This is a genomic window from Paenirhodobacter hankyongi, from assembly GCF_003664585.1.
In the GTDB taxonomy this organism is placed as follows: domain Bacteria; phylum Pseudomonadota; class Alphaproteobacteria; order Rhodobacterales; family Rhodobacteraceae; genus Rhodobacter; species Rhodobacter hankyongi.
The window spans coordinates 111,011-167,044 of sequence record NZ_RCHI01000005.1; the positions used below are offsets into that span (position 1 = coordinate 111,011).

The 56,034-nt window shown below is 67.7% G+C and carries 50 protein-coding genes (2 of these 50 only partly in view); 19 read left to right on the forward strand and 31 right to left on the reverse strand.

The features are described 5' to 3' along the window. The 8 genes from rpe to DYS74_RS07000 all read right to left on the reverse strand — a co-directional run. Positions 1-267, reverse strand: partial view of a ribulose-phosphate 3-epimerase gene (gene rpe, locus DYS74_RS06965; protein WP_121532239.1) — the 5' portion only. 426 nt of this gene lie to the left of the window's left edge; 267 of the gene's 693 nt are visible here — the first part of the coding sequence; it begins with the start codon at positions 265-267; its stop codon lies off the left edge, out of view. Positions 268-417: 150 nt separating this feature from the next. Further along, a complete protein-coding gene (locus DYS74_RS06970) occupies positions 418-1,404 on the reverse strand; it encodes a class 1 fructose-bisphosphatase (RefSeq protein ID WP_121532241.1) in 987 nt (328 codons plus the stop codon). Positions 1,405-1,620: 216 nt separating this feature from the next. Further along, positions 1,621-3,858: a hybrid sensor histidine kinase/response regulator gene (locus DYS74_RS06975; protein WP_245965220.1), complete on the reverse strand. Its 2,238-nt coding sequence runs from the start codon at positions 3,856-3,858 to the stop codon at positions 1,621-1,623. Then, on the reverse strand, positions 3,855-5,027 hold the full coding sequence (locus tag DYS74_RS06980; RefSeq protein WP_121532243.1) for an FIST N-terminal domain-containing protein: 1,173 nt from the start codon (positions 5,025-5,027) through the stop codon (positions 3,855-3,857). The genes DYS74_RS06975 and DYS74_RS06980 overlap by 4 nt, the downstream gene beginning before the upstream one ends. 20 nt (positions 5,028-5,047) lie before the next feature. After that, positions 5,048-5,758 carry a response regulator gene (locus DYS74_RS06985; protein WP_121532244.1) on the reverse strand — a complete coding sequence of 237 codons (711 nt, stop codon included), beginning with the start codon at positions 5,756-5,758 and terminating at the stop codon, positions 5,048-5,050. A gap of 156 nt (positions 5,759-5,914) precedes the next feature. Then, entirely contained in the window at positions 5,915-7,684 is a 1,770-nt protein-coding gene (locus tag DYS74_RS06990) for a PQQ-dependent methanol/ethanol family dehydrogenase (protein WP_121532246.1), read from the reverse strand. A gap of 205 nt (positions 7,685-7,889) precedes the next feature. Next, positions 7,890-8,285: a c-type cytochrome gene (locus DYS74_RS06995; protein ID WP_121532248.1), complete on the reverse strand. Its 396-nt coding sequence runs from the start codon at positions 8,283-8,285 to the stop codon at positions 7,890-7,892. Positions 8,286-8,385: 100 nt separating this feature from the next. After that, positions 8,386-8,922, reverse strand: a complete 537-nt coding sequence (locus DYS74_RS07000) for a tetratricopeptide repeat protein (protein WP_121532250.1) — start codon at positions 8,920-8,922, stop codon at positions 8,386-8,388. 112 nt (positions 8,923-9,034) lie between these two features. Here DYS74_RS07000 and DYS74_RS07005 point away from each other — a divergent pair, with 112 nt between their 5' ends. Genes DYS74_RS07005 through DYS74_RS07025 form a run of 5 tightly spaced genes read left to right on the forward strand, consistent with a single transcriptional unit; the run spans position 9,035 to position 13,118 of the window. Then, complete coding sequence (locus DYS74_RS07005) at positions 9,035-10,210, forward strand: ABC transporter substrate-binding protein (RefSeq protein ID WP_121532252.1); 1,176 nt, start codon at positions 9,035-9,037, stop codon at positions 10,208-10,210. Further along, positions 10,207-11,166 carry a YVTN family beta-propeller repeat protein gene (locus DYS74_RS07010; protein WP_121532254.1) on the forward strand — a complete coding sequence of 320 codons (960 nt, stop codon included), beginning with the start codon at positions 10,207-10,209 and terminating at the stop codon, positions 11,164-11,166. The genes DYS74_RS07005 and DYS74_RS07010 overlap by 4 nt, the downstream gene beginning before the upstream one ends. Before the next feature lie 17 nt (positions 11,167-11,183). Further along, entirely contained in the window at positions 11,184-11,630 is a 447-nt protein-coding gene (locus DYS74_RS07015; RefSeq protein WP_121532256.1) for a hypothetical protein, read from the forward strand. After that, on the forward strand, positions 11,623-12,342 hold the full coding sequence (locus tag DYS74_RS07020; RefSeq protein ID WP_121532258.1) for an ABC transporter ATP-binding protein: 720 nt from the start codon (positions 11,623-11,625) through the stop codon (positions 12,340-12,342). Before DYS74_RS07015 ends, DYS74_RS07020 begins: the two co-directional genes overlap by 8 nt. After that, complete coding sequence (locus tag DYS74_RS07025) at positions 12,339-13,118, forward strand: ABC transporter permease (RefSeq protein WP_121532260.1); 780 nt, start codon at positions 12,339-12,341, stop codon at positions 13,116-13,118. The genes DYS74_RS07020 and DYS74_RS07025 overlap by 4 nt, the downstream gene beginning before the upstream one ends. On the opposite strand, the gene DYS74_RS07030 is transcribed toward DYS74_RS07025, so the two are convergent. The 3 genes from DYS74_RS07030 to DYS74_RS07040 are packed head-to-tail and all read right to left on the reverse strand — an operon-like array spanning position 13,088 to position 15,493. After that, entirely contained in the window at positions 13,088-13,708 is a 621-nt protein-coding gene (locus DYS74_RS07030; RefSeq protein ID WP_121532262.1) for an ATP-binding cassette domain-containing protein, read from the reverse strand. The genes DYS74_RS07025 and DYS74_RS07030 overlap by 31 nt on opposite strands. Continuing rightward, the gene (locus tag DYS74_RS07035; RefSeq protein WP_121532264.1) at positions 13,705-14,517 is read right to left on the reverse strand and encodes an ABC transporter permease; all 813 of its coding nucleotides are present in this window, start codon (positions 14,515-14,517) and stop codon (positions 13,705-13,707) included. The genes DYS74_RS07030 and DYS74_RS07035 overlap by 4 nt, the downstream gene beginning before the upstream one ends. 4 nt (positions 14,518-14,521) lie before the next feature. Then, positions 14,522-15,493, reverse strand: a complete 972-nt coding sequence (locus tag DYS74_RS07040; protein WP_121532266.1) for an ABC transporter substrate-binding protein — start codon at positions 15,491-15,493, stop codon at positions 14,522-14,524. A gap of 205 nt (positions 15,494-15,698) precedes the next feature. Here DYS74_RS07040 and pedF point away from each other — a divergent pair, with 205 nt between their 5' ends. Further along, entirely contained in the window at positions 15,699-16,388 is a 690-nt protein-coding gene (pedF, locus tag DYS74_RS07045) for a cytochrome c-550 PedF (protein ID WP_121532268.1), read from the forward strand. Positions 16,389-16,391: 3 nt separating this feature from the next. Then, positions 16,392-17,300 carry a substrate-binding periplasmic protein gene (locus DYS74_RS07050; protein ID WP_121532270.1) on the forward strand — a complete coding sequence of 303 codons (909 nt, stop codon included), beginning with the start codon at positions 16,392-16,394 and terminating at the stop codon, positions 17,298-17,300. A 29-nt stretch (positions 17,301-17,329) separates the two neighbouring features. Here DYS74_RS07050 and DYS74_RS07055 read toward each other — a convergent pair whose 3' ends face one another. From DYS74_RS07055 to DYS74_RS07095, 9 genes are all read right to left on the reverse strand, one after another. Continuing rightward, the gene (locus DYS74_RS07055) at positions 17,330-18,187 is read right to left on the reverse strand and encodes an FAD:protein FMN transferase (RefSeq protein WP_121532272.1); all 858 of its coding nucleotides are present in this window, start codon (positions 18,185-18,187) and stop codon (positions 17,330-17,332) included. Beyond that, positions 18,184-20,232 carry a 4Fe-4S binding protein gene (locus DYS74_RS07060; RefSeq protein WP_121532274.1) on the reverse strand — a complete coding sequence of 683 codons (2,049 nt, stop codon included), beginning with the start codon at positions 20,230-20,232 and terminating at the stop codon, positions 18,184-18,186. Before DYS74_RS07060 ends, DYS74_RS07055 begins: the two co-directional genes overlap by 4 nt. 47 nt (positions 20,233-20,279) lie before the next feature. Then, positions 20,280-21,905 carry an alpha-D-glucose phosphate-specific phosphoglucomutase gene (locus tag DYS74_RS07065; protein ID WP_121532276.1) on the reverse strand — a complete coding sequence of 542 codons (1,626 nt, stop codon included), beginning with the start codon at positions 21,903-21,905 and terminating at the stop codon, positions 20,280-20,282. Continuing rightward, positions 21,902-23,920 carry a glycogen debranching protein GlgX gene (gene glgX / locus DYS74_RS07070; RefSeq protein ID WP_121532278.1) on the reverse strand — a complete coding sequence of 673 codons (2,019 nt, stop codon included), beginning with the start codon at positions 23,918-23,920 and terminating at the stop codon, positions 21,902-21,904. Before glgX ends, DYS74_RS07065 begins: the two co-directional genes overlap by 4 nt. Further along, positions 23,917-25,353 carry a glycogen synthase GlgA gene (gene glgA / locus DYS74_RS07075; RefSeq protein WP_121532280.1) on the reverse strand — a complete coding sequence of 479 codons (1,437 nt, stop codon included), beginning with the start codon at positions 25,351-25,353 and terminating at the stop codon, positions 23,917-23,919. The genes glgX and glgA overlap by 4 nt, the downstream gene beginning before the upstream one ends. 57 nt (positions 25,354-25,410) lie before the next feature. Further along, complete coding sequence (gene glgC / locus DYS74_RS07080; RefSeq protein WP_121532282.1) at positions 25,411-26,682, reverse strand: glucose-1-phosphate adenylyltransferase; 1,272 nt, start codon at positions 26,680-26,682, stop codon at positions 25,411-25,413. 22 nt (positions 26,683-26,704) lie between these two features. Beyond that, positions 26,705-28,864, reverse strand: coding sequence for a 1,4-alpha-glucan branching protein GlgB (gene glgB / locus DYS74_RS07085; protein WP_121532284.1), 2,160 nt, complete (start codon positions 28,862-28,864; stop codon positions 26,705-26,707). Between the two features lie 8 nt (positions 28,865-28,872). Continuing rightward, on the reverse strand, positions 28,873-31,269 hold the full coding sequence (locus DYS74_RS07090) for a glycogen/starch/alpha-glucan phosphorylase (RefSeq protein ID WP_281272456.1): 2,397 nt from the start codon (positions 31,267-31,269) through the stop codon (positions 28,873-28,875). 196 nt (positions 31,270-31,465) lie between these two features. Then, on the reverse strand, positions 31,466-32,521 hold the full coding sequence (locus tag DYS74_RS07095; RefSeq protein WP_121532288.1) for a sensor histidine kinase: 1,056 nt from the start codon (positions 32,519-32,521) through the stop codon (positions 31,466-31,468). A 166-nt stretch (positions 32,522-32,687) separates the two neighbouring features. On the opposite strand from DYS74_RS07095, the gene DYS74_RS07100 reads away from it, so the two are divergent. Further along, a complete protein-coding gene (locus DYS74_RS07100; RefSeq protein ID WP_121532289.1) occupies positions 32,688-33,086 on the forward strand; it encodes a hypothetical protein in 399 nt (132 codons plus the stop codon). A 2-nt stretch (positions 33,087-33,088) separates the two neighbouring features. Here the strand turns inward: DYS74_RS07100 and DYS74_RS07105 are convergent, their stop codons facing one another. The 3 genes from DYS74_RS07105 to DYS74_RS07115 are packed head-to-tail and all read right to left on the reverse strand — an operon-like array spanning position 33,089 to position 35,166. Beyond that, positions 33,089-33,610 (reverse strand): gamma carbonic anhydrase family protein, encoded by a 522-nt coding sequence (locus DYS74_RS07105; RefSeq protein ID WP_121532291.1) that lies wholly within the window; start codon positions 33,608-33,610, stop codon positions 33,089-33,091. Continuing rightward, positions 33,607-34,248 (reverse strand): guanylate kinase, encoded by a 642-nt coding sequence (gmk, locus tag DYS74_RS07110; RefSeq protein WP_121532293.1) that lies wholly within the window; start codon positions 34,246-34,248, stop codon positions 33,607-33,609. The genes DYS74_RS07105 and gmk overlap by 4 nt, the downstream gene beginning before the upstream one ends. A 3-nt stretch (positions 34,249-34,251) precedes the next feature. Continuing rightward, the gene (locus tag DYS74_RS07115) at positions 34,252-35,166 is read right to left on the reverse strand and encodes a YicC/YloC family endoribonuclease (protein ID WP_245965221.1); all 915 of its coding nucleotides are present in this window, start codon (positions 35,164-35,166) and stop codon (positions 34,252-34,254) included. Between the two features lie 164 nt (positions 35,167-35,330). On the opposite strand from DYS74_RS07115, the gene DYS74_RS07120 reads away from it, so the two are divergent. Continuing rightward, a complete protein-coding gene (locus tag DYS74_RS07120; protein WP_121532295.1) occupies positions 35,331-36,056 on the forward strand; it encodes a PAS domain-containing protein in 726 nt (241 codons plus the stop codon). 83 nt (positions 36,057-36,139) lie between these two features. Here the strand turns inward: DYS74_RS07120 and DYS74_RS07125 are convergent, their stop codons facing one another. Beyond that, entirely contained in the window at positions 36,140-37,510 is a 1,371-nt protein-coding gene (locus tag DYS74_RS07125; protein WP_121532297.1) for a class II 3-deoxy-7-phosphoheptulonate synthase, read from the reverse strand. Positions 37,511-37,688: 178 nt separating this feature from the next. On the opposite strand from DYS74_RS07125, the gene DYS74_RS07130 reads away from it, so the two are divergent. From DYS74_RS07130 to guaA, 7 genes are all read left to right on the forward strand, one after another. Beyond that, positions 37,689-38,795 (forward strand): GlxA family transcriptional regulator, encoded by a 1,107-nt coding sequence (locus DYS74_RS07130; protein WP_121532299.1) that lies wholly within the window; start codon positions 37,689-37,691, stop codon positions 38,793-38,795. A 153-nt stretch (positions 38,796-38,948) separates the two neighbouring features. Continuing rightward, on the forward strand, positions 38,949-40,133 hold the full coding sequence (locus DYS74_RS07135) for an ABC transporter substrate-binding protein (RefSeq protein WP_121532301.1): 1,185 nt from the start codon (positions 38,949-38,951) through the stop codon (positions 40,131-40,133). Between the two features lie 108 nt (positions 40,134-40,241). Next, the gene (locus DYS74_RS07140) at positions 40,242-41,030 is read left to right on the forward strand and encodes an ABC transporter ATP-binding protein (protein ID WP_121532303.1); all 789 of its coding nucleotides are present in this window, start codon (positions 40,242-40,244) and stop codon (positions 41,028-41,030) included. 52 nt (positions 41,031-41,082) lie between these two features. Beyond that, positions 41,083-41,787 carry an ABC transporter ATP-binding protein gene (locus tag DYS74_RS07145; RefSeq protein WP_121532305.1) on the forward strand — a complete coding sequence of 235 codons (705 nt, stop codon included), beginning with the start codon at positions 41,083-41,085 and terminating at the stop codon, positions 41,785-41,787. Position 41,788: 1 nt separating this feature from the next. Next, positions 41,789-42,796: a branched-chain amino acid ABC transporter permease gene (locus DYS74_RS07150; protein ID WP_121532307.1), complete on the forward strand. Its 1,008-nt coding sequence runs from the start codon at positions 41,789-41,791 to the stop codon at positions 42,794-42,796. Next, positions 42,793-44,121 (forward strand): branched-chain amino acid ABC transporter permease, encoded by a 1,329-nt coding sequence (locus DYS74_RS07155; protein ID WP_121532309.1) that lies wholly within the window; start codon positions 42,793-42,795, stop codon positions 44,119-44,121. The genes DYS74_RS07150 and DYS74_RS07155 overlap by 4 nt, the downstream gene beginning before the upstream one ends. Before the next feature lie 148 nt (positions 44,122-44,269). Next, positions 44,270-45,826 (forward strand): glutamine-hydrolyzing GMP synthase, encoded by a 1,557-nt coding sequence (gene guaA, locus DYS74_RS07160; protein WP_121532311.1) that lies wholly within the window; start codon positions 44,270-44,272, stop codon positions 45,824-45,826. Positions 45,827-46,033: 207 nt separating this feature from the next. On the opposite strand, the gene mfd is transcribed toward guaA, so the two are convergent. Further along, a complete protein-coding gene (gene mfd, locus DYS74_RS07165; RefSeq protein WP_121532313.1) occupies positions 46,034-49,468 on the reverse strand; it encodes a transcription-repair coupling factor in 3,435 nt (1,144 codons plus the stop codon). Positions 49,469-49,517: 49 nt separating this feature from the next. After that, positions 49,518-50,048 carry a component of SufBCD complex gene (locus DYS74_RS07170; protein WP_121532315.1) on the reverse strand — a complete coding sequence of 177 codons (531 nt, stop codon included), beginning with the start codon at positions 50,046-50,048 and terminating at the stop codon, positions 49,518-49,520. A 171-nt stretch (positions 50,049-50,219) separates the two neighbouring features. Between DYS74_RS07170 and hemB the strand changes: the two genes are divergently transcribed. Together hemB and DYS74_RS07180 are read left to right on the forward strand one after the other, a co-directional pair. Further along, complete coding sequence (gene hemB / locus DYS74_RS07175; protein WP_121532317.1) at positions 50,220-51,218, forward strand: porphobilinogen synthase; 999 nt, start codon at positions 50,220-50,222, stop codon at positions 51,216-51,218. 123 nt (positions 51,219-51,341) lie between these two features. Beyond that, positions 51,342-51,899 carry a lipid-binding SYLF domain-containing protein gene (locus tag DYS74_RS07180; protein WP_121532319.1) on the forward strand — a complete coding sequence of 186 codons (558 nt, stop codon included), beginning with the start codon at positions 51,342-51,344 and terminating at the stop codon, positions 51,897-51,899. Between the two features lie 79 nt (positions 51,900-51,978). On the opposite strand, the gene DYS74_RS07185 is transcribed toward DYS74_RS07180, so the two are convergent. The 4 genes from DYS74_RS07185 to DYS74_RS07200 all read right to left on the reverse strand — a co-directional run bounded on the left by DYS74_RS07185 (position 51,979) and on the right by DYS74_RS07200 (position 54,161). Then, complete coding sequence (locus DYS74_RS07185; RefSeq protein ID WP_121532321.1) at positions 51,979-52,599, reverse strand: lytic transglycosylase domain-containing protein; 621 nt, start codon at positions 52,597-52,599, stop codon at positions 51,979-51,981. A 109-nt stretch (positions 52,600-52,708) separates the two neighbouring features. Continuing rightward, on the reverse strand, positions 52,709-53,269 hold the full coding sequence (locus DYS74_RS07190; RefSeq protein ID WP_121532323.1) for a helix-turn-helix transcriptional regulator: 561 nt from the start codon (positions 53,267-53,269) through the stop codon (positions 52,709-52,711). Beyond that, positions 53,266-53,844: a cytochrome b/b6 domain-containing protein gene (locus DYS74_RS07195; protein ID WP_121532325.1), complete on the reverse strand. Its 579-nt coding sequence runs from the start codon at positions 53,842-53,844 to the stop codon at positions 53,266-53,268. The genes DYS74_RS07190 and DYS74_RS07195 overlap by 4 nt, the downstream gene beginning before the upstream one ends. Before the next feature lie 53 nt (positions 53,845-53,897). Next, on the reverse strand, positions 53,898-54,161 hold the full coding sequence (locus tag DYS74_RS07200; RefSeq protein ID WP_121532327.1) for a PepSY domain-containing protein: 264 nt from the start codon (positions 54,159-54,161) through the stop codon (positions 53,898-53,900). A gap of 261 nt (positions 54,162-54,422) precedes the next feature. Between DYS74_RS07200 and ssb the strand changes: the two genes are divergently transcribed. Next, the gene (gene ssb, locus DYS74_RS07205; RefSeq protein ID WP_121532329.1) at positions 54,423-54,941 is read left to right on the forward strand and encodes a single-stranded DNA-binding protein; all 519 of its coding nucleotides are present in this window, start codon (positions 54,423-54,425) and stop codon (positions 54,939-54,941) included. Between the two features lie 68 nt (positions 54,942-55,009). On the opposite strand, the gene DYS74_RS07210 is transcribed toward ssb, so the two are convergent. Continuing rightward, positions 55,010-56,034 carry the 3' portion of a flavin-containing monooxygenase gene (locus tag DYS74_RS07210; protein ID WP_121532331.1) on the reverse strand. The gene runs 535 nt beyond the window's last position, so only the last 1,025 of its 1,560 coding nucleotides appear in the window; its start codon lies off the right edge, out of view; it ends in the stop codon at positions 55,010-55,012.

The following is a 56,034-nucleotide window of genomic DNA, read 5'->3' on the forward strand; positions in this document are numbered from 1 at the left end:
GGCGCCGGCCTCGGCGAAGGCGTCGATATAGGGATCGACCGGGGAGATCATCAGGTGCACGTCCATCACCGTCTTGATATGCGGCCGGATCGCCTTCACCAGCGGCGGGCCGAAGGTCAGGTTGGGCACGAAATGCCCGTCCATCACGTCGACATGGACCCAGTCGGCACCCTGCGCCTCGATCGCGCGGATCTCCTGTCCGAAGTTGGCGAAATCGGCGGAGAGAATCGACGGCGCGATCTTGATGGAGCGGTCAAAGCTGGTCATGGCATCCTCGGGGCAGGGGGCGCGGACGGTTTTTCCCGTCTGGCCAAGGCGTTCAAGGGTAAAGCTGAAGCGCCGCCCCAGGAGGTGTCCACGGGCGGCGCTCAGGGTCTTGCGGGGCTTTTGCCACGGGAAGGCCCCGCGGCGCAAGTCTCAGGGCATCAGGTGCTCGTCGGGCGTCACCGCCGCGATCTCGGGCGACTCGTGGTAATGGGCGATGCGCTTCACCTTGGGCGCGGTGCCGAAGACGAAGGGCGTGCGCGCATGCAGCCGGTCGGGCGACTGGTCGAGGATCGGATGCACGCCATCGGTCGCCTTGCCGCCGGCCTGTTCAATGATGAAGGCGATCGGCGCGCATTCGTAGATATGGCGCAGCCGGCCGCGCTCATAGCCCTTGCGGCTGTCGCCCGGGTACAGGAACACGCCGCCGCGGCGCAGGATGCGGTGCGTTTCGGCGACGAGCGACGCGATCCAGCGCATGTTGAAATTGCGCCCGCGTGGGCCTTCCTCGCCGGCGATCAGGTCGTCGACATAGGCGCGGATCGGCGCCGGCCAGTGCCGCTTGTTCGAGGCGTTGATGGCGAATTCCGAGGTATCCTTGGGGATCGGCGCGAAATCCGGCTGACGCTCGAAGCGGCCGGTGTCGGGATCGAGGATCCAGTGATGCACGCCGTCGCCGAAGGTCGCGACCAGCGCGCATTGCGGCCCGAAGATCATGTAGCCGCCGGCGATCTGCTCGCGCGCCGGGCGCAGGAAGCTTGCCTCGGGCGTCGCGGCCGCCGGGAAGATCGAGAAGATCGTGCCGATCGAGACGTTGACGTCGATGTTCGACGAACCGTCGAGCGGGTCGACGGCGAGCGCCAGCGTGCCCGGGCCGAGGGTCAGGATCTCGTCTTCTTCCTCCGAGGCGTAGAACGCCACGGCCGAGCCCTTGAGCGCCTCCATGTAGGCGGCGTCGGCCATCACGTCGAGCGCCTTCTGGCCATCGCCGCCGGCATTGGTGCCGCGGGCGGCCGACAGGTCCTGTTCGATGCCGTTGCGGGCGATCAGGCGTTGCAGCCGGGCACCGACGATGCTGAGCCGCTGCATCACATCGGCGAGCTCGGGCGCCAGCGCCAGACCGTCGAGATCGAGTGACATGGAATCCTCCTTGCGCGATAGGTCGCGATCGGCTCCTGATTGCACCCGGCGCAGGAAAGATTCAATCGCCAAGGAATTGAAAACACGGCCTTGGCATCGTTTCGCGGGCAGATCTGCCGGGGACCGGCCAAAACTGGCCCGGATGGTGTTCTGAATTTACATAATACCGATTATTGGCTAATTGGGCGCGCCACAAAAACGGCCCCTGCGACAGGCTCAGCCGCGTCTTTGGCGACCGAACAGAACCGCCGCCAGTTCCGACGGCGGGATCGGTTTCGCCATGATCTGCGCCCCCATCGCCGTTGCCCGGCGTTGCAGCGCCTCGCTGCGGTCGGCGGTGACGATCCGCGCCGGCACGTCGCCCAGCCGGGCCCGCAGACCGCTCAGGCAGTCGAGCCCGTCGATCCCGTCGCCAAGCTGGAAGTCGATCAGGCAGATGTCCGGCTCGACCCCGGTCGCATCGATCAGCTCGAGCGCCTCTTCACCGCTCGCCACATCCAGCACCGTCACCCCCCATTTCTCCAAAAGCTGCACCATCGCGCCGGCGAGCGCCGCGTCGTTCTCGACCAGCAGCACGAGCAGATCGCGCGTCTCCATGTCGCGCGCCTCGACGGACACCGCCGCCCCCTCGGGCCGCGGCACCGGGCCCGCCACCGGTTGCAGCCCGACACTGAAGGTCGAGCCGCAGCCCGGTGCCGAGCGCAGGCCGAGCGGATGGCCCAGCACCGCCGCGGCGCGCTCGACGATCGCCAGGCCAAGCCCCATCCCCTCGGAGGCCGAGGCATGGGCGTTCAGCCGGTGGAACTCGCGGAAGATCAGCTCCTGATCCTCCTCGGCGATGCCTGTGCCGCTATCGCGCACCTCGACGCGCAGCATCGTGCCGCGCCGGCGCGTCAGCACCGCGACGCGGCCGTGCTCGGTATAGCGGATCGCGTTCGAGATCAGGTTCTGCAGGATCCGCCGCAGATAGGCCCGGTCGGAGATCACCACGGCCTCGGTCGGCCGGATCACCAGCTCGATCCCCTTCAGCGCGGCGATCGGGGTGAATTCGTCGGCGAGTGCGCGAAACATCGGGCCGAGTGCCACCGGTGCCATGTCGACCGCGACCCGGCCCGATTCCAGGCGCGAGATGTCGAGAAGCGCGCCAAGGATGCCCTCGACCGACAGAAGCGCGTTCTGCGCCTTTTCCAGCGTGCCGCGCGCCGTCGGGCTGATCGCGTCATCGCCAAGCGAGGTCAGATAGAGCTTGGCTGCCGAGAGCGGCTGCAACAGGTCGTGGCTGGCCGCCGCGACGAAGCGCGAGCGCGAGGCATTCGCCCGCTCTGCCCGTTCGAGCGCATCCTCGAGTTCGAGCGTGCGCTCGGCCACCCGGGCCTCGAGCGTCTCGTTCGCGCGCTCGAGCGCGGCGAGGGCGGACCGTTCCGCGGTGACATCGGCGAGCGAGATCACAAAGCCGCCGTCGGGCAGCTCCTGCGCGAAGATCTCGTAGATCTGCCCGCCCTCGTGGCGCACCTCCATCTGGAAATGGTCGCGCCGGCGCGCGCGGCGCACCCAGTCGGCCAGCCGATAGGCGCTGAGCCCGTTCGGGAAGATGAACTGGTTGCGCACCTGTTCGAGCAGCGTGTCGAAATGCATCCCCGCGCGCAGCCGGTTGCGCGGCAGGGTCAGGAAATCGGCCATCTTCCCGTTCCAGCCCAGCAGATGCAGCCGCGCGTCGAAGATGCACACGCCGAGGTTCAGGTGCTCGAGCGTGGCGCGCAAGACCGCCGCCTGATCGTCGAGCATCCGCCCCCGCTCGCGCCGCTCGGCGCGGATCAGGTCGGTCACCTCGGTCTGCAGGATCACCGTGCCGCCGTCCTGGGTGCGGTGTTCCGAGACCTGCACCCAGCGGTCCTCGCCCATTCTCTGGGTCAGGATGAAATGGTGCTGCTCGTGGCGCAGCTGGCGCATCTCGATCCAGGTCTCCGGCGTCATGCCGTCGGCCATGCCCAGGTGGCGCGAGCTGGCGGCGGTGCGCAGATAGTCCGAGAAATGCAGCCCCGGCACCAGCTGGTCGCGGATATCGGGCAAGAGCGCATTGAAGCGCGTGTTGCACATGACGAGGATTTCGTTGCTGTCGAAGAGCGCAAAGCCCTCGTGCAGCGTCTCGACCGCGGCGGCGAGGTTCTGCCGCGTCGTCTCGGTCTCGCGATTGGCATCGGCGAGCCGCGCGTTCGAGGCGTTCAGCAGGTCCAGCGCGCGTTCGAGGTCGCGGGTGCGCTCGCGCACCTGTTCCTCCAGCATCGCGGCGCGCTGGAACTGGGCAAAGCCGGCGCCGCGGTCCTCGGTCATCTCCTCGGCATGGCGGATCAGCGCGCCGGCGATGGTCAGCAGCTTTTCGTTCTGCCGCGCCAGACTGTCGGCCGGATCGACCAGCGAGAGCGCCAGATCGGCGTCCATCCCCTGCCCGCTCATCGCGTCTCTCCGGGCGGGAAGAAGGCAAGGCCGGTCATCGTCTGGTTCACATGCATCGCGCCGATCTGTTCGCCATAGGTCGAGAAGCCGGTGACATGGTGCCGCGCGAGCGTTTCCGAGACCGCCCGCACCCGCTGCCGCGCCGTCGCCTCGATCCGGCGGAAGATGCAGTCGAAGCCGAGGATCGCCGAGGGCGCGCCGTCGCGCGCGAGGGCCGCCAGCTCGCGCTCGAGGTGCTCGGCGATGTCGGTGGGTTCGGCCAGCGTCAGCACCAGCCCCTCGGCGATCGCGGCGAAGAAGATCAGCGCGCCGTCGGGTCCGACCGACTGGATCGCGCGCACATGGTGGCGCCCGCCCGCGCGCACCAGCACCGGGTGCGAGGCGAAGACGAAGGGCGACAGCTGTTCGGGTGCAAGGCCCAGCAGGCGCGCATATTCCTGCGCCGCGGGCTCGTCGTTGATCCGGGTGACGACGCGGCGCGCCGGATCGGCGCCGGTCACCACCATCCGCCGCCCGGTGGGCTGCAGGTGATCGAGCGAGAACGGCTGCACCGCGCAGGACGAGCGCACCAGGCTGAGCACCGCGGCATTGCCAAGCACCCTGCCCCGCGCGCAGATCTCGGTGCGGCGGAAGGCACCGCCATCGCCCGCCGAACCGCCGACGATCGGCACCGCGCCAAGCGCGCCCGACAGCTGGGCGACCAGCCGGTCCTCCTCGCCCGAGAGCCCGTCGACCAGCAGCACCGCGAATTCGTGGATCGCCGCGCCCGCGCGCCGGCCCAGCCCCTGACGGGCGCGCAGCACCTCGCCGATCAGCGCCTTCGGGTCGAGCCGGTCGAGGTTCTCGATCAGCAGCATCTCGACCTCGAAGCCCGCCTGCGGCAGCGCGAAGGCCACCACCTGCCCCTCGTCATAGCCCGCCCCGGTCAGCTCGCCCGCCGTGGTGCAGCCGCAGACAAGGGCGCGCGGAAAGGCCGCCTCGGCTTCAGCGCACAGGGCGCCCAGATCGGCGGCGGGGCTGGCGAACAGGAAGACCTGCGCGAAGGGGCCGGGGCCAAGGCCGCAGGCCAGCCGCGCGATCAGGTTCTCGGCCCCGGCGGGGGCCGAGGCGGACACCGGGCACGGCAATGGCCCCGGCGCACCGTCACGGGCGTTCGGTTTCTCAGGCATGGGCTCCTCCCCGGGCCAGCCTAGCGCGATTGCCAGCTTCCGGGCAATGCCCCGGTGGTCTGCGCCTCGCGTGCCAGAAGCACCGCCTGGGTGCGGCTGTAGACGCCGAGCTTGCGCATGATCGCGGTGACATGGGCCTTGACCGTGGTCTCGGCGATCGAGAGGTCATAGGCGATCTGCTTGTTCATCTTGCCGGCGCAGATCTGCTCGAGGATGTTCGCCTGCTGCCGGGTGAGCGCGCTGAGCCGGCGGATCGCCTCGTCCTGCGGCGTCATCCCGTTGCCCTCGGCGAGCGTCTCGCCGGTGCTTTCGGGCACGAAGGTCTCGCCCCGCGCGATCGCGGCAAAGGCCGCGCGGAAGAGCTCGCGCTTCGAATGCTTGGGCACGAAGCCCGCCGCGCCCGCGAGGATCGCCGAGCGGATCACCCGCGGCTCGTCGACCGAGGAGACGACGACGATCGGCAGATCGGGCGCCGCCGCGCGCAGGCTCATCAGCCCCTCGAGCCCGTTCACGTCGGGCAGGTTGAGGTCGAGCACGATGACATCGGGGCGCGGCCCCTGCCCCTCGATCCGCTCGAGCGCCACCGACAGCCGGTCGGCCTGGGCGATCTCCTCGATCCCCGCCACCGCCTGCAGCGTCATGCCGAGCGCATCGCAGAACAGCGGATGGTCGTCGACGATCAGGGCCGAGCGGAAATCGCCACGATGTTGGGCCGGCGCGGAATGGGTCATCTTGCGATCCTGTGGTCTTCTTTCCCGATCTTGCGGGCTTGTCTTCACCCTAGCAAGCCCCGCCCGCGCGCCATACTGTCCTTTGGTCGGAGCGCCCGGCACCGGAAAGGGCGCGAGGTTTCCCCCGCGCCCCCCAACCAAGGCCACTCGTGACGATCAGTTCGCCGAGGCGAGCTGCTTCGGCAGCTTGAAGGTCCAGACCATGCCGCCCTGGTTCAGGTAGTTCACCTTCTTCGCGACCTCGCCGCCCCAGAGCGGCACCGCGCCACCCCAGCCCGACATGACCGAGACATATTGCTCGCCGTCCTGTTCCCAGGTGATCGGCTGGCCGACGATGCCCGAGCCGGTCTGGAACGACCACAGCTTCTCGCCGGTGTCGGCGTCGAAGGCGATGAATTCACCCTCGGGGGTGCCGGTGAAGACAAGGCCACCCGCGGTCGACATCACGCCACCCCAGAGCGGCGCACCGTTCTTGTATTCCCACTTCACCTCGCCGGTGTTCGGGTCCATCGCCTTCAGCGAGCCGATGTAATCCTCGAACAGCGGCTTGATGGTGAAGCCCGCGCCCAGATAGGCCGCGCCCTTCTTGTAGCTGATCGGTTCGTTCCAGATGTCCATGCCCCATTCGTTCGAGGGCACGTAGAACAGGCCGGTCTTCTGGTTGTAGGCCATCGGCATCCAGTTCTTGCCACCAAGGAACGAGGGCACGGCGAAGACCTGCTGCCCCTTGCCGCCTTCGGCCGCGGCATCGGGGGCGCCGGGGCGGTTTTCCTCGTTGTAGATCGGCCGGCCGTTCTCATCGATGCCCTTGGCCCAGTTGATTTCCTTGACGAAGGGATGGGCCGAGACGAACTTGCCGTCCGCGCGGTTCAGAACATAGAAGAAGCCGTTGCGGTCGGCAGTGGCGTAGCGCTTGTTGCCGTCCTTGTCGACGAAGCCCACGACCTCGTTCACGCCGTCGAAGTCCCAGCCCTCGCGCGGCGTGGTCTGGAAGTGCCACTTGATCTCGCCGGTCTTCGGGTCGATGCCGACGCGGCTGGCGGCATAGAGGTTGTCGCCCTTGTTGCCCTCGACCGGCGTGCCGGCGTTGCGCAGGTGGCTGTTCCAGGGCGCCGGGTTGCCCGCACCGAAGATCAGCGTGTCGGTGTCGGCGTCATAGGAGCCGCCCAGCCAGGTCGCGCCGCCGCCGGTCTTCCACATGTCGCCCGGCCAGGTCGCGTTGAGCGTGCCCGTCATGGTGCTTTCCTTGCCCATGTAGGTGCCCATGTTGCCTTCGATCATCGGCCGGGTCCAGACCAGCTCGCCGGTCTCGGCATCGCGCGCCTGCACTTCGCCGACGATGCCGAATTCACCGCCCGAGTTGCCGGTGACGACGAGCCCGTTCACGATCAGCGGCGCCGCGGTGTAGGAGTATCCCTCCTTGTAATCGGCGATCTTCTTGTTCCACTTGACCTTGCCGGTCTTCAGGTCGAGCGCGAGGATGCGCGCGTCGAGCGTGCCGAAATAGATGTTGTCGCCGAAGATCGCCGCGCCGCGGTTGATGACGTCGCAGCAGGGCAGGATGCCCTCGGGCAGGCGGGCGTCATATTGCCAGACTTCCTTGCCGGTCTTCAGGTCGATCGCATACATGCGCGAATACGAGCCGGTGATGTACATCATCCCGTCGTAGACGAGCGGCTGGCTTTCCTGGCCGCGCTGCTTCTCGCCCCCCAGCGAGAACGCCCAGGCCGGCACCAGGTTCTTGACGTTGTCCTTGTTCAGGATCTCGAGCGGGCTGTAGCGCTGCAGGTTGCGCCCCATCCCGTTGGTCAGCACGTTCTCGGTGCTTTCTTGATCCTTCAGCAGGTCCTCCTCGGTCACGCCGGCCATGGCCGCCGTGCCGAGACAGGTGATGGCCAGCACCGTGGCCAGAACAAAACGGTTCATCGCAGTCGTCCTCCCGATCTCCCGATCACTCCCTGCCCGCCGGCCGGGCACTGCGCACCGGGAGCGGACTCGGGTTCAAGTATCGGTGAGCGGCGCGAGAGGTATATTGTCCATTGGTCTTACGACCCCCGGACGGGGGGCGGCAGATGCAAAAGGGGGCGCGCGCGGAGATTCCGCGCACGCCCCTGAGGCCAGGAAATATCCCTTATTTCTTGAGGCTTGCGAGATAGGTGACGATGAAGTCCTGCACCGTCGGATCCTCGATGCCGACATGGCGCATCTTGGTCCCCGGCACGAACTTGTCGTTCGCCTCCATCCAGGCCCGCAGGGCGCCGGGCGTCCAGACAAAGCCCGCCTTCTGCAGCGCCTCGGAATAGGGATAGCCCGGGAAGGTGCCGGCGCGGCGGCCGACCACACCGTCAAGCAGCGGGCCATAGCTCTTCTTGTCGGCATCGACCGAGTGGCAGCGATGGCAGGTGCTGTCGAAATAGGCCTTGCCGGCGGCGATCTTCACCGCGTCGGTGGTGTCGGCCGCCGTGGCGGCGCCGCCAAGGGCCGCGAGGCACAGCGCCGCTGCGGCGCCGAAGGCTTTGGGGAACATGCGCTTTCTCCTGTGTCTGAGCTGGGGGAAGGTTAGGTCGGGGACGCCACCTCCGGGCTTGATGCAGGTCAAACCCGTCATGCGACTTTGGTCGCGGTTCTCACGACAGCGGCGCATATTTCCAGTTGTCCGCGTCGGGGGTCACCTCGTCGAGGTCATAGTCTGCGCCCTGCAGCCGGCGCGCCACCGGCAGCCCCGCCTCGGCGGCGCGGTCGACCATCGCCCTGCCCCGCGCCTCGTCGCGCGCCACACCGCGCCCGCGCATCAGGTCGAGCCCGAAGTTGAAGGCGCCGACCGGGTCGCCCGCCTCGGCCGCCTGCCGGTCCCATTCGGCCGCCGCCTGCGGATCGAGCGGCCCGCCAAGCCCGTTGTCGTCAAGCTGGCTCATCCAGGTCATCGCCCCGGTCCAGCCATCCGCGGCGCAGCGCTCGAACAGGCCGCGCGCCTCGACATGGCGGCCCGACTTGGTGATGAAATAGCCCGTCGCGCAATTCGTCATCGAGGTCTCGCCGCGGCCGACGTCGCGCAGCACCCGCTCGATCGTCAGCTCCTCGGGGTTCAGATCGCCCCCGGGTTCCTCGGCGAAGCCCGGCAGCGCCAGCGCCGAGGTGATCGCTGCAAGCATCCATGTCTTCATCGCGAGTCCTCCTGCCTCCAGCCTAGCGCGCGCGGGTCCGCGCCCGACCTAGACATTGGTCGTATTGCGGGGGCGCGACCGGCCCGCCCACCTTGGCCGGAGGGAGGACGTCATGAAACGGATGCTGGCAGGAGTGCTGGCCGGCGGGCTTGCGGGCGCGACCGGGGCGCAGGCAGAGATGCTGCGGATCGACTGGCTCGAGCGGCAGGTCGTGCCGCCGCCGGTGCTGTCGAACATGCAGGCCGAGCCCGCGACGCTTGGCCTTGATGGTGCGCGGCTGTCGCTGGCCGACATTGCCACGACCGGCAAGTTCACCGGGCAGGAGTATCGGCTGGTCGAGACCGTGGTGCCGCCCGAGGCGGACTTCCTGCCCGCGGCCAGGGCGGCGCTGGCCGACGGTGCGCGGGTTCTCGTCGTGCGCGCGCCCGCGGCCGATCTGCTGGCGCTGGCCGATCTGCCCGAGGCGCGGGGCGCGCTGATCTTCAACACCGATGCGCCGGATGAGGCGCTGCGCGGCACCGATTGCCGGGCGAATGTGCTGCACACCCTGCCCTCCTATGCGATGCGCACCGATGCGCTGGCGCAGTTCATCGTGACGAAGCGCTGGACGCATCTGGCGATGATCGAGGGCACGCTGCCCGAGGACCGCGCCTATGCCGCGGCGCTGCGGGCATCTTTGACGAAATTCGGCCTGTCGCTCGCCGCCGAGAAGACCTGGGATTTCGACGCCAACATGCGCCGCGCCGCCGCCGCCGAGGTGCCGCTTTTCACCCAGGACCTGCCCGAGCATGACCTGCTGCTGGTGGCGGACGAGCCCGGCGATTTCGCCCGCTATGTCGCCTATAACACCTGGCTGCCGCGCCCGCTGGCGGGCTCCGAGGGGGCAAAGCCCGTCGGCTGGGCCGGCGTGGTCGAACAGAACGGCGCCGCGCAGCTGCAAAACCGCTTTCGCGACCTGGCCGGACGCGAGATGAGTGCCGACGACTATGCCGCCTGGGTCGCCATTGCCGCAATCGGTGAGGCCGCGACGCGCACCAAGGCCACCGATGCCGCCACGCTGCGCGGCTACCTCCTTTCCGACAAGGCCCGCATCGGCGGCTTTCTCGGCCGCCCGCTCGGCTTTCGCGACTGGGATGGCCAGCTGCGCCAGCCGATCCCGATCGTCACAGAGCGCGCCGTGGTGGCGCAGGCGCCGTTCGAGGGCTTCCTGCACGCCACGAACGAGCTCGACACCCTCGGCCCCGACCGGCCCGAAACCCAATGCACTGCCTTCGGAGGCGCGAAATGATCCGGACCCTGTTGCTGACCACCCTGCTCGCCTCGCCGGCCCTCGCTGACGAGATCTGGGTGACGAACGAGATGGACGACACGCTGAGCGTGATCGACGTCGACACGCTGGCGGTGACCGCGACCTATCCCATCGGCGAACGCCCCCGCGGCGTCACCTTTTCAAAGGATTTCAAATACCTCTACGTCTGCGCCTCGGACAGCAATGCGGTGCAGGTGATCGACCCCGACACCGGCACCGTGCTGCACGATCTGCCCTCGGGCGACGATCCCGAACAGTTCGTCCTCGCCCCCGATGACCGGCTTCTCTACATCGCGAACGAGAATGACGCGGTGACGACGGTGGTCGACACCCAGACCCGCAAGGTGGTGGCGCAGATCGACGTCGGCGTCGAGCCCGAGGGCATGGGCATCTCGCCCGATGGCAAGGTCCAGGTGACGACCTCGGAAACCACCAACATGGCCCATTGGATCGACACGCAAACCCACAAGATCATTGCGAATTCTCTGGTCGACTCGCGCCCCCGACACGCCGAGTTCAGCCCCGACGGATCCGAGCTTTGGGTGAGTTCGGAAATCGGCGGCACGGTTGCGGTGTTCGATGCCGCGACGCAGGTCGAGAAAGGCAAGATCTCCTTCGCGATCAAGGGGGTGCGGGCCGAAAAGATCCAGCCGGTGGGGATGCTCTTCTCGCCCGATGCGACGAAGGTTTTTGTTGCCCTCGGCCCGGCGAACCACATCGCCGTGGTCGATGCGAAGACGCTGACGGTCGAGCGCTACATCCTCGTCGGCCGCCGCGTCTGGCACATGGCGTTCTCGCCCGATCAGACCAGGCTCTTCACCACCAACGGCGTTTCGGGTGACGTGACGGTGATCGACGTGGCAAGCCTCGAGCCCGTCGCGACGATCAAGGTCGGCCGCTTCCCCTGGGGCGCTGCCGCGCGCCAGACTCCCTGACGAAGAAAGGTATTTCAATGCGTTCCATTGCTTTCCTGATGTGCTTTCTGAGCCTGATGCTCGCCCATCCTGCGCTTGCCGAGGACGATGACGACGATGCCGCGCCGCCGGCGGGCCTGCTCGCTGGCCCGAACAAGTCCGAGCTGCCCGAGGTGATCCTCTCGGTGGGCGAGCCGCTCGGCGGCCCCTGGGCGCTCAAGTCGGGCCATTACTACGAGGTGAAGATCACCGCCGATGGCTCTGGCGAGATTGGCCTTTCCGGTGCCGATTTCTTCCGCGCGATCTGGGTCGACGAGGTCGTCATCAAGGGGCTGGAGGTCCGCCCGATGGGCCTGCATTCAATCGAGTTCGACCGCGCCGGCACGATGGAGATCGGCTTCGTCGCGGTGAAGCCCGGGCATTACAGCCTGGCCATTCCCGGCTCCTCCGGCGCCGAGCAGCGGCTGGAGATCACCATTGACTGAAGCGTTGCGCGTCGCCGGGCTGAGCCACGACTGGGGCCGCAAGCCGGCGCTGCGCGACGTGTCCTTCGCCGTGCCCGAGGGGCGGTTCTGTGCGCTCCTCGGCCCCAATGGCGCGGGCAAGTCGACGCTGATGGCGGTGCTGACCGGGCTGATCCGACCGGCCCCCGGCGTCGTCAGCGTGGGCGGCCACGACCTTGGCCGCAGCCCGCGTGCGGCGCTGGCCCGGATCGGTGTGGTCTATCAGGCGCCGACCTATGACCTCGACCGCTCCGTCTTCGCAAATCTCAAGTATTTCGCGGCCTTGCAGGGGCTTTCCGGAGCGGAGGCGCGGGAACGGATCGCCACCTCGCTGGCCCGGCTGGGGATGGAGGAGCGCGCCGGCGAGAAGGTCGCGGCACTGAACGGCGGGCATCGGCGGCGGATGGAGATCGCCCGCGCGCTGATCCATGCGCCGCGGCTCCTGCTGCTTGACGAGCCGACCGTGGGCCTCGACGCCCCGGCCCGCGCCGCGATCACCGCCCATGTCCATGCGCTGACCGCCGAGGGGATCTCGGTGCTCTGGGCGACGCATCTGGTGGACGAGCTGCACCCGGACGATGACCTTGTGCTCTTGCATCAGGGCCGCGTTGCCGCTGCCGGCCGGGTCGATGCCGTCACCGGCGCGACCCCCTTGGCCGAGTGGTTCCTCGCCCGGACCGGAGCCGCCGCATGAAGGCCCTGATCGCCGCCCGCGCCATCATTACCCGCGAGCTTGCCCGATTCGTCACGCAGCGCGAGCGTTTCTTCGCCGCGCTGGTGCGGCCACTGGTCTGGCTTTTTGTCTTCGCCGCGGGGTTCCGGGCGGCACTCGGTCTGTCGATCATCCCGCCATACAAGACCTATATCAGCTATGAAACCTACATCGTTCCAGGGCTTTGCGGGATGATCTTGCTGTTTTCCGGGATGCAGAGCTCGCTCTCGCTGGTGAACGATCGCGAAAGCGGCACGATGCGGCTGATGCTGACGGCACCCTGGCCGCGCTGGTTCCTGCTCGGCGCGAAATTGCTGGCCGGGGCCATGGTCGGGCTGCTGCAGGTGGCGGTTTTCCTTGGGATCGCATGGTTTTATGGCCTGAAGTTCAGCGCCGTTGGATACCTTGCCGCGCTGCCCGCGCTGGCGCTGGCCGGGATCATGCTGGGCGCGCTCGGGCTGTTCCTCTCGGCCCGTATCCGCCAGCTTGAAAACTTCGCCGGGGTGATGAATTTCGTGATCTTCCCGATGTTCTTCCTGTCAACCGCGCTCTACCCGCTGTGGAAGATGCAGGAGAGTTCACCTCTCCTTGCAACCCTTTGTGAAATCAACCCTTTCACCCATGCGGTCGAGCTTGTGCGCTTTGCGCTCTACGGTCAGCTGAACCTTGCCGCGCTTGGCTGGACGGTGCTGGCCTTCGCCCTCTTCTTCGGGCTGGCGCTCCTGGGTTACGAGCCCGCCCGCACCCGCTCGCGCTGATCCTCGATCAGCCGCGCCGGCCGGCCGTCCAGCCGCGCGCGGCGGGTGGCAAGCGTCGCAAGTTCGTGCTCGGCATGCGACGCCAAAACCACGGCCGGCCGGGTCTCGGCGATCAGCGCGGCGGTGAGGGCAAGCAGATCCTCGATCCGCTCGGCATCGAGCGAGGCGAAGGGCTCGTCGAGGATCAGGAGTTCGGGGCGCCCGACGAAGGCGCGTGCAATCCCCACCCGCCGTGCCTGACCGAGTGAAAGCTGTCCGGGCCAGCGCCGCTCCAGCCCAGCAAGGCCGACGCGGGCGAGCATCTCGGCGGCCTCGGCTGTCGTGGCGCCGGTCGGGATCGTGACATTGTCGATCACCCGTCGCCAGGGCATCAGCGTCGGGCTCTGGAACACCATGGCGCGGCGGCCCGGCGCCTCGAGCCCCCCCTCGAAGCGGCGGTCGATGCCCGCGAGGATGCGCAGCAGCGTGCTTTTGCCGGCCCCCGAGGGGCCCGAGATGCCCAGCACCTCGCCCGGCTCGACGCGCAGCCGCATCGGGCCGAGCACCTGGGTCGCACCGAAACTTTTCGCGGTCAGATCGAGGGCGATCATTGCGTCCTCCATCTTGCGGCGCGCGCCGCGAGCGGCGCGATCAGCAGCGCCTCGAGCGCCAGCATGACCGCGACGAAGGCCAGAGCATTCGCCAGAACCCCTGTGATATCAAACACCTGGAAGTCGAGGTGAAGGCGGAACCCGATGCCGTCCGAGCGTCCCAGGAACTCGACCACCAGCACGATCTTCCAGATCAGCGCCAGCCCCGCGCGCGCCGCCGACACCAGATGCGGCACCAGTTGCGGCAGGACGATGTGGCGCAGCCGTGCAAGCCACCCCATCCGGTAGACCTGTGCCATCGCGGCCAGGTCCGCGTCGAGCACCCGCACCCCCTCGCGCAGCATCAGCGTGACGAGCGGCACCTTGTTCAGCGCCACCGCGGCGATCGCCGCGCTCTCGTTCAGCCCGATCCAGAGGTAGCACAGCACGATGGTGACCAGCGCCGGGATGGTGTTGAAGACGGTGAGCCACGGATCGAGCCAGCGGTCGAGCCGCGGCATCAGGCCAAGGACGATTCCCGCCGCCGTCCCCGCCGCCATGGCGAGCACAAAGCTCAGCCCGACGCGGCGCAACGTGGCGGCCAGATCGGGCAGGATCGCCCCCGAGACGATCCCCTGCCAGAGCGCCGGCAGCACCTGCTGTGGCCCGGGCGCGCGCAGCGGATCGGCGAGAAGCGCCGACAGCCCGGCCCAGAGCAGCACCAGCACGGCCAGCGAGGCCAGCACGCGGAACAGGCCGCGCAGCGAGGGCGGTTTCGGCACCTCGCTGCGCGCCGTCCGGGCCAGCCCTGTGCGTGCGACGCTGCTCATCGGCTCAGTCCGGCAGGAACACGCCGGGCGGCAGCGCCGTCGCCGGGCCCACAAGATCGGCCCCGCCCAGCACCGCCATCAGCGCGAACATCTTCGCCGCCGCCGCCTCGTCGACCGGGCCCGGTGCCGGAATGCCGGCACGATAGCCCGCGACCAGCGCCGCATATTGCGCGTCGTCCTGCGCCTTCATCAGCGGCCGCAGCCGGTCGAAGGCGGTGTCATCCGTGGCAAGCCGCGCCTTCGCCGCGCGCGAGGCCTGCGCCAGCGCCGCAACCAGCGCGGGCTTTTCCTCGACCAGCTTTCCCGAGACGACATAGCCGAGCAGCGGCGTTTCGGGATCAAGGCCAAGCGCCTGCGCCGCCTCGGCAACCGAGATCAGCTGCCGCATCCCCGCGGCCTGCATCTTGGCGTTGAAATGCCAGAAGTTGATCGCCGCATCGACCTCGCCCGAAAGCCCGGCCTGCAGGATCAAGGGCGGCGCGCCAAAGACCTGCTCGGTCTCCTTCGCCAGATCGAAGCCGCCCGCCTGCAGTGCCCAGGCCCGCAGCACGAGCCAGCTCTTGTCCAGCGGCCCGCCCGCGATGCCGATCTTTTTCCCTTTCAGATCGGTCACTTCCTGGACGGAGCTGTCAGCGCGCACGAACATGCCGCCGACCGCCTTCGAATAGGGCAGGAAGCGGTAATCCTGTCCCGTCGCCCGCATCCGCGCGACCCAGAACCAGTCCGTCACGATCGCATCGGCCGTACCGCCCTGCAGCGCCACCTGCGCCGCCGGATTGCCCGCGACCGGCATCACCGCAAGGGTGAACCCCGCCGCCCGGTCGAGCCCGTAATGGCGGATGGTGTCGAGCTCCCAATTGACCGTGCCGCCCTCGAGCGCGGCCACCGTCAGCACCGGCAGATCCTGAGCCTGGGCGGCGCCAAGGCCAAGGCCAAGCGCCAGCACCGCAAAAACGCGGCCAATCCGATGAAACATCCTGTCCTCCCCGCCCGCGCAAGGGTGCGGGCCCTCCGTCACCCACCCTAGGGGGCGGGCCGTGCGGGGCCTATTAGACCAATGGCCAATACGCCGCCCCACCCGGATCAGGCAGACTCGCCGCAGATCCCGACGAAGGTCGAATGGCAGCGATGCCGCAACGCAGCTTATGTCGGGAAACACGAGGATCGAGAGGGAGGGAGACATGCTCGATGTCCGCACCCGCCGCCTGCTGGCGGCACTGACGATGGCCGGGCTGATCGCCCCCGTCCAGCTTTGGGCGCATGGCGATGTGGCACCGCAGCCGGTGAACACCGACGCCCTGCCCGAGGTGGGCGAAGACTGGCTGACCGAGAACCCCTATCGCGCCGACAAGGCCGGCGAGGAGGTCTGGGCCAAGGCCGTGCAGATCGGCGATTCCGGCTTCAACCAGAACTGTGCGCGCTGCCACGGTCTGGGCGCCGTGTCGGGCGGTCTGGCCCCCGACCTGCGCTATCTCGAGGCGAACGAGAGCGGCGACGAGTGGTTTGTCGAGCGTTTCCAGCACGGCTTCACCCAGAACGGCACCACCAAGATGCCGGCCTTCGGTGAGGTTCTGGGGCAGAAGGCCGGCTGGGCGATCCGCACCTATATCGAGACCCGTCCCGAGGACGGCGCGCTTGATGCCCATTCGGCGCGGCTTCATGCGATCCGCGACGAGCTGATGAAGGGCGAAGGCGACGAGGCGGCGATCAAGGCCGAGCTGAGCGAGATCGCCTCGCAGGTCGCCACCGCTTCGGGGGCGCCGGTGGCCGACAGCGCGGTCAGCCGCGCCGCCGCCGCCCTCACCTCGGATCCGGCAAGCTTCAAGCACGCCGCCGAGGTGCTGACCATCGGCCTCTCCGCGGCGGAGTGAGCCATGGCCCGTCTCACGCGGCGGGGGCTGGTTCTTGCGGCGGTGCTGGGCGGGCTGGGTCTTGTGCCCGGCCTTGCCCATGCCGCCTGCAAGGGTGTCGCCCCGGATCAGAAGCCGCAAAACACCTTTGCGCAGGATATCGGCCGCTCGCTTGACCAGATCCGCGAGGACGGCTGGATGGAATTCGCGCTCTACGACGATTTCCGCCCCTGGTCCTGGTCGGAGGATGGCACGCCGCGCGGCATCGACGTCGACTTGGCCAATCTGATCGCCGCCGATCTCGGGGTGAAGGCGCGCATCCGTCTGGTGACCTCGAGCGAGACGCTTGATGCCGATCTGCTGAACTATGTCTACAAGGGCGCGACGGTCGGCGGCCGGGTTTCCGACGTCATGCTGCACGTGCCCTATGACGTTGAATATGCGTGCCGTTTCGATCAGGTGGTGTTCACCGGCCAATACGCGGTCGAGCGGCTGGCGATCGCCTATGGCACGGCGGATTACCCCGAGAAGGGCCCGGTGCCGGCGGTGTTCCGCTTCGATCCGGTCGGGGTCGAGAATGACTCGATCTCGGATTTCTTCCTGACCTCGGTGGCGCATGGGGCGACGGCCGACAAGGTGCACCGCTACAAGAGCACGGCGGCCGCGATGGCAGGGCTTTCGGCGCATGAGGTGATGGCGGTGATGGGCCCGCGCGCGGAACTCGATGCGAACCTTGCACCGGGGCTCGCGGTGCATGAGCCGCCGCTTCTGGGGCTAGCGAAGTCGAAATGGACGCTCGGCGCGGCGATCTCGCTGCAGCATCGGCCGCTTGCCTATGCGGTCGACGATGCGGTGGCCTCGGCGCTGGAAGACGGCCGGATTGCCGCGATCTTCGCCGGATATGGCGTCGATTTCCGCCCGCCGGAGCGCTGAGACGGGGTTTCAACCCTGTCTCGCAACCCTCAGATCACGCTCAGGTTTCCATCGAAATCGATCAGTGTCACCGCGCCGAGCCCTAGCTCGGCGCGGGCCTTTTCGATGGCGCGTGCGTCCATCAGCACGAAAGCGGTCGAGGCGGCATCGCAGAGCATGGCACTTTCGCCCTCGACGCTGACGGTGGACCAGTGCGGCGCCTCGCCCCGCGGCCCGAGGATATGGCTGCCGCCCGGCAGGGGCAGCGCCGCGGGGCTCGAGGTCGCCATCGCCCGCGGTCCGCCCGAACCGATCTCGCGCGTTCCGAGCATCCCTGCCGCCGGGTCTTCGATGCCCAGCCGATAGGGGCCGCCAAGTGCCGCATACTCGCCCATGTCGATCAGGCAATCGGTCAGCCCGGCCTTCGCCAGCAGCGCGGCGATGCGGTCGGCGGCATGGCCCTGAACGATGCCGTTGAGGGTCAGCCCCTGCCCTGTTCCAAGCCGAATTTCAGACGCGATTTCAATGCGGTCAAACCCGATGCTGGCACGTTCTGCGCGGCCGTCTTCGCCCCGCGCCAGCGCCTGCCAAAGCGGCTGAACCGTGGGGTCGAAGGTGCCGCCGGTCGCCGCATGGACCCGGGCGGCACAGGCCAGAACCGTACGCATCCGGTCCGATCCCGGCCCGTGGCCCGCGGCGTTGAGGCGCGTGAGCTCGCTGTCGCGGTAGAGCGAAAAACTCGCCTCGATGGCCGCGATTTCGGCCAGCACCGTGGCCATCGGCGCCTCGCCCGCAAGCTTCAGGGAGACATCTGCGCCGAAGGCTTCTCCTCGCCATTCGCTCGCCGTGGCCGGTTGGCCGGCCAGCGCCGCCCCGGCGCAGATCTGCAGGAACCGCCGTCGCTTCATGTCGCCCTCCGGTTACGCCGCGCGGCCAGGACAAGCGGCACGCAGGTGGCCGGATCGTCATGGATCTTTACGCAGTCAAGGCATTGGAAACACTCGGAATAGCGGATCTCTCCGGTCTTCGCGATGGCGCCGTAGCGACAGCGCACGCGGCACAGCTGGCACGGCGTGCCGCATTCCGCCCGCCGCGGGATCCAGCGCCGCAGCCGCAAGAGCCCGCCCACCCGCATCGCCGCGCCGAGCGGGCACAGCGAGCGGCAGAAGCCCTTGAACCAGACCATCGAGACGGCAAGCCAGCCGCCCGCCCACAGCACATAGGGCCAGGGCCGGTCGAAATGCACGGTGATCGCGGTCTTGAAGGGCTCGACCTCGGCGGCGGTCTCGGCGTGCTCGGGCGCCGCGATCGCAACGGCGATCAGCGCAGTGAGCGCCACGGGGCCGGTCCAGAGCAGCGCACGCGCCAGGCTGGCCGGCGGTTCCACCTGAGGAAGGCGGAGCAAGCGCCCGAGATGATGCGCAAATTCCTGCAGCGCGCCAAAGGGGCACAGCCAGCCGCAGAAGAAGCCGCGGCCCCAGAGCAGAAAGCCGAGGATCGCCGCGGCCCAGACCAGCAGGCCGAAGGGATCGTAGAGCAGCACCTCGAGCCCGCCCGCCGTCATGCCGCGGATAACCGCAAGGAGCGTCACCACGGACAGCTGCCCCTGCCCCCAGAATCCAATGAATCCAATGACGAAGGCCAGGATGCTCAGGCGCACCGGGGTGAAGGCGCGCAGCCCCGCCAGACGCGACTGCGCCAGCAGCACCGCGATCAGCACGGTGAGAAAACCGGCGAGAACCTTCAGATCCGTTGCCCGGTTGCGCAACGCCTCGCCAAAGGGCGAAAGCTGCTTCGGGGCTTCGGGCCGGACGAAGAAGCGCTCGGGCGTCTGCAGCGCCACGGTGAAATGCGTCGTGCCCACCTCGGGTTGGAACTGACCGTGCAGTCGCACCGCCTGCAGCGACAGCTGCCACTCCCGCGTCGGATCGAAGCCCAGACGGCGGTCTAGGCGGACGATCATTTTCGTTGCATCGCCAAGATCTTGCGGAACGTCCTTCGCAAGATCCGGCAAGATGTCGGCATCGCGCAGCGCCAGCGGCAATCCGTCCTGCGTGGCCGAGATCCGGTCCGGCGCGGTGTTGCGCACGAAATCTTCGGACACCAGCCCGTGCCGCCCGGCCTCGATCAGCAGATAGAGCTCGTCGTCGGGCGCACGGGCGGCAAAACGCTGCACCTCGGCCAAGGTCCCGGGCGCCAGCACCGCGCGCGCGATCGACGGTGGGCCAAGGTCGACGGCATAGAGGTCGATGAAGGGGGCGTCCGGATCGCCGCCCGCACCGTCACCGGCCCAGAGGGTGCCGGCGAACGCCGCATCAAGCTGTCCTTCCGTGACCACAAGACGGGTTACAAGGCCCTGATTTAGAATATCTTTCCAGTCGAGTGCCTCATCCAGTTCCGGGTCCGGCCGCGGCGGCGGTCCGGCCGAGATGCCCTGCATCTTCTCGCGCGCGACGGCAAGCGTGGCCGCCAGGATCGATTCATGCGCGATCCGGACCGAGGCAGTCGCCTTCGTCACCCCGTCGAGATAGACATTGTCCGAGGCCGCCGCGCCCGAGCCATAGGGCGTGCCCACCACCAGCGGCTCGCTGATCGCGTGGCCGCGATACTGTTCGAGAAAGGCGCGGAACGGGGCCTCGCCCAGCCCCGAAACGAAGATCGGCTCGTTTTGCGAGACCAGCCGAACGTCGATGAAACGCCCCTCGCGATCGAGCATCACCAGCATGTCGATGGGCTGGCCCGAAAATCCCGGAAGCGGCGCCAAAGGCCCGGTTTCAAACACATATCCGGCCTCGCCGCCACCCGAGTTCAGCAGCGTCCAGACGCCCTTGTCATTGACCGGCGCGCCAAGCGCATAGGGCGCGACGATCATCGGCTCGAGCGCGTCACGCGTCAGCGGCGCCGCAAGCAGCGGTGTGGCGAGCAAGAACCATATGAAAAACGCGCGGATCATGGCGTCAGCCTATCCGCGCGTCGGGGTTTGACTATTCGACCTAAGTCTCAGGAGATGACGTTCGGCCCCGGCCGGCCGGTGCGGGCCTTGATGCCGACGATCTCCTCGGTCGCCGCGATGATCGGGGCCAGCGCCGCCTGCGGGTCCTCGCTCAGGCCCTCGGGGCCGGCAACGTAGCGCTCGAGATAGACGCGCAGCGTCGCCCCCTCGGTGCCGGTGCCAGAGAGCCGCAACACCACGCGCGAGCCGCCCTCGAAGAGGATGCGGAAGCCCTGATGCGCCGAGACCGAGCCATCGACCGGGTCGGTGTAGCAGAATTCATCTGCACTTTCGACCACAAGTCCTTGCAATGCCGTGCCTTTCAGGCCGTCGAGCCGGGCGCGCAGCGCGTCGAGCATGGCATTTGCGACCTCGGTCGGCAGGGCCTCGTAATCGTGGCGGGAATAGTAGTTCCGGCCATAGCGGGCGAAATGCTCGGCCATGATCTCGGCCACCGACTGACCGCGCACGGCGATGATGTTGAGCCACATCAGGATCGCCCAGAGCCCGTCCTTCTCGCGCACGTGGTCGGAACCGGTGCCAAAGCTTTCCTCGCCGCACAGGCTGACGCGGCCAGCATCCATCAGGTTGCCGAAGAACTTCCAGCCCGTCGGCGTCTCGTAGCAGTCGAGGCCAAGGGCCTGCGCCACCCGGTCGACCGCGGTCGAGGTTGGCATCGAGCGCGCCACCCCCTTCAGCCCGTCGGCATAGCCGGGCACCAGCGTCGCATTCGCCGCGATCACCGCAAGGCTGTCCGAGGGCGAGACATAGATGCCGCGGCCGAGGATCATGTTGCGGTCGCCGTCGCCATCCGAGGCCGCGCCGAAATCGGGCGCCGCGGAGCCCATCAGCTCGTCCATCAGCTCATGCGCCCAGGTCGGGTTCGGGTCGGGGTGCATGCCGCCGAAATCGGGCAGCGGCGTGCCATGCACCACGGTGCCCGGCGCAGCGCCCAGCCGGTTTTCGAAGATCTCTGTCGCATAGGGGCCGGTGATGGCGCACATCGAATCCATGCGCATCGTGAAGCCGCCATGAAAAAGACCGCGCAATGCCTTGAAATCGAAAAGAGTTTCCATGAGGTCGGCATAGGCCGCCACGGGGTCGACGACCTCGACCACCATCGCGCCCATCGGCTGCTCGCCGGGCCGCGACAGGTCGGCGTCCGCCACGTCGAGCTTGCGATATTCGGTGATCGTCCTGGTGCGCGCGAAGATCGCGTCGGTCACCGCCTCGGGGGCCGGACCGCCGTTCGCACTGTTGTATTTCACCCCGAAATCCTCGTTCGGGCCGCCGGGGTTATGGCTTGCCGACAGGATCAGCCCGCCATCCGCCTTGCGCGCACGGATCATGTTCGAGGCGGCCGGCGTCGAGAGCCAGGCGCCCTGCCCGACGATCACCCGCGCGGCGCCGTTCGCGGCCGCCATCTTCAGGATCGTCTGCGCCGCCTCGGCCCCGAAATAGCGGCCGTCACCGCCGAGGACGAGGGTCTTGCCCTCCACGCCGCCGATCGCGTCGAAGGTCGACTGCACGAAATTCTCGAGGAAATTCGGCTGCATGAAGACCGGGGTCTTCTTGCGCAGGCCCGAGGTGCCGGGCTTTTGCCCCTCGAAGGGCGTGGTGGAATGGGTCGTCATGGGTGCTCCTCTTGAGCCGTGGGCCGGGCGAACAGTTGAACAGATTGGGCGGCGACGCAAGTCACTGCGGCGGGATGAGCGGCTTCGGGCGCATCGGGTCTGGCGGTGTCGAGAAGGCACGTCCAGCGACCGGGCGGCAGCACCGCTTCGGTCGCCTCGCCGGCGTTGCAGATGACGAAGACGGCCTCGCCCGCCGCCTCGCCCTCATAGCCCTCGGCCGCGCCGCGGATCTCGGCGCACAGGCAGCGCTCCTGCGCATCGAGCCAGTCGCGCTGCGAGGGTTCGATGCCGTCCGGGCGCCACCAGATCAGGTCGCGCATGCCGTCCTGGGCGCGCAGCTTGGCGTGCAGGAAGCGGCGCTGGCGCAGCACCGGATGGGCGCGGCGGATCGCGGTGAGCCGGCCGACAAAAGCCGCAAGTGCCATGTCGGCGCCTTTCCAGTCGATCCAGCCGATCGGGTTGTCCTGCGCATAGGCGTTGTTGTTGCCGCCCTGGCTGTTGCCGATCTCGTCGCCGCCCAGCAGCATCGGCACGCCTTGCGAGATCATCAGCGTGGCGAGCAGCGCGCGCTTGCGCGCAAGCTGCGCCTCGGGGTCGGCGAGCGCCTGCGAATAGTTCTCGTTATGGCCGTCCCGGTTTGCTTCCCCATTCGCCTCGTTGTGCTTTTCGTTAAAGGCAACAAGGTCTTGCAGGGTGAAGCCATCATGGGCCGTGAGGAAGTTCAGGCTTGCCGTCGCGGGCCGTCCGGCGTGGTCGAAAACCTCGGCCGAGCCCGAGATGCGGCGTGCAAGCTCCGGCATCTGCCCGGCATCGCCGCGCCAGAACCGCCGCAGCCCGTCGCGGAAACGGTCGTTCCATTCCGAGAACGGATGCGGGAAACCGCCCAGCCGATAGCCGCCCGGGCCGATGTCCCAGGGCTCGGCGATCAGCTTCACGCCGCACAGCACCGGGTCCTGGCGCAGCGCAGAGAGGAAGGCGGCATCGCTGTTGAACCCGCCCGTCGCGTCGCGGGCAAGCGTCGCGGCGAGGTCGAAGCGGAAGCCGTCGACGCCCATCTCCTCGACCCAGTGGCGCAGGCAATCCATCACCATGCGCAGCACGAAGGGATGCGAGAGGTTCAACGTATTACCGGTGCCGGTGTCGTTGACATAGGCGCGCCCGCCCTCGGCCAGCCGGTAGAAGGCGGCGTTGTCGACGCCGCGCAGGCTGAGCGTCGGGCCGGCGCCGTCGCCCTCGCAGGTGTGGTTGAAGACGACGTCGAGGATCACCTCGATCCCCGCTGCGTGCAGTGCGCGCACCATGGCGCGGAAATCCTCGCGCGTGCCATAGCGCGGCTCGGGAGCGAAGAAGGCCGCAGGCTGATAGCCCCAGTAGTTGCGCAAGCCCTTCTCGACGAGGAAGCGGTCGTCGATGAAGGCGCAGACCGGCAGGAGCTCGATCGCGGTGACGCCGAGCGCGCGCAGATGGGCAATCACCGGCTCCGTCGCCACACCGCGGAAGGTGCCGCGCAGCGCGGGCGGCACATCGGGGTGCCGCATCGTCAGCCCCTTCACATGGGCTTCGTAGATCACCGTTTCCGTCCAATGGGTTGCCGGACGGTTCCAAAGCGGTTTCTCGACCGTGCAGACGCGCGTGCGCGGCATCACCGGCGCACTGTCGCGCCGGTCCGGGCGCATCGGCCCGCCGCCGCCCTGCATCAGCGGGTCCCACCGCAGCGGCGCCGTCAGCTCACGCGCATAGGGGTCGATCAGCAGCTTGGCGGGGTTGTAGCGGTGCCCCATCTCGGGCGCCCAGGGGCCCGAGATGCGATAGCCGTATTCCGCACCGGTCTCGAGCCCCGGCACGAAGCCGTGCCAGATCTCGCCCGAGCGTTCGGGCAGCTCGATCCGCTCCTCGATCCCGCCGCGGAACAGACACAGCTCGACCTTCTCGGCATGGGCCGCGAAGATCGAGAAATTCACCCCGCCTGCAGCCGGGGTTGCCCCCGGTCGGCAGGGATCTCCGGCGAGGATCATGACGGCTGCACGAGACTGTCGAACAGGGCGGCATAGGCGGCGGCCGAACGGTCCCAGCCCCAGTCGGCCTTCATTGCGCGCCGCACCATCGCATTCCATCCCTTGCTGTCCTGGTAGAGGGACACGAGTTTACGCAAGGCCTGCTGCAGCGCAAGGGCGTCGACGGGATGGAAGACGATGCCGGTTGCGGCATTGGCCGCCTCGGTCGCCGGGGTGGCGCCGATCACGGTGTCAAAGAGCCCCCCCACGGCCGAAACCACCGGCACGCAGCCATAGCGCAGCCCGTAGAGCTGGGTCAGGCCGCAGGGCTCGAAGCGCGAGGGCACCAGCACCGCGTCGCCGCCGGCGAACATGCGGTGGCTCAGCACCTCGTCATAGCCGATGCGCACGCCGACCCGGTCGGGATAACGCTCGGCGATGGCACGCATCTCCTGCTCGGCCCAGCCGTCGCCAGAGCCCAGCACGCACAGACCGCCGCCCAGCCGGACGAAATCGTCGATCACCCGCGGCAGCAGGTCGATGCCCTTTTGCGGCGTCAGCCGCGACACCAGCACGGCAAGCGGACCGGGAAGATCCGGGTCGAGGCCGAATTCCGCGAGCAGGGCCGCGCGGTTGCGCCCCTTCGCGGCCAGCCGCGGCACCGAGAACGGCACCACCGCGGGATCGGTCGCCGGGTCCCAGACGGTCTGGTCGATGCCGTTCAGGATGCCATGCATGGCCGTCGCCCGCGCCTGGATCACGCCGTCGAGGCCAAGACCGAACTCGCCGCGCATCAGCTCCTCGGCATAGCGCGGGCTGACGGTGGTGATCGCGCTCGCGGCCATCATCCCCGCCTTGAGCATCGAGATGTCGCCCCAGAACTCGTAGCCGTCGGGGTGGAACCATTCATGCGGCAGGCGCAGCGCGCCCATCTTCGCGGTGCTGACGCGGCCCTGGAAGGCGATGTTATGGATCGTCAGCACGCTCGGCACATCGACGCCCCAATAGCGCAGATAGGCCGGCGCCAGCGCGCCCTGCCAGTCATGGGCATGCACGATCTCGGGCTTCCAGCCCTCGACCCCGTCGCGCGCGATCACCGCCGCGGCCCAGCCAAGCGCGGCGAAGCGTTCGGCATTGTCCCAGTAGTCGCCATGGGCATCGGAATAGGGTCCGCCCGCCCGATCGAAGAGATGCGGTGCGTCAAGCGCCATCACCTCGACCCCGTCGACGGTGCCCAGATAGACCTCGCCCAGACCGCCGAAGAAATCCTCCTCGGCCCAGACCATGTCCCTGCGGCCGATGCGCGTCATCACCGCCGGATAGCCCGGCACCAGCAGACGGGTGTGCCAGCCCTGCCCGGCCAGCGCCGCCGGCAGCGCGCCCACCACGTCGGCAAGCCCGCCGGTCTTGACCAGCGGAACCGCTTCCGATGCCACAGAAAGAACCCGTTTCATGCGTCTCCCTTTCGCCGTGTTCGGGATGGCGCGGCGGCCCTAAGGTCGCCGCCGGTGTTACTCGAGCGTGGCCGCCCGGCGATCCAGCATCGCCTGGGTGATCAGCACGACCCCGCCCTCGGTGACGCGGAACCATTTCGCGTCCTCTTCCGGATCCTCGCCGACGATCAGGCCCTCGGGGATCTGCACGCCGCGATCGATGACGCAGCGGCTGAGCTCGGCCTTGCGGCCGATGTCGGCATAGGGCAGCGCCACGACGTGATCGAGGCTCGACCAGCTGTGCGCGCGGCAGCCGGTGAAGAGCAGCGAGTTGCGCACCTCGGACCCCGAGACGATGCAGTCACCCGAGACCAGCGAGCTGACCGCCGAGCCGCGCCGGCCGTCTTCGTCATGGATGAACTTCGCCGGCGGCACCAGCTCGGCATAGGTCCAGATCGGCCAGGCGTTGTCGTAGAGATCGAGCTTCGGGGTGAATTCGGTGAGGTCGATATTCGCCTGCCAGAACGCATCGACGGTGCCGACGTCGCGCCAGTAGGGTTCGGTCTCGAGCCCGGTCTTGACGCAGCTTTCCGAGAAGCGATGCGCCATCGCCTTGCCGTTCTTCACGATCTGCGGGATCAGGTCGTGGCCGAAATCGTGGCTCGAATTCGGGTCCTCGCTGTCGCGGATCAGCAGGTCACGCAGGAACGCCCAGTCGAAGACATAGATCCCCATCGAGGCCAGCGTGTGCGTGGGGTCGCCCGGCATGCCCGGCGGATCCTTCGGCTTTTCGAGAAAGTCCGTCACCCGGCCGCTGGCATCGACCGCCATGCAGCCAAACGCCGAGGCCTCGACGCGCGGCACGGTCAGACAGCCGATGGTCACATCGGCGCCGGTCTCGACATGCTGGCGCAGCATGATCTCGTAATCCATCTTGTAGACGTGGTCGCCCGCCAGGATCACGACATACTTGACCTTGTAATCCTCGATGATGTCGATGTTCTGCGCCACCGCATCGGCGGTGCCCATGTACCACTTGCTTTCGCTCACCCGCTGCGAGGCGGGCAGGATGTCGAGGTATTCGTTGCGTTCGGCACGGAAGAAGTTCCAGCCGCGCTGCATGTGGCGAATGAGGCTGTGCGCCTTGTATTGCGTGGCGATCGCCATCTTGCGGATGCCCGAGTTCAGCGCATTCGACAGCGCAAAGTCGATGATCCGGGTCTTGCCGCCGAAATAGACGGCGGGCTTGGCGCGGCGGTCGGTCAGTTCCTTCAGGCGCGAGCCGCGGCCACCGGCCAGGATGAAGGCCATCGCCTGCGACGAGAGCCGCTGGTTGGGTTGCGTGTTCATTTTCCCCCTCCTTCTTCCCGCGTCAGTCCGGCGTGAACATCACCACCGCCAGCGGCGGCAGGTAAACTTCGGCACTGAACTCACGGCGCATCCAAGGAATTTCCTCTGCAATGATTTCTCCGAGATTGCCCCAGTTGGCGCCACCGTAATGGCCGCTCTCGGTGTTCAGGATCTCGCGCCAGCTGCCGGCCGTGGGCAGGCCGATGCGCGTCGTGCGCTCGATCGGTGTCAGGTTGGCGGCGACCACTACCGGCCGTCGTCCGGGGGCGCGGCGCTCGAAGACGTAAAGCGAGCGCTCGGCATCGTCGGCCTCGATCCAGGCAAAGCCGCGCGGGTCGCAATCGCCCCAGTGCAGCGCCGGCATCTCGCGGTAGATCCGGTTCAGATCGCGCACCAGATTGCGCATCCCCGCATGCAAAGGCGCATCGAGCAGCGCCCAGTCGAGTGCCGCACCGCTGTCCCACTCCTGCCACTGGGCGAATTCCTGCCCCATGAACAGCAGCTTCTTGCCCGGGTGTGTCCACTGGAAGGCATAGAAGGCGCGCAGGTTGGCGAATTTCTCCGCCGCATCGCCCGGCATCTTGCCGATCATCGAGCCCTTGCCGTGCACGACCTCGTCATGGCTGATCGGCAGGATGAAGTTTTCGCTGTAAGTGTATGAACTTGCGAAGGTCAGCTCGTTGTGGTGGAAGCGGCGATGGATCGGGTCACGGCTGAAATAGCGCAGCGTGTCGTTCATCCAGCCCATGTTCCACTTGTAGCCGAAGCCAAGCCCGCCGCGATGCACCGGGCTTGTCACTCCCGGAAAGGCGGTGCTTTCCTCGGCCACGGTCATGATCCCCGGCGACTTGCCATAGGCCAGCATGTTGACCTGCTTGAGGAACTCGATCGCCTCGAGGTTCTCGCGCCCGCCATAGCAGTTCGGCACCCACTCTCCCTCGGAACGCGAATAGTCGCGGTAGAGCATCGAGGCGACGGCATCCACGCGCAGCCCGTCGAGGTGGTATTGTTCCAGCCAGAACAAGGCGTTGGCCTCGAGGAAGTTAGCCACCTCGCGCCGGCCGAAATTGTAGATCAGCGTGTTCCAGTCGCGGTGGAAGCCTTCCTTCGGGTCGGCATGTTCGTAAAGCGCCGTGCCGTCGAAACGCCGCAGGCCGTGGTCGTCGGTCGGGAAATGGCCCGGCACCCAGTCGAGGATGACGCCAAGCCCGCGCCGGTGCGCCGCATCGACGAAGGCCGCGAATTCCTCCGGGCGGCCGTGGCGGATGGTCGGCGCGAAGAGGCCAACCGGCTGATAGCCCCAGCTGCCGTCGAACGGGTGTTCGGTGATCGGCAGGAGTTCGATATGGGTGAATCCAAGATCCGCCACGTAATCAACGAGTTGTGAGGAGAGCTCGTAGTAGCTGAGCGGCCGTCCGGCCTCTTCCCACACGCGCCGCCACGAGCCCAGATGGACCTCGTAGATCGACACCGGCGTGTGCACGTCCTGCGCCTTCGCGCGGCCCTTCATCCACAAACCGTCGCCCCAGTCATGCAGATCGAGCTCTCGCACCACCGAGGCGGTCGCCGGCGGATGCTCGGCCCCGAACCCGACCGGGTCGGCCTTGGTCGGCAGCAGCCGGCCTTCGGCGCCAAGGATCTCGTATTTGTACATGTCGCCCGGAACCAGCCCGGGCAGGAAGATCTCCCACACCCCGGTCGAGCCGCGCCGGCGCATCTGATGGCGCCGCCCGTCCCAGCTGTTGAAGCTGCCGACGACCGAGACGCGCTGCGCATTCGGTGCCCAGACGGCAAAATGCACGCCGCTGTGGCCTTCATGCGTCATCACATGCGCGCCGAGGGCCTCCCACAGCCGGTGGTGCGTGCCCTCGCCGATCAGGTATTCGTCGATCGAGCCAAGCACCGGCGCGAAGCGATAGGGATCCTCGAAATCCCAGGTGGCCTGGGCATTCTGCGCCCGCAGCCGGTAGAGCGGTTCGTTCCACGTGCCGCAGAAGAGCCCCGGCAGAACCTGCTCGAGCTCCACTTCCTTTGCGCCAATCGCCCAAAGGCGCTGAGCGTCGGGCACGAGGGCCACGATCCTGTTGCCTTTTGCTGTCCGGTGCAGCCCCAATACGGAAAACGGGTCACCGTGCCGGCCTTCGACCAGCGCCTCGGCTTCGGATCTGTCAATCAAGCTCATGCAATTCCTCAGAGGGCGGACTCAGTCCCCCAGATGTCTGTCATATAACCACGAATGGCTCGGTCGGAGGAGAAGAAACCCATGCGCGCGGTGTTCATAGCCGCCATGCGCCACCATTTATCAGGCTCGGCAAAGGTCTTGTCGACCTCGGCCTGAGCGTCACGGTAGGCCTCGAAATCCGAGGAAACAAGGAAATAGTCCGAGTGCCACATGTTGTGGACGAGGCCGTGATAGCGGGTCGGCTCGTCCGGGCTGAAGCGGCCCTCGGCGATCATCTGCAGCACGTCCTGCAGCGTCTGGCTTTCGAGAATGGCGTGACGCGCGTGCTCGGGATCCTCGCGGCGCTTCATCACCTCCTGCGCGGTCAGCCCGAACAGGAAGAAGTTCTCCGCCCCCACCTGTTCGCGGATCTCGACATTCGCGCCATCGAGCGTGCCGATGGTCAGCGCGCCGTTCAGCGCGAACTTCATGTTGCCGGTACCCGAGGCTTCCTTGCCCGCGGTGGAGATCTGTTCGGAGAGGTCCGAGGCCGGGATCAGTCGCTCGGCCATCGAGACGTTGTAATTCGGCGGATAGACGATCTTCAGCCGCCCGTCGACATAGGGATCGTTGTTCACGACCTCGGCCACGTCATTGATCAGGCGGATGACTTCCTTCGCCGCCTGATAGCCGGGCGCGGCCTTGCCGCCAAAGATCTTGACCCGCGGCTGCCAGTTTGCGGTCGGGTCGTTGCGGATCTCGTGCCATTGCGCGATGGTCTGCAGGACGTTCAGCAACTGGCGCTTGTATTCGTGGATGCGCTTGATCTGCACGTCGAAGATCGCGTCGGGGTCGATCTTCACCCCCTGGCTCTGCCCGATCCAGTTCGACAGCGCTTCCTTGTTGACCCGTTTCGCCGCCGCAAAGGCATCGCGGAATCCCTTGTCCTCGATCGAGGGCTCGAGCTCGCGCAGGCGGTCGAGATCGGCCTCCCAGCCCTCGCCGATGGTGTCGCTGATCAGATGCGACAGCGCCGGGTTCGCCATCCGCAGCCAGCGCCGCGGGGTGACGCCATTCGTCTCGTTCACGATCCGGTCGGGGTGCAGCTTGTGCAGCTCTGGGAAGAGGTTCTGCTTCACCAGCTCGGTGTGCAGCGCCGAGACGCCGTTCACCTTGTGCGCGGTCACGAACGCGAGCTCGCCCATCCGCACCTCGTGATGCTTGACGATGCCGACGTAATGCGGCCGCGAGGGGTTGGTGCGCAGGTGCCAGGCGTCGATCTGCTCGATGATCTGCATGTGGCGCGGCAGCACCGAGCCCATCAGATAGGTCGCCCAGCGTTCGAGCGCCTCGGGCAGGAGCGTGTGGTTGGTATAGCCCAGACATTCGACCGCCGTTGCGATCGCGTCGTCGAAGGGCATGTCGTAAAGATCGGTCAGGATCCGCACGAGCTCCGGCCCGGCAATCGCCGGATGGGTGTCGTTCATCTGGATCGCGACATATTTCGACAGGTCCGCCAGCTTGTAACCGCCCGCCAGATGCCGGCGGATGATGTCATGCAGGGCCGCGCCGGTCAGGAAATACTCCTGCTTCAGCCGCAGCTCCTTGCCCTGATAGGTGGTGTCGTCGGGATAGAGCACCCGGCTGAGCGTGCGGGCGAGCGTCTCGGGCTCGGCCGCGGCGGTGTAATCGCCGTGGTTGAAGCGCGCGAGGTCGAAGAGCGTCGTGGGTTTCGCCGACCACAGCCGCAGCGTGTTCGCCCATTTGCCCTGCCAGCCGATCACCGGCATGTCGAAGGCCTCGGCGATCACCGTCTCGGCCGGCACCCAGACGGTCTTGCCGTTGCGGGTCTCGACGCCGCCCTTGAAGCCGATCTCATAGGCCGCCTCGGGGCGTTCGAACTCCCACGGGTGGCGCTGCTTGAGCCAGTCCTCGGGGGTCTCGACCTGACGCCCGCCCTCGAAGCGCTGACGGAAGAGCCCGTGCTCGTAGCGGATGCCATAGCCATAGCCCGGGCAGCCGAGCGTCGCCATGCTTTCCATGTAGCACGCCGCCAGACGGCCAAGCCCGCCGTTGCCAAGCGCCGCGTCGGGTTCGTCCTCGACCACCGCGCGCCAGTCCTGGCCGAGGCTCTCGATCGCCTCGCGGCACACCGCGCGCATGCCGAGGTTGATCGCCGCATCCTCGAGCATGCGGCCGATCAGGAATTCCATCGACAGGTAGTAGACGCGCTTGTGGCCCTGTTCCCAGGTCTGCTTGGTGGCGGCAAACCACGGCTCGACGATCCGGTCGCGGATCGCGAAGCTCAGCGCCATGCGCCAGTCGTAGACCGAGGCATGCCCCGCGTCCTTCCCCATCGAATAGATCAGATGCCGCAGGATCTCTTCCCGCAGGGTTTCGACGGAGGGGGCGATAACATCTTTCACGATCACACCTTTCGCGCACTTCGTTAATCCCTTGATGGGATGCACGGGGCACGCCGTCAAGCCGCACGGAAAAGCTGTCGCCACCTGTGGCATGGCGGTTCCGGCTTTGCCCGTTTCTGCGGCACTCGACCAGAGGATCGTAAAGAATTCATGGCAGATCGCGGGGTTGCGCCGGATTTTGCCGCTTCGCCACGGATCAGCCGGCGGGCAGGATCACGCTGAACCGGCTGCCCTTGCCCTTCTCGCTCTCGATCTTCAGCCGGCCGCGGTGGCGGGCGACGATGTGCTTCACGATTGCGAGACCGAGGCCTGTTCCGCCCTGCTCGCGCGAGCGATGCGTGTCGACGCGGTAGAAGCGTTCGGTCAGCCGCGGCAGGTGGATCGACTCGATGCCCTCGCCCTTGTCGCTGACCTCGACGCGCAGCGCCGGGCCGCGCAGCACCGGCTCATGTGCGATGCGGGCGACGTTGATCCGCACCTCGCCGCCCGAGCCGCCATACTTGATCGCGTTCTCGATCAGGTTGGCGAAGATCTGGGTGAGCTGGTCGGGATCGCCCTTCACCCGCATCACCCCGTCCTCGCCCTCGCGGATCAGCGTGACGCCGCGGGCTTCGGCGAGCGGCTGCAGCGTCTGCTTTGCCCCCTTCAGCACCGCCGAGAGGTCGACATCCGAGGTCGGGCGCCGCCGCTCCTCGGCCTCGACCCGGCTCAGCGACAGCAGATCGCCCACCAGCCGGTTCATCCGCCCCGCCTCGCGTTCCATGATCGCAAGGAAGCGGTCGCGCGCCACCGGGTCGTCCTTGGCCGCGCCGCGCAGGGTCTCGACAAAGCCCATCAGCGCGGTGAGTGGCGTGCGCAGCTCGTGGCTGACATTGGCGACGAAATCGCGCCGCATCACCTCGGCCTCCTCGAGCGCGGTGACATCCTCGATCGCCACCACCGCCCCGCCCTGCGGCAGGCCGATCTCGTCCCCGGGCGGCAGCGGCGAGACCGTCGCCATCGCCACCATCTCGCGCCCGTTCGAGGAGATCCGCAGCCGCACCCGGCCGGAGCGCTCATCTTGCAGCGCCTCCTCGAGCGCCTGGCCAAGCGCGGGCTGGCGCAGCACGGTGACGAAGGCACGCCCCTCGATGTCGCGGCCAAACAGCAGCCGCGCCGCGGGATTGGCCGAAACGATCCGTTCCGCCCGATTTACCAGCAAAATCGGCAGTGGCAGGGCATCGACCAGAGAGGCTGTCAGGAAATCGGGCATGTTTTGCTCCTTCTGCGCGCGGAAACCTTGACCAAAAACGCGCGGGAGTAAACCATGCGACATTCTCCGGTTGCAGGCGGAGCGTCCCGGGGCAAAGCCTTCGTCTGCCAATCCAGTATTTTCAGCGCGTCGAACGATGGGCGGCGCACGGTGACGGGACGTGACGATGCTGTTTTCGAAGGGCCCTGCAGGCGGCCGGCCCCATTCCGGGGCCGAGGACGAATCGCCTCTCTCCGGGCGACGCATCCTGGTGGTGGAGCCGTCGCAATCGCTGCCGCTCGCGCTGCGTGGAGTGTCTGGGGTGGCGATCACCATCGTGCCGCTCGCCGCGATCGACGCGACGCTGATCGCGCGCACCGCGCCCGATGTGGTGCTGTCGCCCCTCGTCTGCCCCGAGCATGACATCCTCGATCTTGCGCGGCTGCTCGAGGCGCTCGGCTATCACGGCGCGCTGCGGGCCTACAGTGCGCCGTTGCCGAACCCGCGCCTGATCCTCGCCGAGGTGCGGCAGATCTGGCACGGTGGCAATTTCGACATTCTCGAGCTGCCGCCCGAGCTGGGCTGAGCTCAGCCGAGCGCGCGCAGGCCTTTGGCAAAGCGCGCGGCATTGGCGCGGTAATGCGCGGCGGATTTCAGCAGCTTTTCCTGCGCCGCGTCGTCAAGCTGCCGCACCACCTTGCCCGGGGCGCCCATCACCAGGCTGAAATCCGGGATCTCCTTGCCCTCGGTGATCAGCGCGCCGGCGCCAATGAGGCAGCCGCGGCCGATCCTGGCACCATTGAGCACCGTCGCGCCCATGCCGATCAGGCTGCCCGCGCCGATGACACAGCCATGCAGCATCGCCTTGTGGCCGATGGTGCAATCGGGCCCGATCACCAGCGGATAGCCCATGTCGGTGTGACACACGACGTTCTCCTGAACGTTCGAGCCGCGGCCGACGCGGATCTCCTCGTTGTCGCCGCGCAGCGTGCAGCCGAACCAGACCGAGGCCTCGTCCTCGAGCACCACCTTGCCGATCAGGTTCGCGTCCGGGGCGACCCAGGCGCCCTGCCCCAGTTCCGGTCGAATGCCGTCAAGCTCATAGATCATCGCGCCTCAAACTCCCTGTTCAGCTCGCGCACGAAGTCGTTCAGCCAGGGCTGCCGGTCCGCCCGCGCGCGCTCGGCGGCGAGAATTTCGCGCAGCTCCCTCTCGGCCTGATCGGCGTCGTGATTCACGATCACATAATCATATTCCGCCCAGTGGCTGATTTCATCGCGGCTTTTCGCCATCCGTGCGGCGATCACCTCGTCGCTGTCCTGCGCCCGCGTGCGCAGCCGCTTTTCCAGCTCGGCGATCGAGGGCGGCAGGATGAAGATCGAGATCACCTCCTTGCCGAGGCTCGAGCGGCGGATTTGCTGCCCGCCCTGCCAGTCGACGTCGAAGAGCGTGTCGCGCCCGGCCTTCATCGCCGCCTCGACCGGGGCCTTCGGCGTGCCGTAGAAATTGCCGAAGACCTCGGCATGTTCCAGCATCTCGCCATTCGCCACCATCGCCTCGAAGTCGTGCTTGGTGCGGAAATAGTATTCGATGCCGTCGGTCTCGCCCGGGCGCGGGTTGCGCGTCGTGGCCGAGACCGAGAATTTCAGCGTCGGGTCCCAGGCCATCAGCCGCTTCGCCAGCGTCGATTTTCCCGCGCCCGAGGGCGAGGAAAGGATAATCAGAAGGCCGCGCCGGGTCTGGGTCATGGCTCACTCCACGTTCTGGATCTGCTCGCGCATCTGGTCGATGACGGCCTTGAGGTCAAGTCCGATCGCGGTCAGTGCCGTCGAACCCGACTTCGAGCACAGCGTGTTCGACTCGCGCACGAATTCCTGGGTGAGGAAATCAAGCTTGCGGCCGACCGGTCCCGCCTCGGCCAGCAGCGCGCGGGCGGCGGCGACATGGGCGCGCAGCCGGTCGATCTCCTCGGTGACATCGGCCTTCACCGCCAGCATCGCCAGTTCCTGCGTCACCCGCTGCGGATCGGCCCCGGGCGCTGCGTCGAGCACGCGGGCCAGCGCCGCCTGCAGCGCCGCCGCGGTCTCGGGCCGGCGCGCCTCGGCGGCCTCGGCCGCGGCTTCGGTCAGTGCCGCGATGCGGTCGATCTGGGCTGCGATCACCGCGCCGATCTGCGCGCCCTCGGCCGCGCGCATCGCGGCGAAGTCCTTGAGGAGCGGCGCCAGATCGGCGAGCAACGCCGCGCGCAGCGCCGCCGGATCGGCGATCTCGGGGGCGCCCTGCTCGATCACGCCGCGCAGCGACAGCAGGTCGGCCGCCCGCGTCGGCGCCAGGGCAAGCCCCCGCTCGCCCGCCGCCGCCTCGACGCGCGAGAGCGCCGCCAGCGCCGCCTGCAGTCCGGGCTCCGAGAGCCGCAGCCCTTCGGCCCCCTCGCTGCGTGAGAGCCGCAGCGTCAGCGAGATGTTGCCGCGCGCCGCCACCGCGGCCACCGCCGTCCGCACCGCCGCCTCGAGCCCCTCGACATCGGGGAGGCGCGGGCGCAGGTCAAAGCCCTTGCCGTTGACCGAGCGAATCTCCCAGGTCCAGTCATGGCCGAGCCTGCCGCCCTGCCGCGCGGCAAAGCCGGTCATCGAGATCGTGCGCGGGCCGGATGCAGTCTTAACCATTTAACACTTTCTTTCCCCTTTTTGCCCGAAAAGGGCGTATTAAGATTTCAGTAAGGATTTCGCCTCCGGGGTCAATCGAAGACCCATAACCGCAGAAAGCGCGAGGCATTGCAACGAAAGGCCGTAGTCGCGACAGGCGCGCAGCGGCTTGGTTGGGGGATGCGATGGACCGCGATATCGACGACAAGGTGATCCACTTCGGGGCGCAGGCCGGGCTTGGCATGCAGATTGCCTCGGAACTGCGGGCCTATTGGGAGGCGCTGCGCCGCGGCCGGCTGGTGCCCGCGCGCGCCGACGTCGATCCGCGCGGCATCGAACGCGCCCTCGAATATGCCTTCATCCTCGAGCGCGTGGCGCCGGGCATGGGCCGCTTCCGTCTTGCGGGCATGCATCTGAACGACCTGATGGGGATGGAGGTGCGGGGGATGCCGCTCACCGCCCTTTTCGCGCCGCAGGGCCGCAAGCATGTCACCGAGGCGCTCGAGGCGGTCTTCGACGAGCCCGCGATCGCCGATCTGCGGCTGGTGTCCGAAGGCGCGCTCGGCCGGCCCCGGCTCGAGGCGCGGCTGCTGATCCTGCCGATGAAATCCGACCTCGGCGACATCACCCGCGCGCTTGGCTGCCTGGTCGCCGAGGGCGACAGCTTCGGCCGCCCGCCGCGCCGCTTCGAGGTGCTGGCCGCCCATGTCGAGCCGGTGCTCGCCGGCGCGCCGACGCCCGGGCCGCTGCCGCTGCCGGTGCGTCCCGAGGCGATCGGCCTCGATGCGCCGTTCTTCGGCAGCCGCCCGCTCGATCTGCCCGAGTTCGAGGCGCCGCTGGCTGCCCGCCCGCTCTCCGACTGCTCGCCGGAAGAGCGCCGCGCGATGTTTCGCGTGATCAGCAACGCCTGAGACAGACCCCGAGGTGTGTGACGAGTACGGCCCGGAGCGATGCTCCGGGCCGCTGTTTTCGTCGCAGGCCGGTTCGGCGCGGATCAGAGGCCCGAGGCCTTGCGCAGCGCGCGCCGGTCCTGCAGCTCCTCGGCCACGAGGAACGCGAGTTCCAGCGCCTGCGAGGCGTTGAGCCGCGGGTCGCAGGCGGTGTGATAGCGGCTCGACAGATCCTCGTCCGAGACCGCGCGCACGCCGCCGGTGCATTCGGTCACGTCGCGGCCGGTCATCTCGAAATGCACGCCGCCCGGGATCGTGCCCTCGGCCTTGTGCACCGCGAAGAACTCGCGCACCTCGCGCAGCACCGACTCGAAGGGCCGGGTCTTGTAGCCCGAGGCCGCCTTGATCGTGTTGCCGTGCATCGGGTCGCACGACCACAGCACATTCGCGCCCTCGGCCTGCACCGCGCGGACGAGCCGCGGCAGATGCTCGCCGACCTTGCCCGCACCAAAGCGCGCGATCAGCGTCAGCCGGCCCGGCTCGTTCTCCGGGTTCAGCTTCGCCATCAGCACCTTCAGGTCGTCGGCCGTGGTCGAGGGGCCGCATTTCAGCCCGATCGGGTTCTGCACGCCGCGGCAGAATTCGACATGGGCGCCATCGGGCTGACGGGTGCGGTCGCCGATCCAGATCATGTGGCCCGAGCCCGCGACCGGAATCCCCGTGGTGCTGTCGACGCGGCACAGCGCCTCTTCGTATTCCAGCAGCAGCGCCTCGTGCGAGGTGTAGAAATCTACCTTGCCAAGTTCATGCGCGGTGTCCGAGGTCACCCCGGCCGCGGTCATGAAGTCCATCGCGTCGCCGATGCGCTCGGCCACTTCGCGATAGCGCGCCGCCTCGTCCTCGTCGGTGAAGCCGGCAATCCAGCTCTGCACGCGGTGGATGTCGGCATAGCCGCCGGTCGAGAAGGCGCGCAGCAGGTTCAGCGAGGCCGCGGCCTGGGTATAGGCCTGCAGCATCCGGAAGGGATCGGGCACGCGGGCATCGGCGGTGAAGTCGAAGCCGTTGATGATGTCGCCGCGATAGCTCGGCAGCTCGACGCCGCCGATTGTCTCGGTCGCGGCCGAACGCGGCTTGGCGAACTGCCCGGCCATGCGGCCGACCTTGACCACCGGCACCTTCGCGCCCCAGGTCAGCACGATCGCCATCTGCAGCATCACCTTGAAGGTGTCGCGGATGTTGTCGGCGGAGAATTCGGCAAAGCTCTCGGCGCAGTCGCCGCCCTGCAACAGGAACGCCTCGCCCCGCGCGGCCTTCGCCAGATCCGCCTTCAGCCGGCGCGCCTCGCCGGCGAAGACGAGCGGCGGCATCTTGGCGAGCTGCGCCTCGACCGCGCCGAGCGCAGCCGCGTCGGGATAGTCGGGCATCTGCACCCGCGGTTTCGCGCGCCAGCCGGACTTCGTCCACCCCTTGACCATCTTCTCCTCCAGGACTTTCACAGGTTGCGCGGTTATAAGGCAGGCCTTGGCGAGAACAAACCGCTTTTTCCACAGGCGCGCGCGAAAATGACCTTCGCGCGCGGGGCCTTCGATGCCCCCTTGCGAGAGGACCCGTTCCCTGCTTTCTCTGCGGGAAACGACAAGGTCACCGTCGCAAATGCGCATCCCCTCGACGACACCCCGCACCCATTCCCGACCGGCCCCCTCGCATGGCACGCTGCGGCTGGCCACCGGCGGGCGCACGCGGCGCTTCATCTTCCTGCTGCTCGACCGCTTCACGCTGATGGCTTTTGCCAGCGCGATCGAGCCCTTGCGGCTGGCAAACCAGGTCTCGGGCGAGAAGCTCTATGACTGGAAACTCGCCTCCGAGGACGGCGGCGACGTGACCTGTTCGAACGGCACGGTGATGCGCGCCGACATGGGGCTTGGCGAGGTCACGCGCGACGACACGGTGATGGTGTGCGGCGGCATCGACGTGGCCGAGGCGACGACGAAACCGATCCTCGCCTGGCTGCGGCGCGAGGCGCGGCGCGGCGCGGCGGTCGGCGGCCTGTGCACCGGGGCCTGGGCGGTGGCGAAGGCCGGGCTGCTCGATGGCCGGCGCGCCACCATCCATTGGGAGAATCAGGACAGCTTCGCCGAGGATTTCGAAGAGGTGACGCTGTCGAAGGCGGTCTTCGTGATCGACGGCAACCGGCTGACCACGGCGGGCGGCACCGCCTCGGTCGATCTGATGCTGAAGATGATCGCGCTCGACCATGGCGAGGCGCTGGCCAATACCGTGGCCGATCAGCTGATCTACAACTCGATCCGCACCGACCGCGACAGCCAGCGGCTGTCGATCCCGACCCGGATCGGCGTGCGCCACCCGAAGCTTGCGCAGGTGATCGCGCGGATGGAGATGAACATCGAGGAGCCGATCAGCCCGGCGCGCCTGGCGGCCGAGGTCGGCATGTCGACGCGTCAGCTCGAGCGGCTGTTCAGCCGTTATCTGAACCGTTCGCCCAAGCGCTATTACATGGAAATTCGCCTGCAGAAGGCGCGCAACCTGTTGATGCAGACCGAGATGAGCGTGATCAACGTGGCGCTGGCCTGCGGCTTCACCTCGCCCTCGCATTTCTCGAAATGCTACCGGGCGCAGTATCAGACGACGCCCTACCGCGAGCGCGGCGCCTCGGGCGTGCCGACGGCGGCGAGCGTGATCGAGCTTGACGCCGACGAATGCGACCTGTCGGGAATCGACTTTCCCGAAGAGAAGTTCTGAGCCGGGCCTCGCATGGCGCGCCGTTGCGTCATGTTGCCCAATTCCTGGCCGAATGGTCGATTTTCGGCCAATCCGTCGCGGGCTGCCCTATTTTCTTTTGCCAAGGGCGGGACTAACGTTCCCGCAATCATGTTCCAACAGGGGAGTGAACAGATGAAGAAGCTGCTTCTGGCGACGGCTGCCGTCGCGCTGTGCGCGGGCGGCGCCTTCGCCGAGGACATCAAGATGGGGATCTCGATGGGCTTCACCGGGCCGCTGGAATCGATCGCGCCGCCGATCGCCGCCGGCGCCGAACTGGCGATGAAGGAAGTCTCGGATTCGGGCAAGCTTCTGGGCGGTGACACCGTCACCCCGGTGCGCGGCGATTCCACCTGCGTCGACGCCGCCGCGGCCACCGCGACCGTCGAGCGGATGGTGACCTCGGAGGGCGTGAAGGGCATCGTCGGCGGCATGTGCTCGGGCGAGACCATCGCCTCGCTGACCAACGTCGCCGTGCCGAACGGCGTGGTGATGATCTCGCCCTCGGCGACCTCGCCCGCGCTCTCGACGATCGAGGACAACGGCCTGTTCTTCCGCACCTCGCCCTCGGACGCGCGTCAGGGCGAAGTGATGACCGACATCATCATGGAACACGGCATCAAGTCCGTGGCCGTGACCTATACCAACAACGACTACGGCAAGGGCCTGGCCGACAGCTTCGCCGAGGCGTTCAAGGCCAAGGGCGGCACCGTGACCATCGTCGCCGCGCATGAAGACGGCAAGGCCGACTATTCGGCCGAGGTCGGCGCGCTGGCCGCGGCCGGCGGCGATGCGCTCGTGGTGGCGGGCTATGTCGACCAGGGCGGTTCGGGCATCCTGCGTGGCGCGCTCGACACCGGCGCCTTCTCGACCTTCGTGCTGCCCGACGGCATGGTCGCGGCGACGCTCGAGAAGAACTTCGGCACCGAGCTCGACGGCTCCTTCGGCCAGATGCCGGCCTCGGAAGGCGAAGGCAAGGATGCCTTCATCGCGCTGGCGAAGACCGCGGGCTTCGACGGCTCGAGCATCTACTCGGCCGAGGCCTATGACGCGGCGGCGCTGATGCTGCTGGCGATGCAGGCGGCGAAGTCGACCGATCCGAAGGTCTACAAGGACAAGATCATGGACGTCGCCAACGCTCCGGGCGAGAAGATCATGCCCGGCGAACTGGCGAAGGGCCTCGAGCTGCTGGCCGAAGGCAAGGACATCGACTATGTCGGCGCCACCTCGGTCGAGCTGATCGGTGCGGGCGAATCCGCCGGCACCTTCCGCGAGATTGCCATCAAGGACGGCAAGATCGAGACCGTGACCTACCGCTGAGGCGGCACGGAGAACCTGGGGCGGCCCGGAGCAATCCGGGCTGTTCCTTTTGAAACAAGGCCGAAAACGGCATTCTTCACGCAAAGAGTGAAGGTCACAGGGGACTGCATGATACGGGTCGAGAACCTGCACAAGCATTTCGGCGGCTTCCATGCCGTCGACGGCGCTTCGCTAGAGATCGCGACGGGCTCCATCACCGGGCTGATCGGCCCGAACGGGGCGGGAAAATCCACGCTGTTCAACGTCATCGCCGGGGTGCACAAGCCCACCTCCGGCACCGTGACGATGGATGGCGAGGACATCACCGGCCTGCCGCCGCACGAGCTGTTCCACAAGGGGCTGTTGCGCACCTTCCAGATCGCGCATGAATTCCCGACGATGACGGTGCGCGAGAACCTGATGATGGTTCCGGGCGGTCAGACCGGCGAGACGCTGTGGAACGCCTGGTTCCAGCGTGGCCGGATCGCCGAGGAAGAGGCGGCGCTTCTGAAGAAGGCCGACGAGGTTCTTGATTTCCTGACCATTTCTCACCTGAAGGACGAGCGCGCCGGGAACCTCTCGGGCGGCCAGAAGAAACTTCTGGAACTCGGTCGCACGATGATGGTCGAGGCGAAGATCGTCTTCCTCGATGAAGTCGGCGCGGGTGTGAACCGCACGCTACTGAACACCATCGGCGACGCCATCGTGCGGCTGAACAAGGAACGCGGCTATACCTTCTGCGTGATCGAGCACGACATGGATTTCATCGGCCGGCTCTGCGATCCGGTGATCGTGATGGCCGAGGGCAAGGTTCTGGCCGAGGGCACGCCCGACACCATCATGCAGAACGAGGCGGTGATCGAGGCCTATCTCGGGCGCGGGCTCAAGAACAAGGTCAAGACGGGGGCCGCGCAATGATCGGATTTTTCATGATCAAACAAGGTGTCATGGGATGTCCCGGAGGTGTCGCATGAGCTTTCTCGACGCTTCCAGCATGACCGGCGGCTATGGTGCCGCCGACATCCTGCACGATTGCACGCTGAAGGTCGAAAAGGGCCAGATCGCGGTGATCGTCGGCCCGAACGGCGCCGGCAAGTCGACCGCGATGAAGGCGGTCTTCGGCATGCTGCGGCTGCGCGCGGGCAAGGTGACGCTCGATGGCGAGGACATCACCGGCCTGTCGCCGCAGGAGCGTGTGCGCAAGGGCATGGGCTTCGTGCCGCAGGTGAACAACGTCTTCCCGACGATGTCGGTCGAGGAAAACCTCGAGATGGGCGCCTTCATCCGCACCGACGACTTCCGCGACACGATGGAACAGGTCTATGACCTCTTCCCGATCCTGCGCGAGAAACGCTTCCAGAACGCGGGCGAGCTTTCGGGCGGTCAGCGCCAGCAGGTCGCCGTCGGCCGCGCGCTGATGACGAAGCCGAAACTGCTGATGCTCGACGAGCCCACGGCCGGCGTCTCGCCGATCGTCATGGACGAGCTCTTCGACCGCATCATCGAGGTCGCGCGCACCGGCATCTCGATCCTGATGGTCGAGCAGAACGCCCGCCAGGCGCTCGAGATCGCGGACATGGGCTATGTGCTTGTCCAGGGCGCGAACCGCTACACCGACACGGGCGCCGCCCTGATGGCCGACCCCGAGGTCCGCCGCACGTTCCTGGGGGGCTGAGATGGATATCCTCAACGCGCTGGTCGCGATCCTGAACTATGTCGTCGTGCCCGCCACCGCCTATGGCGCGCAGCTGGCGCTTGGCGCGCTTGGCGTGACGCTGATCTACGGCATCCTGCGGTTCTCGAACTTCGCCCACGGCGACACCATGGCCTTCGGCACCGCGATCACCATCCTCATCACCTGGGCGCTGCAAGCGGCGGGCATCGGCTTCGGCCCGCTGCCGACGGCGCTGCTCGCCCTGCCCTTCGGCATCGCCGCGACGGCGCTTCTGGTGCTCGGCACCGACAAGATCGTCTATTCCTATTACCGCAAGGTGCGTGCCGCGCCGGTGGTGCTGACCATGGTTTCGGTCGGCGTGATGTTCGTGATGAACGGCCTCACCCGCGTTCTGATCGGGGTCGACGAGATCAAGTTCGCCGATGGCGCGCGCTTCCTGATCTCGGCGCAGGAGTTCAAGAAGGCCACGGGCCTTGCCGAACCGCTCGCCATCCGCTCGACCCAGGCGATCACCGTGGTGACCGCGGCCCTGGTCGTGGCGGCGCTGTTCTGGTTCCTCGCGAAGACCCGCACCGGCAAGTCGATGCGCGCCTTCTCCGACAACGAGGATCTGGCGCTTCTGTCGGGCATCAACCCGAGCCGCGTCGTCGCGATGACCTGGATCATCGCCGCGGCGCTCGCCACCATCGCCGGCACGCTCTACGGCCTTGATAAAAGCTTCAAGGCCTTCAACTACTTCCAGCTGCTGCTGCCGGTCTTTGCGGCGGCCATCGTCGGGGGCCTCGGCAATCCGCTCGGCGCCATCGCCGGCGGCTTCATCATCGCCTATTCCGAGGTGGCGGTGACCTATGCCTGGAAGAAGGTCGCGATCTATCTGATCCCCGGTTTCCAGTCCGACAGCCTGCTGCAGCTGTTGTCGACCGAATACAAGTTCGCCGTCAGCTTCACGATCCTGATCATCGTGCTGCTGTTCAAGCCCACCGGCCTTTTCAAGGGGAAATCGGTATGAGCACCCGTCAACCTGGCGCCGCCCGGGGCGGCAAGCTGCGCGCGCCGCTGCTTTTCGCCGCGATGGCCGCGCTGATCGCGATCGAGGCCGCCACCACCGGCTGGAACGGTGCGCTGGTGATCGTCAACATGGGGCTGATCTCGGCGATCCTCGCGCTCGGCGTGAACATGCAATGGGGCTATGCCGGGCTCTTCAACACCGGCGTCGTCGGCTTCATCGCGCTTGGCGGGCTGGGCCCGGTGCTGGTGTCGATGAAGCCGACGCCCGGCGCCTTCTCGGCCGGCGGCTGGGGCATCCTGATCGCCTTCGCGATCGCGCTTGTCACGATCATGGCCGCGGTCTGGCTGAACCGGCATCTGACGCGGATGAAGGGGCTGGCGATCCTCGCCGTGCTGATCGCGGGCTTCTTCCTCTACCGCGCCGTCTTCGACCCGGCCGTCGCCGCGATCCAGGCGATCAACCCGGCCTCCGCGGGCTATCTGGGCGGGCTCGGCCTGCCGACGCTGCTGTCCTGGCCGGTGGGCGCGCTGCTCGCCGCCGGCGCCGCCTGGGTGGTCGGCAAGACCGCGCTCGGCCTGCGCTCGGATTACCTTGCCGTCGCCACCCTCGGCATCGGCGAGATCATCGTCGCGGTGCTGAAGAACGAGGAATGGCTCGACCGCGGCGTGCTGAACGTGACCGGCATCCCGCGCCCCTGGCCCGTGCCCTACGAGGTCGACCTGCAGGCCGATCCGGGCTTCCTCGAGCGCGTCGCGGCCTTCGGTCTCGATCCGGTCACCACCTCGACGATCACCGTCAAGCTGCTTTATGGCGCTCTTTTCGCCGCGGTGCTGCTGGTGCTGATCTGGGCGCTGCAGCTCGCGCTCAATTCGCCCTGGGGCCGGATGATGCGCGCCATCCGCGACAACGAGGTCGCGGCCGAGGCCATGGGCAAGAACGTCACCGGCCGCCACCTGCAGATCTTCATTCTCGGCTGCGCGGTGATCGGGCTCGCCGGCGCGATGATGATCTCGCTCGACGGGCAGATGACGCCGTCCTCCTACAACCCGCTGCGCTACACCTTCCTGATCTGGGTGATGGTGATCGTCGGCGGGTCCGGCAACAACTGGGGCTCGGTGCTCGGCGGGATGCTGATCTGGTTCGTCTGGATCAAGGCCGAGGTCTGGGGCCCGCAGATCATGCACGTCGTCACCGCGACACTCGCGGACGGGCCGCTGAAACAGCACCTCGTCGATTCGGCGCCGCATATGCGGCTGGTGATGATGGGGCTGATCCTGCTCCTCGTGCTGCGCTTCAGCCCGCGCGGCCTGCTTCCCGAGAAATGATGAAAGGGGCCTTCGGGCCCCTTTTCGCTGCCCGCGCCCAGGTCCCCGGCCCGCCCCCTCCCTTCATCTTGCCACAAATACCTCGGGGGTGCGGGGGCGGCGCCCCCGCGCTCTTGCTTTTGGCGAAATCCCCCCCTATTCCCCGCACATGACCCAGCATCAGCGCCTCCTCATCATCGACTTCGGCTCCCAGGTCACGCAGCTGATTGCGCGCCGCCTGCGCGAGCTCAACGTCTATTGCGAAATCCATCCCTATCAGAAGGTCACCGATGCCTTCCTGACCGATTTCGCGCCCCAGGCAATCATCTTCTCGGGTGGCCCGGACAGCGTCACCCGCGAGGGCTCTCCGCGTCCGCCGAAATCGGCCTTCACCCTCGGCGTGCCGATCCTCGGGATCTGCTACGGCCAGCAGGTGATGATGCAGGAGCTCGGCGGCCTCGTCGAATCCGGCCATGGCACCGCCGAGTTCGGCCGCGCCTATGTCACCCCGACCGAGCGCGCGCTGCCGCTGCTCGAGGGCTGGTTCCAGGACGGGCGCGAGCAGGTCTGGATGAGCCACGGCGACCACGTCAGCCGCATCGCCCCGGGCTTCGAGGTCTATGGCACCTCGCCCGGCGCCCCCTTCGCGATCACCGCCGATCCCGAACGCCACTTCTACGCCGTGCAGTTCCACCCCGAGGTGCACCACACCCCGAAGGGCGCGAAGCTCTACGAGAACTTCGTCCGTCTCGCGGGCTTCACCGGCGACTGGACGATGGCGGGCTATCGCGAACAGGCGATCGAGAAGATCCGCGAACGGGTCGGCGACAAGAAGGTGATCTGCGGCCTCTCGGGCGGCGTCGACAGCTCGGTCGCGGCGGTGCTGATCCACGAGGCGATCGGCGACAACCTGACCTGCGTCTTCGTCGACCACGGCCTGCTGCGCAAGGGCGAGGCCGAGGAAGTCGTCACGATGTTCCGCGACCATTACAACATGCGGCTGATCGCGGCGGACGAGAGCGATCTCTTCCTCGGCGCGCTCGAGGGCGTGTCGGACCCGGAAGTGAAGCGCAAGACCATCGGCAAGCTCTTCATCGACGTGTTCCAGAACTATGCGAACCAGATCGAGGGCGCCGAGTTCCTGGCCCAGGGCACGCTCTATCCCGACGTGATCGAAAGCGTCTCGTTCTCGGGCGGTCCCTCGGTGACGATCAAGTCGCACCACAACGTCGGCGGCCTGCCGGAAAAGATGGGGCTGAAACTGGTCGAGCCGCTGCGCGAGCTGTTCAAGGACGAGGTCCGCGCCCTTGGCCGCGAACTCGGCCTGCCCGAGAAGTTCATCGGCCGTCACCCCTTCCCGGGCCCGGGTCTGGCGATCCGCTGCCCCGGCGAGATCACCCGCGAGAAACTCGCCATCCTGCGCGAGGCGGATGCGGTCTATATCGACCAGATCCGCAAGCACGGGCTCTACGACGAGATCTGGCAGGCCTTTGTGGCGATCCTGCCGGTCCGCACCGTGGGCGTGATGGGCGACGGGCGGACCTATGACTATGCCTGCGCGCTGCGCGCGGTGACCTCGGTCGACGGCATGACGGCGGATTACTACCCGTTCAGCCACGAGTTCCTTGGCGAGACCGCGACGCGGATCATCAACGAGGTGAAGGGCATCAACCGCGTGACCTATGACATCACCTCGAAGCCCCCGGGCACGATCGAGTGGGAATGAACCGCGCGAGAGCGTGACCGGATGCGGCCCCCTCGGGGGCCGTTTTCTTTTTCCGGGGGAAAGAAAGGGGGGCGCTGCCCCCCTCGGCCTGCGGCCTCACCCCCCGGGATATTTGAGGCAATTGGAAGTCGGGGCGTCCCGAGCGCCGGCAGATCCCGGGGGGTGCGCCTGGGGCAAGACCGCGGGCGCGCCCCGGCCTGGCGGGGGTCAGGCCTTTGCGGCCTTCTTTGCCTCGATCACCTTCTCGGCCAGGTCCTTGGCGATGGCGAAGGCGCCCTTGATCCGCTCGGCATCCGAGCTCCAGTCGCGTTGCAGCACCACCTTGTTGCCGCTGATCTTCGCCGTGCCCTTCTGCGCTTGCAGGAATTCGACGAGGCCCGCGGGGTTCGGGAACTTGTCGAGGTGGAACTGCACCGTCGCGCCCTTCGGCCCCGCGTCCATCTTGGCGATGAAGGCGCGTTTCGCCATCGCCTTGATCCGCACCACCAGGAGCAGCGTGTTGACCTCCCGCGGCAGTTCGCCGAAGCGGTCGATCAGCTCGGCGGCAAAGCCCTCGAGCTCGACCTTCGTGGTCAGCCCGGACAGCCGGCGGTACAGGCCGAGCCGCACGTCGAGATCGGGGATGAAGCTTTCGGGGATCATCACCGGCACGCCGAGGTTCAGCTGCGGCGACCATTCGCCGTCGCCCTCCGCCTCGGTCAGCTCGCCCGATTTCAGCCGCGCGATCGTCTCCTCGAGCATCGCCTGATAGAGCTCGTAGCCGACTTCCTTGATATGGCCCGACTGCTCCTCGCCCAGAAGGTTGCCGGCGCCGCGCAGGTCGAGGTCCTGCGAGGCGAGGTTGAACCCCGCGCCGAGATTGTCGAGCGAGCCGAGCAGTCGCAGCCGCTTCACCGCCTGCGGCGTCAGCGGCAGGCGCGGCTTCGTCGTCAGGTAGCAATAGGCGCGCATCTTCGAGCGCCCGACCCGGCCGCGGATCTGATAGAGCTGGGCCAGACCGAACATGTCGGCACGGTGGATGATCATCGTGTTCGCGGTCGGGATGTCGAGGCCGCTCTCGACGATCGTCGTCGCCAGCAGCACGTCATACTTGCCGTCGTAGAAGGCGTTCATCCGCGTATCGAGCTCGCCCGCGGCCATCTGGCCATGTGCGGTGATGAAGCTGACCTCGGGGACATGCTCGCGCAGGAAGGCCTCGATCTCGGGCAGGTCGGTGATGCGCGGCACGACGTAGAAGCTTTGCCCGCCGCGGAAGCGTTCGCGCAGGAGCGCTTCGCGCACGGTGACCGCGTCGAATTCGCTCACATAGGTGCGGATCGCCAGGCGGTCGACCGGCGGCGTGCCGATCACGCTCAGATCGCGCACCCCCGTCAGGCTGAGCTGCAGCGTGCGCGGAATCGGCGTCGCGGTCAGCGTCAGCACGTGGATTTCCGAGCGCATCTCCTTCAGGCGTTCCTTGTGGTTCACGCCGAAATGCTGTTCCTCGTCGATCACCAGCAGGCCGAGGTTGCGGAACCTCACCGCCTTGGCCAGCACCGCATGGGTGCCGATGACGATGTCGACGGTGCCATCGGCCAGCCCCTCGCGGGTCTTTGCCGCCTCTTTCGCCGAGACGAAACGGCTGAGCGGACGGACCTCGAGTGCGGTGCCGCGGAAGCGTTCGGCGAAGGTCTTGTAATGCTGGCGGGCCAGCAGCGTCGTCGGCGCGATCACCGCCACCTGCACGCCCGAGGCGGCGGCGATGAAGGCCGCGCGCATCGCCACCTCGGTCTTGCCGAAGCCGACATCGCCGACCACCAGACGGTCCATCGGCCGGCCCGATTTCAGGTCCTCGACCACATCGTCGATGGCGCTCAGCTGGTCCTCGGTCTCGCTGTAGGGGAAGCGCGCGGCAAAGGCCTCCCACTCGTGATGCGGCGCCTCGAGGATCGGCGCGTGGCGCAAGAGCCGTTCCGCCGCGATCCGCATCAGCCGGTCGGCGATCTGCCGGATGCGCTCCTTCAGCCGGGCCTTCTTCGCCTGCCAGGCGCCGCCGCCGAGCTTGTCGAGAAGCCCGTCCTCGTGGCCGTATCGGCTGAGCAGTTCGATGTTGGTGACGGGCACGTAAAGCCGGTCGCCGCCCGCATATTCCAGAAGCACGCAATCAAGCGGCGCGCCAAGCGCGGTGACGGTCTCGAGCCCCTTGTAGCGGCCGACGCCGTGATCGACATGCACGACAAGATCGCCCGGCGTCAGGCTTTGCGCTTCGGTCAGGAAGTTCTCGGCCTTGCGCTTCTTCTTCGGCCGGCTGACGAGACGATCGCCGAGCACGTCCTGCTCGGAGATCACGGTCAGCCCCTCGGCCTCGAAACCCGCGTCGAGCGTCCAGACCGCAAGGCCAAGGCCCGAGATCTCGCGTGCGTCGCGGATGAGGTTCGCGCCGCCCAGCCCCTCGTCCTCGAGAAGCCCCTTCAGACGTTCGCGCGCGCCTTCGGACCAGCTGGCGAGAACCACAGGCCCGTGTTGCAGCCGGCTTTCGATATGGCTCTTCAACGCCCCGAAAAGGCTGACGTTTTCAAGCTGGCGCTCGGGCGAGAAATTGCGTCCGATGCGGGCGCCGGCGTTCAGGATGCCGGGGCCGGGCGGCGCCGGCAGCACCTGCAGCCGCAGCACCCGATGCGCCGCCAGAACCGCTTTCCAGGCCGGCTCGTCGAGATAGAGCAGCCCCGGCGCCGCCGGCTTGTAGACGGTGTCGACCCGATCGCGCCGGGTCATCGCCTCGCGCCGCGTGTCGTATTGATCGGCGATCCCCTCCCACCGCGAGATCCGCGCCGGCTCGATCTGGTCGTCGAGCATCACGCTCGCCTCGGGCAGATAGTCGAAGAGGGTCTCGAGCCGGTCGTGGAAGAAGCCCAGCCAATGCTCCATCCCTGCGTGCTTGCGCCCGGCCGAGACCGCCTCGTAGAGCGGATCGTCCGCGCCGCCCGCGCCGAATTCGACGCGGTAGTTCTGCCGGAAGCGGGTGATCGAGGGCTCGTCGAGGATCACCTCGCTCACCGGGGCAAGCTCGACCGCCTTCAGCTTCTCGGTGGTGCGCTGGCTGACCGGATCGAAGCGGCGCGCGCCGTCGAGCACATCGCCGAAAAGGTCAAGCCGCACCGGCCCCGCCTCGCCCGGCGGATAGATGTCGATGATGCCGCCGCGCACCGCGTAATCTCCGGGCTCGGACACGGTGGAAACGGGCGAGAAGCCCATCCGCACCAGGAAGGCGCGCAGCTTTTCCTCGCGCACCGGGCCGCCGACGCGGGCGGTGAAGCTCGAGGCGGCGACGAGATCGCGGGCGGGAATGCGCTGCATCGCGGCGTTCAGCGTCGTCAACAGCACGAAGGGCCCGGGCACGCCCGCGGCGAGCGCGGCAAGCGTCGCCATCCGCGCCGCCGAGATCTCGGGATTGGGCGAGACGCGGTCGTAGGGCAGGCAGTCCCAGGCCGGGAAGGACAGCACCACCGCCTCGGGCGCGAAGAAGGCCAGCGCGGCGCGCATCGCCTCGAGCCGGCGATCGTCGCGGGCGACATGGATCACCGGACGGCCGCGGGAAAGCTCCTTCGCGACCAGCTTCGCATCAAAGCCCTCGGGGGCACCGGACAGCAGAAAATGTTCCATGCTTCCGGAGGTATCCGCCCCGTCCGCCGTGTCAAGAGCCCGGCCGGGCTCAGCCGATGTAATAGTGGCTGATGTTCTGGAACATGCCCCACAGCGCGGTGACCGAGATCGCCAGCAGCCCGATGAGCTGCACGCGGAAGCGATGCCGGGTCAGCACCTGCGCCACCGCCTCGGCGTCATACCCGCCGGGCTGCAGCCCGGGCTCGAGCTTTGCGGCCAAGCGCAGGCTCAAAAGCCCGACGAGCGAGAGCGGCACCAGGATCAGCGCTGCCGCCTGGGCGAATTCGAAGTGATAGACGAAGCCCAGGACGACCAGGAGGCTGAGCAGAAAGGAGGCGACAAGCGACAGCGCCAGCCCCGCCTCGCGCCCGATCACCATGAGACGCGCGACGTTGATCCGGGTCAGCGTGACCAGATCCTCGCCCTCGGCGCCACCGCGGCGGCGCGCGCGGGTGACCATGTCGAAGGGCACGCCCAGCACCCAGTGCGAGGTGGTCGACCAGGTGACGGCCAGCGCGATCCAGTACCACAGGCTGGAAAACGACCGCATGTCGATCAGCTGGAAGATGTTCTGCAGCATCGCTCGCCCCTTCGCGCGTCGGGCCTGTCCGGCCTGCGCCGGCGGCACAGTAGACGATGTTTTCGCTGGGGAAAACCTCTGCCGTCGGGGCTATCAAGGACACGGGCGCGTGAGCAGGGTTGTGGCCCGGGCCGATCCGTGGCACCGAAGGGGCGACACAGGAGGCTTCCCATGCACCCGATCATCCCGCCCTTCCCCGTGACCCGCCTGCGCCGCCTGCGCAGCACGCCCGCGCTGCGCGATCTCGCGCAGGAGAACCGGCTGTCGGTCAAGGATCTGATCTGGCCGATCTTCGTCACCGACGTGCCCGGCGCGGATGTCGAGGTACCCTCGATGCCCGGCGTCGTGCGGCGCACGGTCGAGGGCGCGGTGCGGGCGGCAGAAGAGGCGGCGCGCCTCGGCATTCCGGCGATCTGCCTCTTTCCCTATACCGACCCCGCCACCCGCACCGAGGGCTGCGAGGAGGCCTGGGACCCCGAGAACATCACCAACCGGGTGATCCGGGCGATGAAGGCCGCGGTGCCCGAGGTCGCGATCATGACCGACATCGCGCTCGACCCCTACAACGCGAACGGCCATGACGGGCTGGTCAAGGACGGCGTGATCCTGAACGACGAGACCGTCGACTGTCTGGTGAAGATGGGCCGCGCCCAGGCCGAGGCCGGCGCCGACATCCTCGGCCCCTCGGACATGATGGACGGCCGCATCGGCGAGCTGCGCACGATGCTCGAGGCCGAGGGACACCAGAACGTCACGATCATGAGCTATTCGGCCAAGTATGCCTCGGCCTTCTACGGCCCGTTCCGCGACGCGGTCGGGGCCACCGGCGCACTGAAGGGCGACAAGAAGACCTATCAGATGAACCCCGCCAACAGCGACGAGGCGCTGCGGCTGGTGGCGCGCGATCTCGAGGAAGGCGCCGACATGGTCATGGTCAAGCCGGGCATGCCCTATCTCGACGTCTGCCGGCAGGTGAAGGACACGTTCGGCGTGCCGACCTATGCCTATCAGGTGTCGGGCGAATACGCGATGGCGATGGCGGCGGTGCGCAACGGCTGGCTCGACCATGACAAGGTCATGCTCGAAAGCCTGATGGCCTTCCGCCGGGCGGGGTGCGACGGGGTGCTCACCTATTTCGCCCCGGCGGCGGCGCGGCTGATCGGCGCCTGATTGCCGAAAGCGCCGGCGGGCCGGCGGGTCGGCCCAACCGGAGATTGCGGGAGGGGGTTTCTGCCCTATACATTGTGGCGAACGGGCGGCCATAATGCCCGGGACCATGAGCGGAGCGAGCGGATGACACAGTTTACCAGACGGACCCTTCTGGCGATCGGCGGTGCCGGACTCGGGCTTGCGGCCTGCGGCAATGGCGTGGGCTCGGGCGGCGGCGCCAAGATCGACGCGCGCGTCGATGCGACGCGCGACTACCTGCTGCAGAAATACCCCGGCACGCAGGAGCTGATGGGCAAGGCACGCGGCGTGCTCTACATGCCGCTGATGACCGAGGCGGGCTTTGGCATCGGCGGCTCCTACGGCCGCGGTGCACTGCGGATCAACAACGTGACGGTCGATTACTATGCGGCGGCCTCGGCCTCGATCGGCTTCCAGATCGGCGCGCAGCAATATGCCCATGCGCTGTTCTTCATGACCGAGGACTCGCTCGCCGAGTTCCGCCGCAACGACGGCTGGGAAGTGGGGGCGGATGCCCGCTACGCCCTGCCCGACCGCGGCGGCGCGGTCGGCACCGATACCACCACCTCGCTCGCGCCGGTGATCGCGCTGGTCTTCGGCCAGGCCGGGCTGATCGCGGGCGCCTCGCTCGCCGGCACCAAATACACCCGCATCCTTCCCTGAGGCGGGCCAGGCTCGGAAACACAAAGGCGCGCCGGAAAGCGCGCCTTTTTCATTGAGTTCTCTTGCGGGTGATCCCGCCTCAGCCGCCGTAGATCACCCGGACGTAATTCACCGTCTCGGCATAGGGCGGCACGCCGCCGTGCTTGTCCACCGCCTCGGGCCCGGCGTTATAGGCCGCGAGCGCCAGCCGCCAGTTGCCGAAGCGCTCGTACATCATCCGCAGATAGCGCGCCCCGCCCTCGAGGTTCTCGTGCGGGTCGGTCGCATCGACGCCAAGCTTCGCCGCGGTGCCCGGCATCAGCTGCGCAAGCCCGGTCGCGCCCTTCGGCGAGACGGCCGAGGGGTTCCAGCCGCTTTCCTGCTGCACGAGGCGGAGGAACAGGTCCTCGGGCACGCCGTGATGCGCCGCGGCGGTCTTGGCTGCCTGCAGATACTGGCCACGGTAGCGGCCGGAATAGCGCGGCATCGCGGCCAGATCGCCGATCGACGGGCTCTCGCCGCTGGGCCGCAGGCGCGAGGAATTGGCGTATTGCCCGGCCAGCCGGGTGTCGAGCAGACGCGTCTGGTTGCGAAACAGCAAGGCGCGCGATTTCGTCGAGGAACCGGAAAGTTGCAGCCCCTCCGCCCGGGCTTGCGTTCCGTCAAAAGGAGCCAGCGCCACGGCCAGCCCGAGGGTAACCACCCCGGCAATCTTCCGCATCCGTCCCTACCAAAATTGTTTTTCGGCCGCGATTATACGCAAAGCGCGGCAAAGGGAAAGCGGCGCGCGTGTCGCGCCGCGGGCGCCATCGGCAAAGCCTTGCCGATGCTCAGCCGGCGAGCGCCCTGCCCCCGATCGTCTCGCTCCCGGCAAGCCCGTCCTCGAGCGGTCCGGCAAGCAGATCCTCGATGAAGAGCGAGACGAGCTGGCCGCGGCCGCTGACCCCGGCCTTGCGATAGACCGCGTTCAGATGGGTCTTCACCGTCGCCTCGGAGGAGCCGCGCAGCCCCGCCACCTCGGCGATGGTGCAGCCCTTGATGGTGAAGCCCGCGACATCGGCCTCGGAAGGGGTCAGGCCCCAGGCCTCGAAGCGCTGCTGCATCAGGGTCGCAAGCGCGCCGCGCGCCACCGACAGCGCCTGCGCCGAGCGCGCCTCGCGCGCCAGCATCGCGCGCAGCACCAGCCCCTCGACCACGATGCCCGCGATCAGGCCGAGGTTCGCCAGCATCTCGAGATCGAGATGCGCCGAGATGCTGCCCGCCTCCATCGTGTCGGTGATGACATCTGCAATAAAGAAGGCGGAGCAGAGAAGCTGCACCGCCATCAGCGCGATCAGCGCGGCCTCGCGCCGTCGGCGCGGCTTGGGGGAAGCCCCCCGTTCTGTGGTCATCTGCCGTTGTCCGTGTCGTTCACTGGCAGCGACTTGTAGCCCGTAATCATCCCGCGCGGAAGGTTGATCCGCAGCCGCAGGCTTTCAAGGAAGACCGCGGCGACATGGGCGAGCACCGAGACCTCGGCCCAGGTGACGGCGGCCTTGTGCAGGTCCTCGGGCCATTGCACGCCCCAATAGGTGTCGGTCGTCATCAGCCAGCCGGAGAAGCCGATCACCAGCAGCGTCCCGATGAGGTTGTAGATCATCAGCGCGCCAAGCGGCGAATGGCCGGCATGGACATGGCGACGGCCACGGACGATCTCGGAGAGCTGCTCCACCGCGCCCGAGACCGAGGGCGGGAAGTCGGAAAAGCGCGCATGGCGGGTGCCGATCAACCCCCACAGCACGCGCGCCAGCACCAGCCCGACGACGGTGAAGCCGATGTCGTGGTGCAGGGTGTGCTCGGGGTTGGTGAAGAGCGCGTTCGCGGCAAAGCAGCCGACGAGCGTCCAGTGGAACAGCCGCACGAAGGGATCCCAGATCCGGGTGTCGCGGCGGGGCTCGGCGGGGGTGGAAAGGGGCGTGGCGGTCATCTTGTCCTCCTCGGGGCGGGGCCGGGGACAGACGCCCCCGGCCCCGGCCGGGCTCAGTTCTCCGACGCGCCGTTCTTCACCTGCTCGAGCTTGTCGTTGAAGTAGAGCTCGAACTTCTTGCCGTCCTTCATCGCGTAAACCTCGATCAGGCCGTCCTCGGTGCCGATCTTGCGCACTTCATAGCCTTCCTGGGTCAGCTTGGTGCGCAGCTGTTCTTGCGTCGCGGCGTCGATACCGGCGGCGGCAGCCGGCAGCGCGGCGCCCGCGACGAGCGAAGCGAGGACAGCGGCGGCGGTGAACTTGCGGAAATGGGTCATCACGATCTCCCTGGGGCCGGGGCGACATGCCCGGGCTCGGTGCCGCCGCTCTCGCCGATGCCGCGCTGCAGCACCATCGGCACCCGGATGGAGGGAGGGGCTTTTCGCCCGCCTCCACCCCCGGTTCGGGGCCTCCACCCCGGGTTTGAGACCGCTTTCCCGCCCCTGCCCCTAGGCGGGGCGGAAGGGCTGTTCTATACCCGGTCGGACAAATCGGAATCGCCGCGCGGCACTCGCGCGCGGCCACAGCGGAGGAACTGCATGGCCGGCTCTGTGAACAAGGTCATCCTGGTGGGCAACCTGGGGCGCGACCCCGAGGTGCGCACCTTCTCGAACGGCGGCAAGGTGTGCAACCTGCGCATCGCCACCTCGGAGACCTGGCGCGACAAGGCGACGGGCGAGCGCAAGGAACGCACCGAATGGCATTCGGTCGCGATCCTGAACGAGAACCTGGCGAAGATCGCCGAGCAGTATCTGCGCAAGGGCTCGAAGGTCTATGTCGAGGGCCAGCTCGAGACCCGCAAGTGGCAGGACCAGTCGGGTCAGGACCGCTATTCGACCGAGGTCGTGCTGCGCCCGTTCCGCGGCGAGCTGACGCTGCTCGACGGTCGTGACGGCGGCGGCCAGGGTGGCGGCGGCGGTGGCTATCGCGGCGGCGCGCAGGGCGGCGGCGGCTTCGGCGGCGGCTATGACGAGGGCCCGTCCTATGGCGGCGGCTCGGGCGGCGCGGCGCCGGCCGGCGGCGGCCGGTCGGATTTCGACGACGAAATCCCGTTCTGAGACGGATCCGTTTCGCGAAGACTGCAAGGGGTGGCCAGCGGCCACCCCTTTTTCGATGTCGCGCCGGCTCAGTGCAGCGGTGCCCCCTCGCCCGCCGGTCCGCCGCGGAAGACCTCCGCAGGGGCCCAGAGCGCGGCGCGGCGGCGGGCCTGTTCGGGCGTGTAACCGCTGCCCCGGATCGCGCCGAAGGCCTGTGCCGCGGCAAGGGTCATCTCCTCGGCGCAGGGCAGCGGGTCGGGCCCGTCGATGCGGAACGACACCGGCGAGAGCGGCCCGAAGAGCAGCGCCTGTTCGAGATAGGGCCGGCGCGGGATCTGCGGCTCGACCCCGGCGCGCTGCGCGAACGCGAGCGCCATCATGTTCATCGGCCGCGCGGGCGGGGCGGCGCCTTGCGCCTGCTGCGCGGCCATCTCTTCCGCCATCTCGGCGAAGGACGGCATGAGGTCGGGCGTGTCCCAGCAGCCGGCGATATAGCGCGCCTGCAGCTCCAGCACCGGGAAATAGGGGCCGACGAGATCGTAAAGCCCGACGAAGGCGAGCCCGTCGAGATCGGGGTGGAAGCTGTCGGCGAAAAGCGTCAGCCCCTGCGCCGACAGCTCGACCGTCCGGGCGATCTCGGGCGAGAGCCAGGGCAGCGACAGCGCGAAGCCGGTGCCGAAGAGCAGGCTGTCGAAGTCGCCCTCGCGGCCATCGGCAAAGCGCACGCTGCGGCCCGACACGGACGCGATCCAGGGGCGCACCGCGATCCGCCCCTCGGCGACGGCGGGCAGGAAGCCCTGGCACTGGGTGATGCCCGCCGCGAAGACGTCGGGATCGGCCTCGAGGGCGCCATATTGCTCGGGCGTGCCCGCGGCCTGCAGGATCTGCGCCTTCAGCCCCGCCGCCGCGGCGGCCGGCCCGCGCGCGCCCTCAAGGGCGGCGGCGCGGGTGAACAGCACATGCTCGGCCGGCACCCCGGCGATCAGCTTCGGCAGCACATAGCGCTGGCGGCGATAGCTGATCGTCACCTGCGCCCCGGCCTGCGCCAGCGTCGTCGCGATCTCCAGCGCGCTGATCGAGCAGCCGGCGACCAGCACCGAGGCGTCGCGATAGC

Excerpts from the sequence above, each read along its gene's own strand:
- DYS74_RS06970 (WP_121532241.1), bottom strand. The coding sequence starts at position 1,404 with ATGTCACTCGATCTCGACGGTCTGGCGCTGGCGCCCGAGCTCGCCGAT.
- DYS74_RS06975 (WP_245965220.1), bottom strand. The coding sequence starts at position 3,858 with ATGAGCGGGCAGGGGATGGACGCCGATCTGGCGCTCTCGCTGGTCGAT.
- DYS74_RS06980 (WP_121532243.1), bottom strand. The coding sequence starts at position 5,027 with ATGCCTGAGAAACCGAACGCCCGTGACGGTGCGCCGGGGCCATTGCCG.
- DYS74_RS06985 (WP_121532244.1), bottom strand. The coding sequence starts at position 5,758 with ATGACCCATTCCGCGCCGGCCCAACATCGTGGCGATTTCCGCTCGGCC.
- DYS74_RS06990 (WP_121532246.1), bottom strand. The coding sequence starts at position 7,684 with ATGAACCGTTTTGTTCTGGCCACGGTGCTGGCCATCACCTGTCTCGGC.
- DYS74_RS06995 (WP_121532248.1), bottom strand. The coding sequence starts at position 8,285 with ATGTTCCCCAAAGCCTTCGGCGCCGCAGCGGCGCTGTGCCTCGCGGCC.
- DYS74_RS07000 (WP_121532250.1), bottom strand. The coding sequence starts at position 8,922 with ATGAAGACATGGATGCTTGCAGCGATCACCTCGGCGCTGGCGCTGCCG.
- DYS74_RS07005 (WP_121532252.1), top strand. The coding sequence starts at position 9,035 with ATGAAACGGATGCTGGCAGGAGTGCTGGCCGGCGGGCTTGCGGGCGCG.
- DYS74_RS07010 (WP_121532254.1), top strand. The coding sequence starts at position 10,207 with ATGATCCGGACCCTGTTGCTGACCACCCTGCTCGCCTCGCCGGCCCTC.
- DYS74_RS07015 (WP_121532256.1), top strand. The coding sequence starts at position 11,184 with ATGCGTTCCATTGCTTTCCTGATGTGCTTTCTGAGCCTGATGCTCGCC.
- DYS74_RS07025 (WP_121532260.1), top strand. The coding sequence starts at position 12,339 with ATGAAGGCCCTGATCGCCGCCCGCGCCATCATTACCCGCGAGCTTGCC.
- DYS74_RS07030 (WP_121532262.1), bottom strand. The coding sequence starts at position 13,708 with ATGATCGCCCTCGATCTGACCGCGAAAAGTTTCGGTGCGACCCAGGTG.
- DYS74_RS07035 (WP_121532264.1), bottom strand. The coding sequence starts at position 14,517 with ATGAGCAGCGTCGCACGCACAGGGCTGGCCCGGACGGCGCGCAGCGAG.
- DYS74_RS07040 (WP_121532266.1), bottom strand. The coding sequence starts at position 15,493 with ATGTTTCATCGGATTGGCCGCGTTTTTGCGGTGCTGGCGCTTGGCCTT.
- pedF (WP_121532268.1), top strand. The coding sequence starts at position 15,699 with ATGCTCGATGTCCGCACCCGCCGCCTGCTGGCGGCACTGACGATGGCC.
- DYS74_RS07050 (WP_121532270.1), top strand. The coding sequence starts at position 16,392 with ATGGCCCGTCTCACGCGGCGGGGGCTGGTTCTTGCGGCGGTGCTGGGC.
- DYS74_RS07055 (WP_121532272.1), bottom strand. The coding sequence starts at position 18,187 with ATGAAGCGACGGCGGTTCCTGCAGATCTGCGCCGGGGCGGCGCTGGCC.
- DYS74_RS07060 (WP_121532274.1), bottom strand. The coding sequence starts at position 20,232 with ATGATCCGCGCGTTTTTCATATGGTTCTTGCTCGCCACACCGCTGCTT.
- DYS74_RS07065 (WP_121532276.1), bottom strand. The coding sequence starts at position 21,905 with ATGACGACCCATTCCACCACGCCCTTCGAGGGGCAAAAGCCCGGCACC.
- glgX (WP_121532278.1), bottom strand. The coding sequence starts at position 23,920 with ATGATCCTCGCCGGAGATCCCTGCCGACCGGGGGCAACCCCGGCTGCA.
- glgA (WP_121532280.1), bottom strand. The coding sequence starts at position 25,353 with ATGAAACGGGTTCTTTCTGTGGCATCGGAAGCGGTTCCGCTGGTCAAG.
- glgC (WP_121532282.1), bottom strand. The coding sequence starts at position 26,682 with ATGAACACGCAACCCAACCAGCGGCTCTCGTCGCAGGCGATGGCCTTC.
- glgB (WP_121532284.1), bottom strand. The coding sequence starts at position 28,864 with ATGAGCTTGATTGACAGATCCGAAGCCGAGGCGCTGGTCGAAGGCCGG.
- DYS74_RS07095 (WP_121532288.1), bottom strand. The coding sequence starts at position 32,521 with ATGCCCGATTTCCTGACAGCCTCTCTGGTCGATGCCCTGCCACTGCCG.
- DYS74_RS07100 (WP_121532289.1), top strand. The coding sequence starts at position 32,688 with ATGCTGTTTTCGAAGGGCCCTGCAGGCGGCCGGCCCCATTCCGGGGCC.
- DYS74_RS07105 (WP_121532291.1), bottom strand. The coding sequence starts at position 33,610 with ATGATCTATGAGCTTGACGGCATTCGACCGGAACTGGGGCAGGGCGCC.
- gmk (WP_121532293.1), bottom strand. The coding sequence starts at position 34,248 with ATGACCCAGACCCGGCGCGGCCTTCTGATTATCCTTTCCTCGCCCTCG.
- DYS74_RS07115 (WP_245965221.1), bottom strand. The coding sequence starts at position 35,166 with ATGGTTAAGACTGCATCCGGCCCGCGCACGATCTCGATGACCGGCTTT.
- DYS74_RS07120 (WP_121532295.1), top strand. The coding sequence starts at position 35,331 with ATGGACCGCGATATCGACGACAAGGTGATCCACTTCGGGGCGCAGGCC.
- DYS74_RS07125 (WP_121532297.1), bottom strand. The coding sequence starts at position 37,510 with ATGGTCAAGGGGTGGACGAAGTCCGGCTGGCGCGCGAAACCGCGGGTG.
- DYS74_RS07130 (WP_121532299.1), top strand. The coding sequence starts at position 37,689 with ATGCGCATCCCCTCGACGACACCCCGCACCCATTCCCGACCGGCCCCC.
- DYS74_RS07135 (WP_121532301.1), top strand. The coding sequence starts at position 38,949 with ATGAAGAAGCTGCTTCTGGCGACGGCTGCCGTCGCGCTGTGCGCGGGC.
- DYS74_RS07140 (WP_121532303.1), top strand. The coding sequence starts at position 40,242 with ATGATACGGGTCGAGAACCTGCACAAGCATTTCGGCGGCTTCCATGCC.
- DYS74_RS07145 (WP_121532305.1), top strand. The coding sequence starts at position 41,083 with ATGAGCTTTCTCGACGCTTCCAGCATGACCGGCGGCTATGGTGCCGCC.
- DYS74_RS07150 (WP_121532307.1), top strand. The coding sequence starts at position 41,789 with ATGGATATCCTCAACGCGCTGGTCGCGATCCTGAACTATGTCGTCGTG.
- DYS74_RS07155 (WP_121532309.1), top strand. The coding sequence starts at position 42,793 with ATGAGCACCCGTCAACCTGGCGCCGCCCGGGGCGGCAAGCTGCGCGCG.
- guaA (WP_121532311.1), top strand. The coding sequence starts at position 44,270 with ATGACCCAGCATCAGCGCCTCCTCATCATCGACTTCGGCTCCCAGGTC.
- mfd (WP_121532313.1), bottom strand. The coding sequence starts at position 49,468 with ATGGAACATTTTCTGCTGTCCGGTGCCCCCGAGGGCTTTGATGCGAAG.
- DYS74_RS07170 (WP_121532315.1), bottom strand. The coding sequence starts at position 50,048 with ATGCTGCAGAACATCTTCCAGCTGATCGACATGCGGTCGTTTTCCAGC.
- hemB (WP_121532317.1), top strand. The coding sequence starts at position 50,220 with ATGCACCCGATCATCCCGCCCTTCCCCGTGACCCGCCTGCGCCGCCTG.
- DYS74_RS07180 (WP_121532319.1), top strand. The coding sequence starts at position 51,342 with ATGACACAGTTTACCAGACGGACCCTTCTGGCGATCGGCGGTGCCGGA.
- DYS74_RS07185 (WP_121532321.1), bottom strand. The coding sequence starts at position 52,599 with ATGCGGAAGATTGCCGGGGTGGTTACCCTCGGGCTGGCCGTGGCGCTG.
- DYS74_RS07190 (WP_121532323.1), bottom strand. The coding sequence starts at position 53,269 with ATGACCACAGAACGGGGGGCTTCCCCCAAGCCGCGCCGACGGCGCGAG.
- DYS74_RS07195 (WP_121532325.1), bottom strand. The coding sequence starts at position 53,844 with ATGACCGCCACGCCCCTTTCCACCCCCGCCGAGCCCCGCCGCGACACC.
- DYS74_RS07200 (WP_121532327.1), bottom strand. The coding sequence starts at position 54,161 with ATGACCCATTTCCGCAAGTTCACCGCCGCCGCTGTCCTCGCTTCGCTC.
- ssb (WP_121532329.1), top strand. The coding sequence starts at position 54,423 with ATGGCCGGCTCTGTGAACAAGGTCATCCTGGTGGGCAACCTGGGGCGC.